This window comes from Streptomyces sp. NPDC008092 (assembly GCF_042957285.1).
Lineage (GTDB): Bacteria > Actinomycetota > Actinomycetes > Streptomycetales > Streptomycetaceae > Streptomyces.
Genome location: NZ_JBIBHY010000010.1, coordinates 214,219 through 269,857, shown reverse-complemented (window position 1 = coordinate 269,857; position 55,639 = coordinate 214,219). Strand labels below are relative to the sequence as shown.

The 55,639-nt window shown below is 70.1% G+C and carries 52 protein-coding genes and 1 pseudogene (1 of these 53 cut by a window edge); 18 read left to right on the top strand and 35 right to left on the bottom strand.

From position 1 onward, the window contains the following. Together ACFZB3_RS31135 and ACFZB3_RS31130 are read right to left on the bottom strand one after the other, a co-directional pair. Nucleotides 1-11, bottom strand: the 5' end (the start) of a protein-coding gene (locus tag ACFZB3_RS31135) for a TetR family transcriptional regulator (RefSeq protein WP_391381095.1). Its footprint begins 577 nt before the window's first position; the window shows 11 of its 588 coding nt (coding positions 1-11); it begins with the start codon at nt 9-11; its stop codon lies off the left edge, out of view. Next, nucleotides 8-1,522: a 3-hydroxyacyl-CoA dehydrogenase gene (locus tag ACFZB3_RS31130; RefSeq protein ID WP_391381093.1), complete on the bottom strand. Its 1,515-nt coding sequence runs from the start codon at nt 1,520-1,522 to the stop codon at nt 8-10. Before ACFZB3_RS31130 ends, ACFZB3_RS31135 begins: the two co-directional genes overlap by 4 nt. 149 nt (nt 1,523-1,671) lie before the next feature. On the opposite strand from ACFZB3_RS31130, the gene paaN reads away from it, so the two are divergent. Then, nucleotides 1,672-3,363 (top strand): phenylacetic acid degradation protein PaaN, encoded by a 1,692-nt coding sequence (gene paaN / locus ACFZB3_RS31125; RefSeq protein ID WP_391381091.1) that lies wholly within the window; start codon nt 1,672-1,674, stop codon nt 3,361-3,363. Between the two features lie 189 nt (nt 3,364-3,552). Here the strand turns inward: paaN and ACFZB3_RS31120 are convergent, their stop codons facing one another. The 4 genes from ACFZB3_RS31120 to pepN all read right to left on the bottom strand — a co-directional run bounded on the left by ACFZB3_RS31120 (nt 3,553) and on the right by pepN (nt 9,152). Next, complete coding sequence (locus ACFZB3_RS31120) at nt 3,553-4,287, bottom strand: TrmH family RNA methyltransferase (RefSeq protein ID WP_391381089.1); 735 nt, start codon at nt 4,285-4,287, stop codon at nt 3,553-3,555. Then, nucleotides 4,284-5,495, bottom strand: a complete 1,212-nt coding sequence (locus tag ACFZB3_RS31115) for an HTTM domain-containing protein (protein ID WP_391381086.1) — start codon at nt 5,493-5,495, stop codon at nt 4,284-4,286. The genes ACFZB3_RS31120 and ACFZB3_RS31115 overlap by 4 nt, the downstream gene beginning before the upstream one ends. Beyond that, nucleotides 5,492-6,283 (bottom strand): DUF5819 family protein, encoded by a 792-nt coding sequence (locus ACFZB3_RS31110; protein WP_391381084.1) that lies wholly within the window; start codon nt 6,281-6,283, stop codon nt 5,492-5,494. Before ACFZB3_RS31110 ends, ACFZB3_RS31115 begins: the two co-directional genes overlap by 4 nt. A gap of 433 nt (nt 6,284-6,716) precedes the next feature. Continuing rightward, complete coding sequence (pepN, locus tag ACFZB3_RS31105; RefSeq protein ID WP_391381082.1) at nt 6,717-9,152, bottom strand: aminopeptidase N; 2,436 nt, start codon at nt 9,150-9,152, stop codon at nt 6,717-6,719. A 161-nt stretch (nt 9,153-9,313) separates the two neighbouring features. Between pepN and ACFZB3_RS31100 the strand changes: the two genes are divergently transcribed. Next, the gene (locus ACFZB3_RS31100; RefSeq protein ID WP_391381080.1) at nt 9,314-10,459 is read left to right on the top strand and encodes an acyl-CoA dehydrogenase family protein; all 1,146 of its coding nucleotides are present in this window, start codon (nt 9,314-9,316) and stop codon (nt 10,457-10,459) included. A gap of 102 nt (nt 10,460-10,561) precedes the next feature. On the opposite strand, the gene ACFZB3_RS31095 is transcribed toward ACFZB3_RS31100, so the two are convergent. From ACFZB3_RS31095 to ACFZB3_RS31070, 6 genes are all read right to left on the bottom strand, one after another. Next, nucleotides 10,562-10,891 (bottom strand): rhodanese-like domain-containing protein, encoded by a 330-nt coding sequence (locus ACFZB3_RS31095; protein ID WP_391381452.1) that lies wholly within the window; start codon nt 10,889-10,891, stop codon nt 10,562-10,564. Between the two features lie 49 nt (nt 10,892-10,940). Further along, nucleotides 10,941-11,753: a hypothetical protein gene (locus ACFZB3_RS31090; protein WP_391381078.1), complete on the bottom strand. Its 813-nt coding sequence runs from the start codon at nt 11,751-11,753 to the stop codon at nt 10,941-10,943. Between the two features lie 9 nt (nt 11,754-11,762). Next, nucleotides 11,763-12,227 carry a hypothetical protein gene (locus ACFZB3_RS31085; protein ID WP_391381076.1) on the bottom strand — a complete coding sequence of 155 codons (465 nt, stop codon included), beginning with the start codon at nt 12,225-12,227 and terminating at the stop codon, nt 11,763-11,765. A 106-nt stretch (nt 12,228-12,333) separates the two neighbouring features. Continuing rightward, nucleotides 12,334-13,797: a DUF2252 family protein gene (locus ACFZB3_RS31080; RefSeq protein WP_391381074.1), complete on the bottom strand. Its 1,464-nt coding sequence runs from the start codon at nt 13,795-13,797 to the stop codon at nt 12,334-12,336. A gap of 273 nt (nt 13,798-14,070) precedes the next feature. Further along, the gene (locus ACFZB3_RS31075; RefSeq protein ID WP_391381072.1) at nt 14,071-14,730 is read right to left on the bottom strand and encodes a response regulator; all 660 of its coding nucleotides are present in this window, start codon (nt 14,728-14,730) and stop codon (nt 14,071-14,073) included. Further along, nucleotides 14,703-15,998 (bottom strand): sensor domain-containing protein, encoded by a 1,296-nt coding sequence (locus ACFZB3_RS31070; RefSeq protein WP_391381069.1) that lies wholly within the window; start codon nt 15,996-15,998, stop codon nt 14,703-14,705. The genes ACFZB3_RS31075 and ACFZB3_RS31070 overlap by 28 nt, the downstream gene beginning before the upstream one ends. A gap of 174 nt (nt 15,999-16,172) precedes the next feature. Here ACFZB3_RS31070 and ACFZB3_RS31065 point away from each other — a divergent pair. After that, nucleotides 16,173-16,970: pseudogene (locus tag ACFZB3_RS31065) on the top strand (ABC transporter ATP-binding protein); the annotation flags it as partial. Between the two features lie 170 nt (nt 16,971-17,140). Beyond that, nucleotides 17,141-19,588, top strand: a complete 2,448-nt coding sequence (locus ACFZB3_RS31060) for an FtsX-like permease family protein (RefSeq protein ID WP_391381067.1) — start codon at nt 17,141-17,143, stop codon at nt 19,586-19,588. Nucleotides 19,589-19,850: 262 nt separating this feature from the next. On the opposite strand, the gene ACFZB3_RS31055 is transcribed toward ACFZB3_RS31060, so the two are convergent. The 4 genes from ACFZB3_RS31055 to ACFZB3_RS31040 form a co-directional block, all read right to left on the bottom strand. After that, nucleotides 19,851-21,062, bottom strand: coding sequence for an alkaline phosphatase (locus ACFZB3_RS31055; protein ID WP_391381450.1), 1,212 nt, complete (start codon nt 21,060-21,062; stop codon nt 19,851-19,853). 583 nt (nt 21,063-21,645) lie between these two features. Continuing rightward, nucleotides 21,646-23,097 (bottom strand): ThiF family adenylyltransferase, encoded by a 1,452-nt coding sequence (locus ACFZB3_RS31050; RefSeq protein ID WP_391381065.1) that lies wholly within the window; start codon nt 23,095-23,097, stop codon nt 21,646-21,648. Continuing rightward, nucleotides 23,079-23,459: a hypothetical protein gene (locus ACFZB3_RS31045; RefSeq protein WP_391381063.1), complete on the bottom strand. Its 381-nt coding sequence runs from the start codon at nt 23,457-23,459 to the stop codon at nt 23,079-23,081. Before ACFZB3_RS31045 ends, ACFZB3_RS31050 begins: the two co-directional genes overlap by 19 nt. Nucleotides 23,460-23,471: 12 nt before the next feature. Further along, nucleotides 23,472-23,750 (bottom strand): multiubiquitin domain-containing protein, encoded by a 279-nt coding sequence (locus tag ACFZB3_RS31040; RefSeq protein ID WP_391381061.1) that lies wholly within the window; start codon nt 23,748-23,750, stop codon nt 23,472-23,474. Between the two features lie 106 nt (nt 23,751-23,856). On the opposite strand from ACFZB3_RS31040, the gene ACFZB3_RS31035 reads away from it, so the two are divergent. Both ACFZB3_RS31035 and ACFZB3_RS31030 read left to right on the top strand, forming a co-directional pair. Then, on the top strand, nt 23,857-24,216 hold the full coding sequence (locus ACFZB3_RS31035) for a helix-turn-helix domain-containing protein (RefSeq protein ID WP_391381059.1): 360 nt from the start codon (nt 23,857-23,859) through the stop codon (nt 24,214-24,216). 6 nt (nt 24,217-24,222) lie between these two features. Continuing rightward, on the top strand, nt 24,223-24,795 hold the full coding sequence (locus ACFZB3_RS31030; protein WP_391381057.1) for an ImmA/IrrE family metallo-endopeptidase: 573 nt from the start codon (nt 24,223-24,225) through the stop codon (nt 24,793-24,795). Nucleotides 24,796-24,839: 44 nt separating this feature from the next. On the opposite strand, the gene ACFZB3_RS31025 is transcribed toward ACFZB3_RS31030, so the two are convergent. Both ACFZB3_RS31025 and ACFZB3_RS31020 read right to left on the bottom strand, forming a co-directional pair. After that, a complete protein-coding gene (locus ACFZB3_RS31025) occupies nt 24,840-25,301 on the bottom strand; it encodes a hypothetical protein (protein WP_391381055.1) in 462 nt (153 codons plus the stop codon). Nucleotides 25,302-25,390: 89 nt separating this feature from the next. Next, nucleotides 25,391-25,843, bottom strand: coding sequence for a hypothetical protein (locus ACFZB3_RS31020; RefSeq protein ID WP_391381053.1), 453 nt, complete (start codon nt 25,841-25,843; stop codon nt 25,391-25,393). A 165-nt stretch (nt 25,844-26,008) separates the two neighbouring features. On the opposite strand from ACFZB3_RS31020, the gene ACFZB3_RS31015 reads away from it, so the two are divergent. After that, nucleotides 26,009-27,094: a TniQ family protein gene (locus ACFZB3_RS31015; protein WP_365340720.1), complete on the top strand. Its 1,086-nt coding sequence runs from the start codon at nt 26,009-26,011 to the stop codon at nt 27,092-27,094. Nucleotides 27,095-27,285: 191 nt separating this feature from the next. On the opposite strand, the gene ACFZB3_RS31010 is transcribed toward ACFZB3_RS31015, so the two are convergent. Further along, nucleotides 27,286-27,660: an antibiotic biosynthesis monooxygenase gene (locus ACFZB3_RS31010; RefSeq protein WP_391381050.1), complete on the bottom strand. Its 375-nt coding sequence runs from the start codon at nt 27,658-27,660 to the stop codon at nt 27,286-27,288. Between the two features lie 165 nt (nt 27,661-27,825). After that, nucleotides 27,826-29,106: a LuxR C-terminal-related transcriptional regulator gene (locus ACFZB3_RS31005; protein ID WP_365340724.1), complete on the bottom strand. Its 1,281-nt coding sequence runs from the start codon at nt 29,104-29,106 to the stop codon at nt 27,826-27,828. Nucleotides 29,107-29,276: 170 nt separating this feature from the next. Between ACFZB3_RS31005 and ACFZB3_RS31000 the strand changes: the two genes are divergently transcribed. Both ACFZB3_RS31000 and ACFZB3_RS30995 read left to right on the top strand, forming a co-directional pair. Continuing rightward, nucleotides 29,277-30,182, top strand: a complete 906-nt coding sequence (locus tag ACFZB3_RS31000; RefSeq protein ID WP_365340726.1) for an NADP-dependent oxidoreductase — start codon at nt 29,277-29,279, stop codon at nt 30,180-30,182. A 204-nt stretch (nt 30,183-30,386) separates the two neighbouring features. Beyond that, nucleotides 30,387-30,806: a pyridoxamine 5'-phosphate oxidase family protein gene (locus ACFZB3_RS30995; protein WP_365340728.1), complete on the top strand. Its 420-nt coding sequence runs from the start codon at nt 30,387-30,389 to the stop codon at nt 30,804-30,806. Nucleotides 30,807-30,893: 87 nt separating this feature from the next. Here ACFZB3_RS30995 and ACFZB3_RS30990 read toward each other — a convergent pair whose 3' ends face one another. Then, on the bottom strand, nt 30,894-31,880 hold the full coding sequence (locus ACFZB3_RS30990; protein ID WP_391381047.1) for an aldo/keto reductase: 987 nt from the start codon (nt 31,878-31,880) through the stop codon (nt 30,894-30,896). Nucleotides 31,881-32,239: 359 nt separating this feature from the next. Between ACFZB3_RS30990 and ACFZB3_RS30985 the strand changes: the two genes are divergently transcribed. Continuing rightward, entirely contained in the window at nt 32,240-33,097 is an 858-nt protein-coding gene (locus ACFZB3_RS30985) for a helix-turn-helix transcriptional regulator (RefSeq protein WP_365340732.1), read from the top strand. Nucleotides 33,098-33,123: 26 nt separating this feature from the next. Here the strand turns inward: ACFZB3_RS30985 and ACFZB3_RS30980 are convergent, their stop codons facing one another. The 7 genes from ACFZB3_RS30980 to ACFZB3_RS30950 form a co-directional block, all read right to left on the bottom strand. Beyond that, entirely contained in the window at nt 33,124-34,083 is a 960-nt protein-coding gene (locus tag ACFZB3_RS30980) for an amidohydrolase family protein (protein ID WP_365340734.1), read from the bottom strand. A gap of 57 nt (nt 34,084-34,140) precedes the next feature. Next, nucleotides 34,141-35,727, bottom strand: a complete 1,587-nt coding sequence (locus tag ACFZB3_RS30975) for a Na+/H+ antiporter (protein WP_365340736.1) — start codon at nt 35,725-35,727, stop codon at nt 34,141-34,143. A 67-nt stretch (nt 35,728-35,794) separates the two neighbouring features. Continuing rightward, on the bottom strand, nt 35,795-36,166 hold the full coding sequence (locus ACFZB3_RS30970) for a DUF2255 family protein (RefSeq protein ID WP_365340738.1): 372 nt from the start codon (nt 36,164-36,166) through the stop codon (nt 35,795-35,797). A gap of 78 nt (nt 36,167-36,244) precedes the next feature. Next, nucleotides 36,245-36,670, bottom strand: a complete 426-nt coding sequence (locus ACFZB3_RS30965; RefSeq protein WP_365340740.1) for a nuclear transport factor 2 family protein — start codon at nt 36,668-36,670, stop codon at nt 36,245-36,247. A 14-nt stretch (nt 36,671-36,684) separates the two neighbouring features. Next, nucleotides 36,685-37,701, bottom strand: a complete 1,017-nt coding sequence (locus tag ACFZB3_RS30960; RefSeq protein WP_365340742.1) for a zinc-dependent alcohol dehydrogenase family protein — start codon at nt 37,699-37,701, stop codon at nt 36,685-36,687. A gap of 36 nt (nt 37,702-37,737) precedes the next feature. Beyond that, the gene (locus tag ACFZB3_RS30955; protein WP_365340744.1) at nt 37,738-38,145 is read right to left on the bottom strand and encodes a cupin domain-containing protein; all 408 of its coding nucleotides are present in this window, start codon (nt 38,143-38,145) and stop codon (nt 37,738-37,740) included. Nucleotides 38,146-38,242: 97 nt separating this feature from the next. Continuing rightward, nucleotides 38,243-38,575, bottom strand: coding sequence for a carboxymuconolactone decarboxylase family protein (locus tag ACFZB3_RS30950; RefSeq protein WP_365340746.1), 333 nt, complete (start codon nt 38,573-38,575; stop codon nt 38,243-38,245). Nucleotides 38,576-38,804: 229 nt separating this feature from the next. Here ACFZB3_RS30950 and ACFZB3_RS30945 point away from each other — a divergent pair, with 229 nt between their 5' ends. After that, a complete protein-coding gene (locus ACFZB3_RS30945; protein ID WP_365340748.1) occupies nt 38,805-39,686 on the top strand; it encodes a helix-turn-helix transcriptional regulator in 882 nt (293 codons plus the stop codon). 202 nt (nt 39,687-39,888) lie between these two features. After that, nucleotides 39,889-40,746 carry a helix-turn-helix transcriptional regulator gene (locus ACFZB3_RS30940; RefSeq protein WP_365340750.1) on the top strand — a complete coding sequence of 286 codons (858 nt, stop codon included), beginning with the start codon at nt 39,889-39,891 and terminating at the stop codon, nt 40,744-40,746. Between the two features lie 34 nt (nt 40,747-40,780). Here ACFZB3_RS30940 and ACFZB3_RS30935 read toward each other — a convergent pair whose 3' ends face one another. Next, nucleotides 40,781-42,826 carry an MDR family MFS transporter gene (locus ACFZB3_RS30935; protein ID WP_365340752.1) on the bottom strand — a complete coding sequence of 682 codons (2,046 nt, stop codon included), beginning with the start codon at nt 42,824-42,826 and terminating at the stop codon, nt 40,781-40,783. Between the two features lie 338 nt (nt 42,827-43,164). Between ACFZB3_RS30935 and ACFZB3_RS30930 the strand changes: the two genes are divergently transcribed. From ACFZB3_RS30930 to ACFZB3_RS30915, 4 genes are all read left to right on the top strand, one after another. Next, the gene (locus ACFZB3_RS30930) at nt 43,165-44,430 is read left to right on the top strand and encodes an MFS transporter (protein WP_365340754.1); all 1,266 of its coding nucleotides are present in this window, start codon (nt 43,165-43,167) and stop codon (nt 44,428-44,430) included. A gap of 47 nt (nt 44,431-44,477) precedes the next feature. Further along, nucleotides 44,478-45,872, top strand: coding sequence for a glucose-6-phosphate dehydrogenase (gene zwf / locus ACFZB3_RS30925; RefSeq protein ID WP_365340756.1), 1,395 nt, complete (start codon nt 44,478-44,480; stop codon nt 45,870-45,872). 116 nt (nt 45,873-45,988) lie between these two features. Further along, the gene (locus ACFZB3_RS30920; RefSeq protein ID WP_365340758.1) at nt 45,989-47,227 is read left to right on the top strand and encodes an MFS transporter; all 1,239 of its coding nucleotides are present in this window, start codon (nt 45,989-45,991) and stop codon (nt 47,225-47,227) included. A 55-nt stretch (nt 47,228-47,282) separates the two neighbouring features. Then, nucleotides 47,283-48,245 (top strand): SDR family NAD(P)-dependent oxidoreductase, encoded by a 963-nt coding sequence (locus ACFZB3_RS30915; RefSeq protein WP_365340760.1) that lies wholly within the window; start codon nt 47,283-47,285, stop codon nt 48,243-48,245. Nucleotides 48,246-48,419: 174 nt separating this feature from the next. On the opposite strand, the gene ACFZB3_RS30910 is transcribed toward ACFZB3_RS30915, so the two are convergent. The 5 genes from ACFZB3_RS30910 to ACFZB3_RS30890 all read right to left on the bottom strand — a co-directional run bounded on the left by ACFZB3_RS30910 (nt 48,420) and on the right by ACFZB3_RS30890 (nt 52,724). Then, on the bottom strand, nt 48,420-49,352 hold the full coding sequence (locus tag ACFZB3_RS30910; RefSeq protein WP_365353090.1) for an NADP-dependent oxidoreductase: 933 nt from the start codon (nt 49,350-49,352) through the stop codon (nt 48,420-48,422). A gap of 150 nt (nt 49,353-49,502) precedes the next feature. Then, nucleotides 49,503-50,372: a helix-turn-helix domain-containing protein gene (locus tag ACFZB3_RS30905; RefSeq protein ID WP_365353089.1), complete on the bottom strand. Its 870-nt coding sequence runs from the start codon at nt 50,370-50,372 to the stop codon at nt 49,503-49,505. A 170-nt stretch (nt 50,373-50,542) separates the two neighbouring features. After that, nucleotides 50,543-51,241 carry a type 1 glutamine amidotransferase domain-containing protein gene (locus ACFZB3_RS30900; RefSeq protein ID WP_365353087.1) on the bottom strand — a complete coding sequence of 233 codons (699 nt, stop codon included), beginning with the start codon at nt 51,239-51,241 and terminating at the stop codon, nt 50,543-50,545. A 30-nt stretch (nt 51,242-51,271) separates the two neighbouring features. Further along, complete coding sequence (locus ACFZB3_RS30895) at nt 51,272-51,664, bottom strand: nuclear transport factor 2 family protein (protein WP_365353086.1); 393 nt, start codon at nt 51,662-51,664, stop codon at nt 51,272-51,274. A 148-nt stretch (nt 51,665-51,812) separates the two neighbouring features. Continuing rightward, a complete protein-coding gene (locus ACFZB3_RS30890; RefSeq protein ID WP_391381033.1) occupies nt 51,813-52,724 on the bottom strand; it encodes an alpha/beta fold hydrolase in 912 nt (303 codons plus the stop codon). 180 nt (nt 52,725-52,904) lie between these two features. On the opposite strand from ACFZB3_RS30890, the gene ACFZB3_RS30885 reads away from it, so the two are divergent. Continuing rightward, the gene (locus tag ACFZB3_RS30885; protein ID WP_365353083.1) at nt 52,905-53,852 is read left to right on the top strand and encodes an NADP-dependent oxidoreductase; all 948 of its coding nucleotides are present in this window, start codon (nt 52,905-52,907) and stop codon (nt 53,850-53,852) included. A 222-nt stretch (nt 53,853-54,074) separates the two neighbouring features. Here ACFZB3_RS30885 and ACFZB3_RS30880 read toward each other — a convergent pair whose 3' ends face one another. Next, a complete protein-coding gene (locus tag ACFZB3_RS30880) occupies nt 54,075-54,530 on the bottom strand; it encodes a MarR family transcriptional regulator (RefSeq protein ID WP_365353081.1) in 456 nt (151 codons plus the stop codon). Between the two features lie 73 nt (nt 54,531-54,603). On the opposite strand from ACFZB3_RS30880, the gene ACFZB3_RS30875 reads away from it, so the two are divergent. Further along, the gene (locus ACFZB3_RS30875; RefSeq protein ID WP_365353080.1) at nt 54,604-55,395 is read left to right on the top strand and encodes an SDR family NAD(P)-dependent oxidoreductase; all 792 of its coding nucleotides are present in this window, start codon (nt 54,604-54,606) and stop codon (nt 55,393-55,395) included. Nucleotides 55,396-55,639 lie beyond the last annotated feature (244 nt).

Below are 55,639 nucleotides of genomic sequence, written 5' to 3'. Positions count from 1 at the left end.
GCGGTGGTCATGAGGCGCCCTCCCGCTTCTCGGTGGCGTAGGCGTGGCGGTAGAGCGCGAGGGAGGGCGCGTAGCGGCCACTCGGATCGCGCAGGTGCAGGTCGTCGAGGAGGTCGTAGGCGAAGTCGCGGCCCAGGCGGCGGCTCCACTCGAAGGGGCCGAGCGGGTAGTTGACGCCCAGGCGCATCGCGGTGTCGATGTCCTCCTCGGTGGCGACGCCCTTGGCGACGGCGTCGTGCGCGAGGTCGATGACCCGGGCCACCGTGCGGGCGACGATCATGCCGGGCACATCGCCGATGACGCTGACCTGCTTGCCGAGCGCCTGGAAGAGGCCGACGGCCTCGCCGAGGGTCTGGGGCAGGGTGTCGTGGCCCGCGGACAGGGCGATGCGGGTGGCGCGGCGGTAGTCGAGGGCGAGGTCGAAGTAGACGACGTCCCGGAACTCCACCGAGGTCTGGCCGTCGGCGAGGACCAGCTGGCCGCCGCTGGGCAGGACCAGGCGGGTGCCGTGGTCCTCGTCCTCCTCGCGGACCTGGATGCCGGCCTCGCGGATCATCGCGAGCAGCTCGGCCGCGGGGCCCAGGGTGCCCTCGGCGACGACGTAGGCGGGGCGGTCGGCGGGCTCGGCGGTGTGCGGCTCGACGGGCTCGGCGTCGTCCGCGTAGTCGTACCAGCCGTGCCCGGTCTTGCGGCCGAGCCTGCCGGACTCGACCAGCCGGCGCTGGGCCAGCGAGGGGGCGAACCTGACGTCCTGGAAGAACGCCTGCCACACGGAGTGGGTGACGGACTCGTTGACGTCCTGGCCGATCAGGTCGGTGAGTTCGAAGGCGCCCATCCGGAAGCCGCCGCACTCGCGCAGCACCGCGTCGATGGTGGCCGGGTCCGCGGCCTGCGCCTCGTGGACCGCGAACGCCTCGGCGTAGAAGGGCCGCGCGATGCGGTTGACGATGAAGCCGGGGGTGTCCGCGCAGGCGACCGGCGTCTTGCCCCAGGAGCGGGCGGTCTCGTACGCGCGCGTGGCCGACGTGACGTCGGTGGCGTACCCGGAGACGACCTCCACCAGCGGCAGCAGCGGGGCCGGGTTGAAGAAGTGCAGGCCGACCAGGCGGGAGGCGCTGCGCAGGGCGCCGCCGATGGCGGTCACCGACAGGGAGGAGGTGTTGGTGGCGAGCAGGCAGTCCTCGCCGACGATGTCCTCCAGGGCCCGGAACAGCTCCTGCTTGGCCTCCAGCCGCTCCAGCACGGCCTCCAGGACCAGCGTGCAGTCGGCGAACTCGGTGAGTTCGCCGGCGGGCAGCAGCCGGGCGCGGGCGGCGTCCCGGGCGGCGGCCGTCATCCGGTCCTTCTCGACGAGCCGGTCGAGGCGGGCGACGATCGCCGCGGCCGCCTCCCCGGCCCGCCCGGGGACGGCGTCGTACAGCCGGACGGGATGGCCCGCGACGAGTGCGACCTGGGCGATGCCCTGGCCCATGGTGCCGGTGCCGACGACTCCCACGGTGCTGCTGAGGTCGAGTGCTGTCATGTGCGCGATCCTCCCGCACGGGGTTTTCCACAGATGCGGCAGGCCCCCTTGTCCCGACCGATCGTTCGGTTACTCTAACTCTGTCCGGCCGTTTCCGCCCAGGTCATGAGCTTCAAGGGGAAGCTCATCAGACGAGGAGTTGGTCCCGCATGACCGCCGAACTCACCGTGCACGAGCTGATCGCCAAGCACCGGCCCACGCTTGACCAGGCGCTGGAGGCGATCCGCACGCGTGCGTACTGGTCCCCCCACCCCGAGCACCCCAAGGCCTACGGCGAGCACGGCAGCCTGGACGCGGCCGCGGGCAAGGCCGCCTTCGACGCCCTCCTCGGCAGCCGCATCGACCTCGGCCAGCCCGGCACCGACGACTGGACCGGCGGCGAGGTCTCCCCGTACGGCATCGAGCTGGGCGTGACCTACCCGCATGCCGACGTCGACACACTGCTGCCGGCGATGCGGGCCGGGCAGCGCGCGTGGCGCGACGCCGGCGCGGAGGCGCGCGCGGTGGTGTGCCTGGAGATCCTCAAGCGGATCAGCGACCGGACCCACGAGTTCGCGCACGCAGTCATGCACACCAGCGGCCAGGCCTTCATGATGGCGTTCCAGGCGGGCGGCCCGCACGCCCAGGACCGCGGTCTGGAGGCGGTGGCCTACGCCTACGCGGAGCAGGTCCGCACCCCCGACACCGCCGAGTGGAGCAAGCCGCAGGGCAAGCGCGACCCGCTCGCGCTGACGAAGACGTTCAAGCCGGTCCCGCGCGGCATCGCGCTGGTCATCGGCTGCAACACGTTCCCGACCTGGAACGGCTACCCGGGCCTGTTCGCCTCCCTCGCCACCGGCAACGCGGTCCTCGTGAAGCCGCACCCGCGCGCGGTGCTGCCGCTCGCCCTCACCGTGCAGGTCGCCCGCCAGGTCCTCACCGAGGCCGGCTTCGACCCGAACCTGGTGGCGCTGACGACGGAACACCCCGGCGAGGGCATCGCCAAGACGCTCGCGACCCGCCCCGAAATCAAGATCATCGACTACACCGGCTCGACCGCCTTCGGCGACTGGCTGGAGGCCAACGCCCGGCAGGCACAGGTGTACACCGAGAAGGCCGGCGTCAACACGGTCCTGGTCGAGTCGACCGACAACTACAAGGGCATGCTGTCCAACCTGGCCTTCTCGCTCTCCCTCTACAGCGGCCAGATGTGCACCACCCCGCAGAACCTGCTGATCCCCCGCGACGGCATCCGCACCGACGAGGGCCCCAGGACGTACGACGAGGTGGTCGCCGACATCGCCCGCGCGGTCGACGGTCTGCTCGGCGACGACGCCCGCGCGAACGCCCTGCTCGGCGCCATCGTCAACCCCGACGTCAAGGCCCGCCTGGAGGCCGCCGCCGGACTCGGCGAGGTCGCCCTCGCCTCCCGCGAGATCGCCAACCCCGAGTTCCCGGGCGCGGTCGTGCGCACACCGGTGATCGTCAAGCTGGACGGCGCCAAGCCGGACGACGAGGCCGCCTACATGAACGAGTGCTTCGGCCCGGTGTCCTTCGCCGTCGCCGTCGACTCCGCCACCGACGCCGTGGAGCTGCTGCGGCGGACGGTCCGCGACAAGGGCGCGATGACGGTCGGCGCGTACACGGTCGACGCCGACGTGGAGAGCGCGGTGGAGGAGGTCTGCCTGGAGGAGGCGGCCCAGCTGTCGCTGAACCTGGTGGGCGGGGTGTACGTCAACCAGACGGCCGCCTTCTCCGACTTCCACGGCTCGGGCGGCAACCCGGCGGCGAACGCCGCACTGTGCGACGGGGCGTTCGTGGCGAACCGGTTCCGGGTGATCGAGGTGCGCAGGGAGGCGTAGGCGCGCGGGGCGCGCGACCGGCCGACGTCAGCGGCAGCCACCCGTCCTGGCTGTCGCCGACTCGGCGACTTCTTTGGCCGCCGCAACGGTACCCGCCTTGGTAGCGGACGACCGTTGGACGGGTGCGGCGCCGTCGGGGCTGGTCACGCAGTTCCCCGCGCCCCTGAGCGGCGCCTCGGTCCAGCCCCCTTACAAAGCGCTCCAGTGGTACAAGGTCATCGCCACGCTCGTTGCCAGGTTGTAGCTGCTCACCTGCGGACGCATCGGCAGTCGCAGCAAGTGGTCGGCTCGCGCGCGGAGGTCGGCCGAGAGTCCCGTCCGCTCGGAACCGAAGGCGAGGATCGCGTCGTCGGGGAGCTTCACCGCGCGGATGTCCTCGCCCTCCGGGTCGAGCGCGTACAGCGGGCCCTCCGGCAGCTCGGCCACAGCCATCCGTTCCACCGCCGTCGCGAAGTGGAGGCCCGCGCCGCCGCGGACGACCGTCGGGTGCCAGGGGTCGAGGGGGCCGGTCGTGATGACGCCGGTCGCCCCGAAGCCCGCCGCGAGGCGGATCACCGCACCCGCGTTGCCCAGGTTGCGCGGCTCGTCGAGGACCACGACCGGGGCCGTGCGCGGGACGCGGGCCAGCTCGCGCAGGTTGGCCTCGCGGGACGGCCGTACGGCCAGGGCGGCCACGGCCGTGGGGTGCGGGCGCGGGACGAGGGACGCGTACGTCTGCGCGGGCACCTCCGTCAGCAACCCGGCCAGCGCCTCCCGGACGTCCGGCGCCAGCTCCTCGGCGAGGGCCAGCGCCGCCGCCCGGTCCGCCGTGACCGCCACCGGCACCTGCGCGCCGAAGCGCAGCGCGTGCTTGAGGGCGTGGAAGCCGTCGAGGAGTACTGCCGAGCCGGCCAGCCGCGCCCAGTGGTCCAGGGGGTCGGTCATGCCCCGAAGCCTACGCGGGGCTGTTCGTCGGCCTCCGGGAACCGTTGCGCGGGCAGCTCGGGGCCGGTCCGGCGGAGAACACGGTCACGCGCGCGTGCCGCCCAGCCGCCGATCCGGTGCAGGAAGGGAGTCGGCAGGAAGACGGAGTCCGCCGCGATCATGGCCAGCGAGAAGAAGGGCAGGCCGAGGACGACCGCGATCACCGCGTGCTCGGTCATCATCACGGCCAGCAGCACGTTCTTGACCCGCCGGTTGAACAGCGTGAACGGGAAGGCGACCTGCACGATGACCGTCCCGTAGGTCACCAGCATCACCATCGTGCCGTTGGCGGACAGCAGGTCGGCGAGGGCCGGCCAGGGCGAGAAGTAGTCCAGGTGGAGCGGGTAGTAGACGGCGGTGCCGTCCTGCCAGCGGGAGCCCTGGATCTTGTACCAGCCGGCGGTGGCGTAGATCAGGCAGGCCTCGGCCATGATCACGAACAGTGCGCCGTTGTGCAGGATGTTCGCGACGACGTCGAGCAGGATCCGGGGCTCGGACGTGCGCCCCCGGCGGCCGGCCGCCCACCACAGGGCGGTGCCCGCCCAGGTCGCCCACAGCACGGCCGGGACCAGCCAGCCGCCGCCGGTGCGGCCGGTGAGGGCCGCGGCGAGCAGGACGAGACCCGACACCGCCCACAGGACGGGGCCCGCCACGTCGGGGGCCACGCGTTCGCCACGCGCGCGTGCGGCGCTCACGCGGGCCGCCCGGCGCGCGTCCAGGGACCACACCTGGCCGCAGCGCGTGAACACCAGGTAGAAGGACATCAGATGCAGCACGTTGTCGCCGCCGTCGCCCACGAAGACGCTGCGGTTCTGCAGGGACAGCACGCCGATCATGAAGAACAGGGACATGGCCCGGGTCCGCCAGCCCACCAGCAGCAGGGCACTCGCGACGACGGCGAGGAAGTAGAAGACCTCGAAGAAGGCCTGGCTGTCGGAGGCCAGCAGCGCCGTGAAGGCGTGGTTGTCGGCGGTCAGCTGCTGGGCGAGGTCGAAGCTCCAGGTGCCGTGCGGACCGTACAGTTCCTGGCGGTGCGGGTACTCGCGCAGCAGGAACAGCAGCCAGGTGGCGGCGAAGCCGATGCGGACGACGGCCGTCTGGTACGGGCCGAGCGCCGCCTCGGTGACCCGGGCGATGGCGCGGGACAGGCAGAGGGCGAGACGGTTCACCGCACACCGCCGTTCGCTTCGTCCGCCGTGACCGTCCACCAGGGCAGCACCCGGTAGACGGGCGTGTCGGAGACCTTCTCTCCGCTCCACTTCGGCGGGGTCACGTTGGTGGTGCTGGAGCGGACCTGCACGCGCTCGATGGTGCCCTTCCGGCTCGTGGCGTCCCCCTTGTACATACGCATCACGACGATCCGCCGCAGGTACTGCTCGGACAGGGAGCCGCGCAGGCCGATCGGCCGGTTGTCGGCGCCGTGTGTGGAGGTGAAGAAGTCCCAGGCCCGGCGCAGCTCGTTCTGCACGGTGTGGCTGGGCACCAGGCTGCCGTCGATGGCCCGGCCGTCCTGTGCGGACAGGTCGTTCCAGCCGGTGGTGGTCGTGGTGCCGTCCGGCAGCAGCACGTCGGCGCGGACCTGAACGGCGATGTTCTGCTGCAGCGGGTTCGGCGCGAACAGCTTCCAGTTCTGTTCGAACTCCGGGTACACCCAGCCCTCGATCGCCTTGCCGTGCTGCTTGGTCACCGTGTTCGCCGGTGCCAGGCTCAGGAACACCATCCCGAGGTGCACACAGGCGGTGACCGCGACCAGGGCGAGGGCGAGGGCCGCGCCGACCTGGTAGCGGGGGGACAGGGCGGCGACGCCGGTCCGCGGGAGGGCACCGGTCTCTGCCGGCAGGGCCGGGGGGCCGGGGGCCGGGCGGGCCGGTGGGGCGGGCTCCGGCTCCGCACGCGTCCCGCTCGGGGCGTCCGGCCCGTGCCGGGCGTCCACGCCCTCGTCGTACGCGTCGTCCATGCCGCCCCGTTCCCCGATTCCGCCGCGTCGTCCGGGCGGCCGCCGATCGGGCGCCGCCCGGTGTGCCGCTGCCCGGCACTCGCACGGAACGGTACTCAGCACCGGCCACCGGGCGCAGCCCCGGGGACCAGGCCGACGGCGTGGCCATCACCACTCCGGGACCACTCCGGGACCACTCCGGCGCCACTCCGGGCTCGGCCGTCGATCCTTCCGATCCAGGGCATCCGAGCCCACAGCTCGATATCACCCCAGGTCACACAGTGCCCCAGGGTGCCCACCAGCCACGCTTCCGCGAGTTTTCCACAGGTCCCGCCCGAGGTTTTCCACAGGGGTTGATCGTCGGCACGGGCACGGCGACCATGGGATCGACCGGAACCGAACGATCGGACGGGACCCCGGCCGGCCTTCGCCGACCGGGCCTCCCCGCCCGGGGTCAGGCGTTCGCGACCCGGGCGCCGAGCATGCGGCGGACGGCGTCCGCGCGTTCCAGGAGGGTGTTGCGGACGACGGGGGCGGCTTCCCGGGCCGCCCGACGGGCCTTCTCCAGGTACGCGGCATCGACGGCGTACGGCGGGAAGAGATGGGAGGCGTAGGTCATCGCCGGGATCATGCCGCCCTGGTGCAGTTCGGGGACCGCGGCCAGGTAGCGCTCGGCGTAGGGGGCGAGCAGGGCGTCCTGGCCGGGGCGCCAGAAGGCGGCCGCCACCTGGGAGACCGCCGCGACGGGCACCTCGCGGTCCATGACCAGCCGCTGCCAGACCTCGGCCTTCGCGGCCGGGTCGGGCAGGGCGGCCCGGACGGTGAGGGCGCGGACCCAGGCGTCGGGGTCGGTGTCGCGTTCGAGCAGGGCGGCGGACTCGGCGCTGACGTCGCCGCCGAGTTCGGCCTCGCGGACGAGGGCACGCCAGCGCAGGTCGACGTCGTCGCCGGCCTGCTCGCGGAGCCAGGCCAGGTCCTCGGCGCCGGTCGCGGTGCGGGCGAGGCCGCGCAGGGCGACCCGGCGACGGCCCGGATCGGCGGCGAGCTGCCGGCAGGCCGCGGCCACGGCCACGGTCAGCGCGGGGCGTTCGGCGGGCGGGGCCCAGAGTTCGGCGATGTTGGTGACGAGGGTCAGGTAGGGCTCGATCACGGCGTCGGACGTCTCGGCCGCGAGGACCGCGGTGAGGCAGTGGCCGGCCTCGGCCGCCGTGGCCTCGCCGGACGTGAGCATGTCCCAGACCGTGGTGGCGGCCACGCCCCGGGAGATGGCGGTGGGCAGCCGGCCCGCCGCGCGGAAGAGGGCATCCCGGGCGGCGGGGTCCGGGCGGGTGGTGGCGAAGGTGAGGTCGTCGTCGTTGACCAGAAGGAGGTCGGACGTGGCGGGAAGGCCGGTGACCGGGGTGCGGGCCTCGGTGACCTCGACGCGGACCAGCGCGGTGCGTTCCAGGGCGTCGCCCGCGCGGTCGTACGCGCCGACCGCGAGGACCTGGGGGCGCGGGCTGCCGTCGGCGAGCAGCGTGACGGTGTCGCCGTCGTGCTCCAGCGTGAAGCGGTCGGTGCCGGCGCTCTCCAGCCAGGCCTTGCGCCAGCCGGTCAGGTCGCGGCCACTGGCCTCGGCGAGGGCGTCGATCAGGTCCTGGAGGGTGGTGGTGCCCCAGGCGTGCCGGGCGAAGTAGGCGGCCATGCCGGTGCGGAAGCGGTCCTCGCCGACGTAGGTCATCAGCTGGAGGAGAACGGAGGCGCCCTTGGGGTAGGTGATGTTGTCGAAGATCGACGCGGCCTGGGCCACGTCGTGGATGGGCTGGTGGATGGGGTGCGAGACAGGGCCCTGGTCGGAGAGGTACGCCCTGACCTTGCCGCCCAGCAGGTGGCCCGCCCAGGCGTCGGTGTAGCGGGTGGCGCCCTCGGCGGCCCAGTGGCAGGCGAACTCGGCGAAGGCCTCGTTCAGCCAGAGGTCGTCCCACCAGCGCATGGTGACGATGTTGCCGAACCACATGTGCGCCATCTCGTGCAGCAGCACCACCGCGAGCAGCTCGCGCTCGGCGGGCGTCGGCTCGGCCCGCCGCAGGAAGGAGTCCGACCAGGTCACGCAGCCGTAGTTCTCCATCGCGCCGCCGAACTCGGGCATGAAGACCTGGTCGTACTTGCGCTGCGGGAAGGGCATCGCGAAGGCCTCGGCGTAGAAGGCGAGGCCCTGGCGGGTGAGGGTGAAGATTTCGTCGGCGTCGCGTTCCAGGATCTCGGCGAGCGAGCGGCGGGCGTAGATGCCGAGGTCGTGGCCGTCGGCCTCGCGGCGGATCCCGTGGAAGGGGCCGGCGTTGACGACGGTGTTGTACACGGACAGCGGCGGGGTGTCCGGGAAGCTCCAGCGGCGGGCCGCGCCCTGCTCCTCGATCCGCGGGTCACCGGAGTTGCTGAGGACGGTCCAGGCGGCCGGGGCCGTGACGGTGAAGGCGTGCGGGGCCTTGAGGTCGGGCTGGTCGAAGCAGGCCCAGACGAACCGGGCCTCGTCGGGCTCGAAGCTCGTCCACACGTACACCTCGCCGTCGGCGGGGTCGGTGGCCTTGTGCACGCCCTCACCGGCGACGGTGTCGGCCTGGACGCTCTCGACGCGCAGCACGTTGTGCGCGGCGAGGCCGGGCAGCGGGATCCGGCCGTCGCCGGAGGGGGTGAGGGGGCTGCCGTTCAGGGTGGCGGCGCGGACCTCGGCCGCACAGTCGACGAAGGTCTCCGCACCCGGCTCGGAGCAGCTGAAGGTGACCGTGGAGACGCAGCGGAGCTCCGTTCCGTCGGGGAGTGCGGTGAGGTCGATGTCCACGTCGTACCGCTCGACCGTGATCAGTGCGGCCCGGCGTTCGGCCTCGGTACGGGTCAGGCTGCGGATCCCCATGTGTCCTCCCTCGTGTGTCCGTCCCCCATCGGCGGACAGCGGCCGTCAGCCTACGACGGGAAGAGCTGGTGACCGCAGGGGTTTTGGGTTCCCTTCTTCTAGAACCTGTTCTATCTTGACGGACCGTCAGATCAGCGGGGACCCGCCGGGAGGACAGAACCGTGGACTTCACCTTCACCGAGGAGCAGTTGGCGGCGGCCGAGGCGGCGCGCGGGGTGTTCGCCGGGGTGGCGCCGGACGCGGTGCCGAGCCCGGCGCTGACCACCGGTGCCGTGGCCGAGGGCTTCGACCGGGAACTGTGGGACAGGCTGGCGGGCGCGGATCTGCTGAGTCTGCTGCTGGGCGAGGAGTACGGCGGCGCCGGTCTGGACGCCATCGCGCTCTGCCTGGTGCTGCGCGAGTCGGCGAAGGTGCTGGCCAGGGTGCCGCTGCTGGAGCACAGCGCGGCCCTGGCGGCCGTGCAGAAGTACGGGACGGCGGAGTTGCGGGACCGGCTGGCGGCGCGGGCGGGGCGGGGCGAACCGGTGCTGACCGTCGCCGCGAGCGGACGCACCGGGCACGACCCCGCCGAACTGGCGGTGACCGCGCGGCGGGACGGCGGCACCTGGGTGCTGGACGGGGTGCAGACGGCGGTGCCGTGGGCGTACGACGCCGGCCTCGTCGTCGTACCGGCGCGCACCGAGTCGGACCGGAGCGTGCTGGCGCTGGTGGCACCGGGCGGCGAGGGGGCCGCGGCCGGGGTCACGGTCGCCGAGCAGGTGTCGACCAGCGGTGAGCGGCTCGGGGAGCTGCGGCTGGCGTCGGCGCGGGTCGCGGGGCGGGACGTGGTGACGGCGGAGGGGGCCTGGGAGTGGCTGCGGCAGCTGCTGGTGACCGGGACGTGTGCGCTGGCGCTCGGCATGGGTGAGCGGGTGCTGCGGATGACCGGCGAGTACGCCGGGAAGCGGGAGCAGTTCGGGTATCCGATCGCCACGTTCCAGGCGGTGGCCGTGCAGGCCGCCGACCGGTACATCGACCTGCGGGCCATGGAGGCGACCCTGTGGCAGGCGGCGTGGCGGATCGCGTCGGGCGCGTCCGGGGCGCTGCCGGCCGCCGGGGACGTGGCGGTGGCGAAGATCTGGGCGGCCGAGGGGGTGCGGCGGGTGGTGCAGACCGCGCAGCACCTGCACGGGGGGTTCGGCGCCGACACGGAGTACGCCCTGCACCGGTATCACGCGTGGGCGAAGCAGATCGAGCTGGCGCTCGGGGCGGCCGGGCTCCATGAGGAGGCGTTGGGGGATCTGCTCGCCGCGCATCCACTGGGGTAGGGCATGGGAAAGGGAGCGCTCGGTCGTATGTGATCCGCGGGCCGGACGGGGCGGGTCGCGCCGTTCCCCGCGCCCCTGCAGGGGCGCTTCGGCACGGCCTTCTCAGACCACGAACCCCGACTCGCCGGTCTCCGTCACGACCTCACGGCCCGCTGCCTGCCACACCTGCATGCCGCCGTCCACGTTCACGGCGTCGATGCCCTGCTGGACCAGGTACATGGTGACCTGGGCCGAGCGGCCGCCGGAGCGGCAGATGACGTGCACGCGGGCGTCCTGGGGGGCCGCCTCGGTGAGCTCGCCGTAGCGGGCCACGAACTCGCTGATCGGGATGTGCAGGGCGCCGGCCGCGTGGCCCGCCTCCCATTCGTCGTCCTCGCGGACGTCCAGCAGGAAGTCGCCGTCCTTGAGGTCCGCGACCTCGACCGTGGGCACACGCGCTGCGAAGTTCATGTCCCCGACGCTACCCGACCGGAGCGGAGGACTACTCCTGGGTCAGCAGGGCCGCCAGTTCCGCCTCGCGTTCGGTCACGTCCTTCCGGAGCCGCTCGGCGATCTCGTCGAGCAGGCCGTCCGGGTCGTCGGGGGCGAGCCGGAGCAGACCGGCGATCGGGCCGTTCTCCAGTTCCTTGGCGACCAAGCCGAGCAGTTCCTTGCGCTCGGAGAGCCATTCCAGGCGGGCGTACAGCTCCTCGGCCCGGCTGGGCCTGCGCTCCGGCGGGACCGGGCCGGCCGCCCACTCCTCGGCCAGCTCGCGCAGCAGGGCCTCGTCGCCGCGGGCGTAGGCCGCGTTGACCCGGCTCAGGAACTCCTCGCGCCGCTGCTGCTCGGCCTCGTCCTGCACCAGGTCGGGGTGGGCCTTGCGGGCCAGCTCGCGGTAGAGCCGGCGGGCCTCCTCGCTGGGGCGGACCCGCTGCGGAGGCCGGACCTCCTGCTCGGTGAGCATCGCGACGGCCTCCGGGAACAGGCCGTCGCCGTCCATCCAGCCGTGCAGCAGCTCCTCGACACCGGGGATGGGCAGGACCCGGGCCCGGGCCTCCTCGGCGGCGCGGATGTCCTCGGGGTCGCCGGTGCGGGCGGCCTTGGCCTCGGCGATCCGCGCGTCCAGCTCCTCGATGCGGAGGTAGAGGGGGCCGAGTTTCTGTTCGTGCAGGCGGGAGAAGTTCTCCACCTCGACGCGGAAGGTCTCGACCGCGATCTCGTACTCGATCAACGCCTGCTCGGCGGCCCGCACGGCCTGCTCCAGCCGTTCCTCGGGCCGCGGTGCCTGGGACTGCTCAGCTTCCGGGGTCGTCACCCGACCAGCCTAGGGCCTGTCGCCGTCGTCGGTGGCCGGGACCCACTCGGCGACCAGATCGGTGCAGGCCACGACGAGAGTGCCGGGGCGGCAGGCGACCTCGTGGGTGCAGCCGCCGGGGTGCGGGAGGATCTCGTCGAGGATCACCTCGCCGAGCGAGGTGAGGTCGCAGGCGCCCAGGATGTCCGTCTGGAAGCGGGAGACGCCCGTGTAGCGGACGATCAGGTCCTCGTCGTGCTTGAAGCAGTTGTGGCGGAAGCGGATCTCCATGCCGGCGGGGGCCGTGCGGCGCATGTCCAGCGGGCGCAGGTCCTTCACGCAGCGGCGGCCGCCGAACTCGTAGTGGCGCGGGTCGGTGGCGAAGGCGCGGGCGCCGGGCGGCAGCCCGACGGCCAGTTCCGGCAGCCGCGCCAGATAGGGGCCGGGGTCGATGGAGACCGCTGCCGCGCCCTCGTCTATTTCGACGTACTTCACATCGGCACCTCTTCGAACATCGGCACCTCTCCGAACATCGGCACCTCTCCGACGGCCGTCGGTCCGAGGCCGGAGGCAGGCCGCCCGGGGCGGGCTGTCACGCGGATCACACCCCGAGCTCCGCCGCCGTCCGTCCCGCCCGCACCGCGGTCACCAGTTCCTCGTGGTCCGCTTCCGTGCGGTCGGCGTAGGTCACCGCGAACGCGGCGATCGCCTCGTCCAGCTCCTCGCTCTTGCCGCAGTAGCCGGCGATCAGGCGCGGGTCGGCGCTGTGCGAGTGGGCGCGGGCCAGCAGGGCCCCGGTCATCCGTCCGTAGTCGTCGATCTGGTCGGGGGACAGAGCGGCCGGGTCGACGCTGCCCTTGCGGTTGCGGAACTGGCGGACCTGGAACGGGCGGCCGTCCACCGTGGTCCAGCCGAGCAAAATGTCGCTGACCACCTGCATCCGCTTCTGGCCGAGGACCACCCGGCGGCCCTCGTGGTCGACGGCCGGCGTCTCGAAGCCGGCCGTGGCGAGATGGGGGACGAGCGCGGACGGGCGGGCCTCCTTGACCTGGAGGATCAGCGGCTCGCCGCGGTGGTCGAGGAGGAGGACGACGTAGGAGCGGGTGCCGACGCTGCCGGTGCCGACTATCCGGAAGGCGACGTCGTGCGGGGTGTGCCGGGCGAGCAGTGGGTGGCGGTCCTCGGAGAGCGTGGTCACGTAGTGCTCCAGGGCGGCGGTGACCGCCTCCGCCTCCGCGTCCGGGACCCGGCGCAGCACCGGCGCGGCGTCCACGAAGCGGCGGCCGCCGTCCTCGGTGGGCTCGGTGGAGCGGGCCGCGAACCGGCCGCTGGTGTTGGCGCGGGCCTTCTCCGAAACCCGGCGCAGGGTGCCGATCATGTCGTGGGCGTCGGAGTGGGAGACCAGCTCCTCGTCCGCGATCGCGTTCCACGCGTCCAGCACCGGGAGCTTGGCCAGCAGGCGCATGGTGCGGCGGTAGGCGCCGGCCGCGTCACCCGCGGCCTTGCGGCACATGTCCTCGTCGGCGCCCGCCTCCCGGCCGGCCAGCACCAGGGAGGCGGCGAGCCGCTTCAGATCCCACTCCCAGGGGCCGAGCACCGTCTCGTCGAAGTCGTTCAGGTCGATGACGAGGTCGCCGCGAGGGTCGCCGTACAGGCCGAAGTTGGCCGCGTGGGCGTCGCCGCAGATCTGGGTGGCGATCCTGGTCATCGGGGTGCGGGCCAGGTCGTGCGCCATCAGGCCGGCCGAGCCGCGCAGGAACGCGAAGGGGCTGGCCGCCATTCTCCCGACCCTTATCGGGATCAGCTCCGGGATGCGGTCCCGGTTGGACTCCTCGACCGCGCGGACCGCGTCGGGACGGGAGCCGTCCAGGTCCAGGGCGTCATGGCTGCGGCGCGGCACCGCCGAACGCAGCGCCTTGCCCTCCTCCTTGGGGGAGCCCTGCGAAGGCCACTGCGCAAAGCCCTTCGGCGCGGGCAGCTTGCGCCCGCCGGCCGCCGTCGGCTCTTCCACTCCGGTCACGTCGACCGCCTCCCCCGTACTCCACGCACGCACACGCACGAACATCAACTCGTGGAGACGGTACAGGTGGGGGCCGAAAGCCGTCAGACCCTGTGGATAACTTCGGGGTGGTTTGGGGAGGGTGGGCAGCCGTCGTCGCACATCTGCGGGGCGGTGGGGGTTGTTCGCGCGGTTCCCCGCGCCCCCGAACAGGTGGGACCAGTGACCCGACCTTCTTGGGGGCACGGGGAACTGCGCGAACAACCACGACGCACCCGCAGCCGAAAACATCCCGGAAGACTCCCGGAGCAAAGCCACCGCGCCCCGAAAAGAAGGAGGTCACGCCCTCAAATACGCCAGCACAGCCAGCACCCGCCGGTGCGAATCCTCCGTCGGCGGCAGGTCCAGCTTCGCCAGGATCCCCCCGATGTGCTTCCCCACCGCCGCCTCGGAGACCACCAGCTCCCTCGCGATCGCCCCGTTCGACTTCCCCTCCGCGACCAGCGCCAGCACCTCCCGCTCGCGCGGGGACAGCCGCTCCAGCGGATCCCGGCGCCGGCGCAGCAGTTGCCGTACCACCTCGGGGTCGACCACCGTCCCCCCGCCGGCCACCTCCCCCAGCGCCGCGACGAACTCGGCCACCTGCCCCACCCGGTCCTTGAGCAGGTACCCGACGCCCGATCCGTCGCCGGAGTCGAGGAGTTCGGCGACGTAACTGCGCTGCACGTACTGGCTGAGGACCAGGATCGGCAACGCGGGCCGGGCCGCGCGCAGCCGCACCGCCGCGTGCAGCCCCTCGTCCTGGAAGCCCGGCGGCATCCGGACATCCGTCACGACGACGTCGGGCGCATGCTCCTCGACCGCCGCGACCAGCGCCTCCGCGTCCCCCACCGCGGCGACCACCTCATGGCCGAACCGGGCCAGCAGCCCCGCGAGCCCCTCCCGCAGCAGCACGCCGTCCTCGGCCAGGACTACGCGCAGAGGTCGATCGGCTCGCACGGCAACTCCACACGCAGCAGGGTCGGTCCGCCCGGCGGGCTGGACAGGGAGAGTCTGCCATCGAGCACGGACACCCGGTCCGCCAGTCCGGTGAGGCCGCTGCCCGCCCCGGCGGCCGCACCGCCGCGGCCGTCGTCGCGCACCTCCAGGTGCAGCCGGCCGTCCCGGTGCCCACCGGTCACCTCGGCACGGCCCGCACCGCTGTGCCGGTCGACGTTGGCGAGCGCCTCCCGCACCACGAAGTACGCGGCCGCCTCGACCGGCTCCGGCAGCCGCACCGGCAACCGGAAACCGACGTCCACAGGAACACCCGTGCGATCCGCCGCATCCGCCACCGCCGCCTCCAGGCCGTGGTCGGCGAGCACCTTCGGATGGATCCCGTGCACGATCTCCCGCAGTTCGGCGAGCGCCTCGCCCGCCTCCCGCTGGGCCTTGGCGAGCTGGTCGGCGAGCGGTCCCGGCGGGGCGTCCAGGCGGGCCAGGCCCAGGGTCATCGACAGGGCGACCAGGCGCTGTTGGGCCCCGTCGTGCAGATCGCGCTCGATGCGCCGCCGTTCCGCCTCGAAGGCGTCCACCAACCGCGCCCGGGACCGCGCCAGTTCGACGACCCTGTCCCCCAGCTCGGCCTCGCGCGGCGCGATCAGCAACCGGACCAGACCGGCCCGCGCACCGGCCGCCACGCCCACCGCATAGCCGCCGGCGGCCAGCAGCAGCACCCCGGCCAGCGCCATGCCGAACGCGGCCGGCCAGCCGGTGACCGTCCACGCCTTCAGCACCTTCGTCTCCCGGCCGCCGCCGACCGTGGCCAGCAGTACCGGGGCGGCGGCCATCGACAGCGGGCAGAGCAGCGCGAGCGTCACGGCGAGCGCGTCCACCGGCCACAACAGGCCCGCGAACAGCAGCGCATGGCCGAGCTCGCGCCAGGTCGCCCGCTCCCGCAGCCGGGTCGCCAGCCACGCCCGCAGTCCCGGAGCGGAGGGCCGGACATGAGGGTCGTACACCCGCTCCCGGTCGACCAGCCGCAGCCGGCACCGTTCGAGCCGGGCCACCGGCAGGCCCGCGAGCAACGTCAGGAGCAGCAGCGGCAGTCCGACCAGGACGACGGCGAGCGCGCCGCCGACCGCGACCGCGGCCACCAGCCCCACCAGGAGTACGGCTCCGGTCACCGCGCCGGTCAGCAGGTAACCGGCGGCCCGCCAGGGCCAGGAGGAGATCAGGAAGCCGGGCCCGGCCATGGCCTGCCAGACGCTGCGGGGACGGGGCTGCATGCGGTCACCGTAGGCGGCGGGCAGCGGACGCGGCCATCCGTCCAGCCGCCGGAACAGGGGTATGCCTGGCCCTACCCCGGCTCTCGGTCCTGCCGCACTGCGCCGGCCCGCCCCCGGACGGTTTCGTGGCCGTACCCCCGCCGCCGAACCGACATGCGAGGACCCATGGACGCCATGGACGCCACGAACGCCACGAACGCCACGAACGCCACGAACGCCACGAACGCCACAGACACCACGGACGCCACAGACGCCATCAACCTGCGCTCCGTCAGCAGACGTCACGGCTCAGGCGACCGCGCCGTCACCGCGCTCGACGGGGTCTCCCTGGGCTTTCCGAGGGGAACGTTCACCGCCGTCATGGGGCCGTCCGGCTCCGGCAAGTCGACCCTGCTGCAGTGCGCGGCGGGCCTCGACCGGCCGACGTCCGGATCGGTGACCCTGGGCGGGACCGAGCTGACCGGGCTGAGCGAGACGAAGCTGACCCTGCTGCGCCGGGAGCGCGTCGGCTTCGTCTTCCAGGCGTTCAACCTGCTGCCCTCGCTCACCGCCGAGCAGAACGTGGCGCTGCCGCTGCGGCTGGCGGGGCGCCGTCCCCCGCGGGCCCGGGTGCGCGAGGTCCTCGACCGGGTGGGCCTCGCCGACCGCGCCCGGCACCGGCCGGGCGAACTGTCCGGCGGGCAGCAGCAGCGCGTCGCGCTGGCCCGCGCCCTGATCACCCGCCCCGACGTCCTGTTCGGCGACGAACCGACCGGCGCCCTGGACTCACGGGCCGGCCACGCGGTGCTGGCGCTGCTGCGCGCCATGGTGGACGAGGAGGGCCGGACGACCGTCATGGTCACCCACGACCCGGTCGCCGCCTCCTACGCCGACCGCGTCGTCTTCCTCGTCGACGGCCGGGTCGGCGGCGAACTGACCGGCGCACCCGCCACCACCATCGCCACCCACCTGACCAGGCTGGAGGCCCAGCCGTCCACGCCGGAAGCCCGGCCGCCCATGCCAGGGGCCCAGCCGTCCGAGCCGAAAGCCCGGCCGCCCATGCCAAGGGCCCAGCCCTCCAGACCGCAGACCCAGCCGTCCACGCCGCAAACCCAGCCCCAGCCCCAACCCCAGCCCCAGCCCTCCCGGCCGGAGGCCCAACCGTGCTGAGCGTCGCCCTGTACACCCTGCGCGCCCGCCGGGCCGCCTTCGTCGGCAGCTTCACCGCTCTCGCGCTGGGCGTGGCCCTGCTCACCGTGATGGGCCTGGCACTCGCCTCCTCACTGGACACCCCGCGCCGGGCCCCGGAGCGGTTCGCGGCGGCCCCGGTCGTCGTCAAGGGAGCCGACACCCTGCGGGTCCCGACCCCGATCGGCACCCGCACCCAGCGGCTCGCCCGGCCGCAGGCCGTACCCGCCGCCGCGGTCACCGAGCTGGCGAAGCTCGGCAAGGTCACCCACGACCGCACCTTCGTCGTGCGTGCGCGGAACGGGCCCGCCGATCTCGTCGGTCACCCCTGGCCGGTCGCCGCCTTCGCCTCGTACGAGATCACCTCGGGCCGCGCACCGCGCACCGCCGACGAGGTCGTCGTCACCGGGACCTGGGCGAAGTCCGGCCGCGTCCTGCGCACGGATCACGGCAGCGTCACCGTCGTCGGCACGGTCGGCGACCGCGGCTTCGAGCACGCCGTCTTCTACACCGGCGCGCAGGCACAGCGCCTGGCACCCCGCAGCACCCAGCTGGTCGTGGCCGCGCGGCCGGCGGCCGTGCGGAACGCGGTGCGGGGCATCCCGGGCGTACAGGTCCTCACCGGCGACGACCGGCGCCTCGCCGACCCGGATCCGGACCGCGACCGCGAGGCGCTGACCGCGCTCAACGCCCTGTTCGGCACCGCCGGCGGAGTCACCGCCTTCGTGTCGGTCTTCGTGGTGGCGTCCACCTTCGCCTTCGCGGTCGTCCAGCGCCGCCGCGAGTTCGGCCTGCTGCGCACCGCCGGCGCGACACCGGGGCAGCTCCGCGGGACGGTGCTCGCCGAGGCCCTGCTGGTCGGGACGGTCGCCTCGGCGGCGGGCTGCGCGCTCGGCAGGTACGCCGCACCCCGCCTCGCCCGCTGGACCGCCGACGGCGGACTCGCCCCGGACTGGTTCCGCATCGGCGGCCACACCTGGCCGTACTGCGCGGCCTTCCCGGCCGGTCTGCTCGTCGCCCTGCTGGGCGCGGCCACCGCGTCCTGGCGGGCGGGCCGGACCGGGCCGACGGAGGCACTCCGCGAAGCGGACGTGGAGAGCAGCCCCATGACGCGGGCGCGGTGGCTGTGCGGTGCGGGCCTGTTGCTGACCGCGGCCGTACTGCTGCTCCGCGACGACCCCGGCGGCCTGCTGCACCGCAAGAGCTATGTGAGCCGGCCGATGGTGCTGATCACGGCGGTCGCCCTGCTCTCGCCCGTCCTGGTCCGCCCGCTGGTCCGGCTGCTCACCGTGGCCCCGGCCCGGCTCCCCGGCGCCACGGGCCTGCTGGTGCGCGAGCACGCGGCCGCCGGGGTGCGCCGTACGGCGGCCGTCGCGGCGCCCGTGCTGGTGACCGTCGCCCTCACCGGTTCGCTGCTCGGTGCCACCGCCACCCTGAACGCGGCCCGGGCCGCCGAGACCCGCGGCCGGACCACCGCGGCCTTCGTCGTCACGCCCCCTGAAGGCGGCGGGTTCGACGGGACGGCGCTCCGCGCGCTGCGCGCGGTGCCGGGCACCGAGGTGTCGGCGACCTCGGCGAGCGCCGTGTACGTGCTGGAGGACGGGGTCGCCCTGATCAGGTCCGAGGCCCGGACCGCGGATCCGGCCGCGCTGGCGGCCACCGCCCGCCTCCCGCTCGCCGCCGGCAGGACCACCGACCTCGACGACGGCTCGATCGTCGTCAACGAGGAGTGGGAGCGGCACACCGTCGGGCAGCGGGTCCGGGTGTGGCTGGGCGACGGCACCCGCAGGACCCTGCGCATCGCCGCCGTGCTGCGGACGGGCACCGGCGACAACGGCGTGTACGTCACCCCGGCCAACGCCCCGGGCGCGGCCGTCGACCGGGTCGACGTGGCCCTGAGGGACGGCGCGGACGCGGGCGCGGTGGCCGCCGGGCTGCGGCAGGCGGTCCGGGCGAACGGCGGGCGGGTGCGCACCGCGGACCAGTGGGTCGCGGCGACCTACCCGCAGACCGACCGGACCACCCGGCTCGGCTTCCTCCTGGTCCTCGGCATCGCGCTGGTCTACACCGGGATCTCCCTGGTCAACACCATGGTGATGGCGACAGCCGACCGGGTGCGCGAACTGGCCGCGCTGCGACTGGCCGGGGCCACCCGGGGGCAGGTGCTGCGGCTGGTCGGCGCCGAGGCGCTGGCGGTCGTCGCGGTCGGGGCGCTGCTGGGGCTGCTGGGCGCGGTGCTCGAACTGGCGGGAATGTGGCGGGCCCTGCACCTGCTGTCGGCACCGGTCCCGGTCCGGCTGCCGTGGCCGGCCATGGGCGCGGCGGCCGGAGCCTGCGCGATCCTCGCCGTGGCCGCCGCCGTCGCCACCGCGTGGCCCGCCCTGCGACGGGGTGCGACGGAGCTCGCGGGAGTACGGCAGTGAACCCCGCCCTCGGCACGACACCCGCCGGGCCTCAGCGCCCCCGGACCAGGCGGACCCCCGGACCACCAGCCACCACACCCACCACAGCCACCACAGCCACCACAGCCAGATCCTTGCGCGACACCGCGCATGACGCTCGCTCTTCCGGTCGGTCGGTCCGCCCGTCCGTCCCCAGGCACCCTCCGAAGGCACCGCCGCACGCCGCAACGGCAACGGAGCCCCGGAGCGCGATCGCCCCGGGGCTCCGTGGTCAGCGCGTCGGTCAGCGGCGCGTCAGGGCCTGGCGCAGCACGTCGTACACGTGGGTGTTGGCGTGCTTGCCGGTGAAGCGGTCGGACAGCGGGCCGGCCGCGGTCACGGGAACGTCCACACCGGTGTGACCGGACGTGGTCCAGTCGATGTAGAAGCTCTTCTCGCTGCCGCGGATGCTGAACGGACCGTCCTCGGCGGAGATGCCCGTGCCGGACTCGTCGGCGGCGTCCGTGTCCTCGACGGCCAGGCCGCCGGTCTCGTGGTCGCCGGTGACGACCAGCAGGGTGTCGGGGTGGGTGGCGACGTAGGCACGGGCCACGGCCACCGCCTTCTCCAGTTCCTGCATGGACTGCAGGACACGGGTGCCGTTGTTCGCGTGGGCGAACTCGTCGACGCCCTCTTCCTCGACCATGAGGAAGAAGCCCTTCTTGTTCTTGTCCAGCGTGCTCAGCGCCTTGCTGGTCATGGTGGAGAGGCCGACCACCGGGCTGTACACGTCGCCCTGGCCCTCGGCGCGCTGCTGGAACATCTCCTCGTTGGCGAAGAGGCCGAGCAGCTTGCCGCCCTTGGCGCTGCTGAGCTGCTCCGCGCTGGAGACGTAGGAGTAGCCGGCCTTCTTCGCCTTGGCGATCAGGTCGCCCTTGGTGCCCTTGCTCGCCTCGGACGGGTCCTCGGCGGGCTGGTCCTTGAACGCGCCGGCGCTGCCCGCGGGCAGCCACCAGTCCTCGCCGCCGCCCAGGATGACGTCGGGCTTGCTGACCTCGATGTACTGGCGGGCGATCTCGTCCTGCGCCGAGCGGTTGGCGGTGTTCGCGAAGAACGCCGCCGGCGACGCGTCGGTGACCTGCGCGGTGGTGACCAGGCCGGTGGCCTTGCCGGCCGCCTTGGCCTGCTGGCCGAGGGTGGCGAGCGGGTTGCCGTCCACGTCGACGCTGATCGCGCCGTTGTACGTCTTCTCGCCCGTGGCCCACGCGGTCGCCGCGGCGGCCGAGTCGGTGACGACGGCCTTCGGGTCGTCCGGCTCGGTGGTCAGCTGGCCCGAGACGGGGAGCTTGTCCATCGCGAGCTGGCCGCCCAGGCCGCTCAGGTGCAGGCGGGCGGCCTGGCGCGTGGCGGCGCCCATGCCGTCGCCGTTGATGAAGATGACGTTCTTGGCGGTCGGGGCCTTGGCCGAGGCCTGCGGAGCCGAGGCCGAGGCGCCCAGCGTCGGGTTGACCACCATCGTCACGACCACAGCGGCGACCGCGGCGGTTGCGGGAGCGGCGAACCGCCGAGCCCTACGGACATCCAGGGACACAACGTCCTCCGTTACTGTTCTTGCCCATTGCTTGACCGTGAACATAAGTTTCTTTGGGAGGGTGTTGACCAAGAACAGATGACCAGTACACGACGAGATCTTGAGTGGCAGGTAAAGACGCACGCCCCGGACTTGTCCGGACAGGTCACACTCGTGAGACGGCTCACGCGTCGGGGCCCCGCAGATGCCCGGCCGGATCAGTGCGATACCTCACAGCCGCCGGGCGCTCACCGGACAACGAGAAACGGGCCCCCGCCGTGACTTCCGTCACCGGCGGAGACCCGTCTCATCGGTATCTCTCTGTGGGGAACCGACGAAATGCGCTGGTCAGGTACTGCATCGACCACTTGAAGATCGCTTCCCTGCACTTCGATGATCGTTTCCCACCATGCAGGTGGGGGCTCAGAGAGCCGGGCTGCGCCAGCCTGAACGAGAACCCATCGTGACCGTCATCCTGCTATCGCAGGGGCTTGCCGCCCGCGTGCGTCCGGACTGCGGGCAATGCCTTCTACCTGGTAGGCAGCGAAGCATTGTGCCCCTGACCGAGACGGCCCTTATCCGAGCACTCAGTACAGTCCGCGTCGGCTCGGGGAACGTCGCATCGGACGCGTTGCGGTGCGGTCGGTACCAGTGGATGGAATCGACGCCAGCGTGGCTCGTACTCCGTTGGCAGAAGTCCAGTCACGGTGTGCAGGTAGTCGTCCACGGCATGGGCTGAAGCAACGGCGTTGAGACTGATGACGCTGGGAGCGTGGACCGTTTCGTCTTGGACGTACTGCTGCTGTCGTAGCTGTTCAGCCGTCAGTGCCTCTTCCTGAAGTTTGGCCGGACTGATCAATCCGTTACACCAGAGGCAGCCGAAGCCGGGGGCCATCGGCCGTACAACGCTGAAGACATCGGTGACAGCGCCTCCCGACCCGACCTGAACCTTCGCGCCGACCTGTACGCCCGGGATGAGGTACTGGTGGATGAGCGCGTTGACGACCAGTCGCGCCTGCATCGAGTCGGCGGCGAGAAAGATGTAGTCGCAGTCGACGAGGTTCGCGGTGATGGCGCTTTGAGTGACGTCTGCGTGCAGCGCGTGGACGCGGATGCGGCCATTGGCCTGTCGCGCAAGGCGCCGGGCCACCTTCACCTTAGGAGTGGCGTACCGGTGTCCCAAAGACTGGAGCCATCCTGGCCTGGCGGGGTCCGTCAGCCACGTGTGGGCGTCGCGGGCTCGGGCCCCGGCGAGGCGGGGCAGGTTGGTCTCTTCGACCCGATCGGGATCGATGACCACGAGTTCGCCAACCCCGAGACGGGCGAGGTATTCGACGAGGAGTGAGCCAGCCCCTCCGGCGCCGACGACGGCCACCTTTTGTGCTGCGAGAATGGCCTGCCCTCGGTCTCCGAAGACGCGGCTCTGACGGTCGTAGGTCGGATCTGACGTCGGAGGGGGCGGGAGTTCGGGGTACAGGGTCTTGATCGGCCATCCGGTGATCACGGCTCGTTCGAGTTCCGCTCGTCCGCCGTCGGGCAGCCAAAGGTCGCCCGCGACCGCATCGGTGGCGAAGACCAGGCCGCCGGCAGGCGTCGAGCCGAGGATGTCGCGCAGGGCCGGGTATCCGCGTTCGTGAGAGGCAAGGTCGGTGCCTGAGAAGGCAACGCGTGTGGTGCCGCCGTGACAGTGAACAGCCAGGTACGCCAGGCCTTGGGATCGACAGTCTCGGACGCGGTCACGTACGAACGTGGCGGTCAGCATCCGGTAACCGCGTTGCCCGGGCACATAGTTGACGCCGTCTTCGGCCAGGTACAGCTTGCGTGCAAGCAGGCGGGTGCCGCGAGCGGTGGTGACGACACTCGCTCCGATCACCGCGCCATGCTCGTCGCCGTCGCCGGGGAACAGGTGCTGACGGAGCGTGGACGCCATGGCGGCAGGCATACGCAGCGTCCAGGGACGGGTCATCGGCTGCGGAGCCATGTCAGCACCTTGTGGAGTTTGATGACGGCGGTGTCCGTGGCGGGGTCGAGGCGGTTGGAACGCCTGGAGATCTGCACCGCGGGACGGTCCTCGAAGGTGGTCGAGGTCATGGCCTCTCCAAGAGGGGCTCCATCGACGCGAGCGAGGTCCCCGCGCACGAAGTGGGGGTAGACGTCCGAGTACGGGTACTGGAATGTGATCCGGAAGCCGATCCATGTGGACCGTTGCTTGTACTGCGCGCCGGGATCGATCTCCTCCACGAGGACGACCGCACCGCCGTCCGGTTCTTCCCGGACGCGGATTGCCGCGTCCGGGAAGGCGGCGCGCACCTCATCGATAGCCTTGCTCACCACCGGGGTCACGCTGTGCCGTCCTCAGGAGTTGTCGTCGCCGGCGACGGCGGTGAAGACGGAGTTCTTGTTCACGGTCACCACATCGGTGTCGCCGACGATGCGGGTTTCGCCTGACGGCAGCTCCTGGGAGAGCTGGAAGTCCAGCTCGATCTCCACGCCCTGGGCGATCGCCGCCTCCTTGATCTGAAGGCCGGTGACTCTCGGGCCGGTGATCTCCACGGTCTTGTTGTTGACCGTGATGGTGACCGCGTGTCCCTTGCCCGGAGACTGCGCATCCACCTGTTCTACTGTGCTGCCCACGCTCCACTCTCCTTGATCATAATTGCAGGAACGACTCTCGATTGCTAGAGTCGAACAGTTACAACATAGACGCTCGATTGCGAGATTGCAATCAGCAGGAGACTCCATGGGCAAAAAGGGATGGTTCGATGCTGAAGGCTTCTATGCGGCCCTGGACGCCGCGCGGCTCGCGCGAGGCCTCAACTGGAAGCAGGTGGCTGCCGGTTCAGGGGTGAGCGCCTCCACTCTGACCCGGATGGCCCAGGGCAAACGGCCGGACGTGGATGGGCTTGCAGCACTGTGCGCGTGGTCCGGTCTCGATGCGGACGACTTCGTCCGCTCCGAGGATGAGGACCGGCCGGCGGCCGAACCGCTGGCAATGATCTCGACCTACCTTCGCAGCGACCGCAACCTCTCACCGGAGTCTGCCGCCGCACTGGAGGAAGTCATCAAGATCACTTACGAACGGCTGCGTCAAAAGGACTAAGGCAACATGGCGTTTCGACGGGGCTTCAAGACCGAAGCCAACTCTCTCGCCCTCGAAGTTCGGTCAGAGCTCCACCTTGGAGCTCTTGACCGCCTCGATCCCTTCGTCCTTGCAGATCACTTGGCGATACCCGTCATCGACCTGTCCAGCATGGCCACAGCATCGCAAGGCGCGGTTCATCTGCTCACCAGGGAGCCCGATGCCTTCTCCGCGGTCACCGTCTTCGCAGGTTTGAAGCGGACCATCGTGCACAACGACGGCCATTCCAAGGGCAGAATCAGCAGCAACATCACCCACGAGGCCTCGCACGGCCTCCTCCATCACCGCCCGACCCCGGCGTTGGATGACCGGGGCTGCCGTCTCTGGGATCAGGACATCGAGGACGAAGCCCAGTTCCTCGCTGGTGCCCTGCTGGTCTCGGAAGACGCAGCACTCGCCGTCGCAAGAGGTCGATTCACAAAGCCTGAAGCTGCGGTGCGCTTCGGAGTCAGCGAGAAGATGATCCAGTACCGCCTGAACATGACCGGAGCCGTCGGGCGGGTCGAGCGTGCCCGTAAGGCGAGCGCCCGATTCCGCTGAGAAAACTCAATGGGTCGCAGTATGCGGACGCACACCGGAAGAACTCACGTTTCGATTTTTCGCGCCGCCATCTCGGTAACCTCCTCGGCACTGTAGGTACGCAGCAGCTCGTTGAGCCGACATTCCAACTGCGCCCGACGCGTGGACCGGTCGCGCACCAATGCCTGCGCAATCGCACGATGCAGGAACTCCTCCGGAGTCTTCCGTTCGACGGCAGCAAGCCGCTGGATCCGATCCTGAACCTCCTCGCTCATGGGGATGCTCATGAGGTACTTGCCATCGGAGTCCGGGAAGAGACTGCAGAGCACGTCGATAGGCAGCGCCTCTTCCAACCGTCTCCAGATTTTCCTCACGGCCCGGCGTTCGTTCTTGGCGGTCACCAGCACCACAAGCCGCTTCCGGTCGCCGGAAGCAGCCATCAGCAGGGCGCTTTCCTTCTGCGCAGCCCTGAGCTCGGCAGCCTCAATAGTGCGGGTCAGGATGATCTCTATGGCGTGCACGGTCACTGCGTGCTCTCCTTGCGGGGCGATGTACGAGATGACGAGCGCACCCGGGTGCGTAGTCCAGGCCGGAATCAGTGGCCCAAGTCGGACCGCTACTCAAGCGAGACCTCTCCGTCCGGCAGCCACCCGCCCCAGTAGCCGTCCATGAAGTCGAGCAGTTCAGCGGGCTCGACCTGCACTCCGGCTGACCGCAACCCGGTCGTTGTCCACCAACAGGCTTCCGAGGCGAGCGCGAAGTGGATGGAAGGCGGCCATCTTTCCGCTGCAGGACGTACGACGAGTACGTACTGAGCACCTTGCGGTGCGTCCCTGCGGGATAGCCGGCCGACGAGCGGCGAGATACGTAGCGCGGGGAAGTGAGCGACGCTCCGTAGATGGCGAGTTGCCGCCCGGCGGCAGGTCTCACCGGAACGCATGGGGACCGTCGGCAGGGTCCAGCAGGTTTCCTGTTCGGGTTCGGACGGGATCAGGAGGAGCAGGTGCTTCGAGGAGTCGATGACGACGGGGCGTACTACGTCGTAGTCGTCCAGGTGGGCGTCGTTCATGCTCCAACGCTTCCATGGTGCTATTCGAATAACACCATGAAGACCTCCCAATGGGTGACGCGGATGATCGGGACCTGGTAAACGGAGACGTCCTTCGCTCACTCACACTGGTGGTCAGCCCTCAAGCCGCGGTTCAGCAGGGCGCACCTGGCACAGATTCGCATCGTGAGTACTGCGAAGAAGACGGCGCAGCAGCGTCGCCAACCACGTCGGCCGCTGTCCGTCTCAGCGCCTCAGCCGATCCCCGGAGAGTCGCTGACCAGCTGGATCGGCGAGCTCGCCCATCAGCAGGATTTCGAGATGAAGCCGCTTCTGCGGGAGCTTCACCTAGACCGGCTCGGTGGGCTTTCTGCGGCCGAGATGCGGTTATCCGATCCTGTGGCTCGGCGGATGGAGAAAGTGGCCGGGGTCGACGCCAAGTGCCTGCACGCGATGACCCTCGCACGCTATGCCGGCAATGCGCTGCCGCATCTGCCGCTGCTCTCGACCGACGGTGTGGCTGTTCAGCAATGGCACAAGGGGGCGTGGTTCCTCCGCTCGCAGGCACGCTGGTGCCCTAGGTGCCTACGGGGCGACAACAGCACGCGCTGGCTGCTGCGCTGGAAGCTTCCGTGGTCGTTCGCGTGCGTTGAGCACGCCGTGTACTTGGTGACCGAATGCCAAGCCTGCTGGGACACCGTCCATTTCCGGCATGACGCCCCTCCTGAGCGAGCATGCGATAACTGGACCGATGAGGGTGAGTGGACGCACGACCTCAAGGAGCAGTGCGGCTATGCGCTGAACATGTGCCAGCCGACGCCGGTGAGTGACGGCTCCGTTCTGACCTTGCAGGCGCGTGTCAACGCGTGGCTCGACGGAATGCCCACGCACGAGGACAGACGGCTCGTAGCGCTCGCGGCCGTGCTGATCCCGCTCCTCTCCCCGTCGATGGTGCGCCGAGGTGATCCGCTCCTTCGGTATGCGGTTCGCTCCCCGAGGGGCACCACACAACGGCTGAGGAAAGGGAGAAGGCCGTGGACCGATTCCCTTCGGGTAGCGGCCGCCGTGTATGCCGCAGACCAGCTCCTGAACCGTGAGTATTCAGCGAACGAGATCGCTGACTGGATCTTCGACATCCGATTCCTCGATCACCGGCGCAGGCCGTGGCACATGGACGTGACGGAGTTGGCGTACGGGCCTTCGCTCCGGCCCAACCCCTTCATTGAACGTCTCGTGCATCGCGGACTGATCAGTCTCGGCGCCTGGCTCTGAGCGCCTACCACGCGGCTTGGCGTGCCAAGGGGATCTTCACCCAACTCGACTACAACTTGACCGGTTTCGGGGACCACGTCGATCACTCGGGCACTGGCCGCTCGTACACAGGGAATGTACCGGCGTCGTGGCGCGAGTTCTCCGTCGCCTCGGCACTGCATGCCGAACGGCGGGACGAAATCGGGGAGCGGTCACTCTTCCCCTTCACAGACGCCCTCGACAGCGAACTTCTGGTACAGATGCGGGTAGGCGACCGTACCGACCGGGTAGTGCTCCAAATGCATGGCGAACTCCGGTGTGCCGAACGCGGCACGGAGGTGCTCGGTCGATTGCCAGACCGCGACGTTGGTGAAGAGCCGGCTACCGCCGATGCCGCGGTACAGCTGAGCCGAGAGAAGGCCCCCCGCCGCCTTCATGAACACCGCGTCGTCCGTCCAGGCGGCCAGCACCTCGTCCTCCTTGCCTTCCGGGGCGACGAACGTGTTGATGATGGTGACCGGGCCGGTTCTCTCCTTCTGCTGGTCGAGGAACTGAGTGGACTGGTCGAGGCTGCCGAACTTGAGCATGATTCCTCCATGAGGGCCAGAAGTGGGTCTAAGAAATTGCAGAGATTCCAGTAGCTCTGGAATGGGAGGTGCCAAACCCTCGTGGCGCACCCGATTCACATGGTGTTGCTGGGTGCGGCCGGGGCGTGGCGGTGGCCGGTCTGGGTCACCGCCGATGACAGCGGGCTATGCGGCGCCCCATTGGTGGGCCAGTGCGGCCGCCTCGCCGCGGGTGCTGACGCCCAGTTTGCCGATGATCTTGGCGACGTGGAACTTCACCGTCGACTCGCTGATGTTGAGTGTCTGGGCGATGTCGCGGTTGCGGTGGCCCTGGGCCAGTTGCTCCAGCACCTCCAGTTCCCGTGCGCCGAGCACCGTCAGCGGGTCCTGGCGGGGTGCGTTGGGCGATGCGAGAGGTAGTACGAGCGTCACCGTCGTGCCCCAGCCCGGCACGGCGTCCACGTCGAGCCGGCCCCCGAGCGGTGCCAGACGCTCGGTGACACGGCGGGCGTCGAGAGCATCACGAGAGAGAGTGCCGGGCCCGTCGTCCCGCACGGTGGCGCGCAGTTCGTTCGTGCCGACCTTCCAGCCGATGTGGACACGGTGTCCTCCGTCACCGTCAGGACCGTGAACCTGATCGTCCAGTGACGCGTGCACGGTAGCGCGGACCACGGCAAGTGCCGTGTGGGTGACGTCGGCGGGCAGCAGCCGGTCGGCTCCTTCCTCCGCGCCGGGCGGTCCCAGCTCCAGCTGTACGCCGCGGGCGCGCAGGATCCGGCGCAGCGACACCGCCAGCCGCTCGAAGGCGTCCCCGGCCCGCTCCTCCATCAGCGCGCGGTCGAGTTCGACCCGTGACCGCAGCTCGGCGAGGGCGGAAACGGCGAGGTCGACGGCGCGCGTACGGGCGTTCGCGTCGTCCAGGGTGCGGTCGCGCAGGACGCCGAGCAGAGCGGTCAACGCGGCCCCGTGCGCATCGCGGAGTTCGGCGATGGCCACCGCACGTGCCGCAGCCGCGGCGCGCGACGCGGCCAATGACCCGGGCAGCGCCTCGCTGCGAAGCCCCTCCCGGTACGCGGTCACCAGGTCCCAGAGTGCCTGGGCGGATGCCAGGTGCTCCTCCGGTACGGGAGTGTCCTCGGTTCGTACGACGACCAGCAGTGCGCCCTGCCCCGTGATGTCGCTGGCCAGAGCCAGCACGGGCAGATCGACGCCGGCCATCCGCGCCCGCCCCTGCCAGCTTCCCTTCGCCGGCATCAGCGGCCGCAGCGCGGCGACGTCGGTGGCCGTGATGAGAGCGTCGGGCCGGCCGGGGGACTCGCCGAAGGTCTTGAACGGAGCGAGCGAGCAGTTGCCGGCCAGCTGGGCGATCGCCCGGTGCGGAATCGCCTCCGCCAGAGCGGCTGACATACGCGCCAGGTGCTCGGACAGCGGCGCCTGGATCAGCTCGACTGCGGCCATCAGGTCCATGTCTGTCAGCGTAAGCAGGCAGCCCTCCGATCGGACCGTCCCTTCGGCTAGTCGGAACCACCCGAAAGGACAGCGGCGGCCGGGCCGCCACGCCTGAGTCTGGAGGCGTTGTGGGCGAGCGGCCGCTGTCGCGGCGGCCCGAGGCATCCGTACGACGGGAAGTGGCAGGTATGAAGGCGATCTCCTTCAAGGAGTACGGCGGTCCGGAGGTGCTGCGGCTGGCGGAGGTGACGGAGCCGCACGCCGGGCCCGGGCAGGTGCGCGTCAAGATCGTGGCCGCCGCCGTCAACCCCGTCGACTTCAAGATCCGCCGCGGCTGGGCCCCGCAGATGGGCCCCGTGTCCTTCCCGGCTGTCCCCGGCCTGGAAGGAGCCGGCATCGTCGACGAGGTGGGCGCGGGTGTCTCCGGTGTGTCGATCGGCGATGAGGTGATGGTCTGGACCGACACCGGTTCCTACGCCGAGTACGCCCTGGCCTCGGACTTCGCGCCCAAGCCGGCCGGCCTGGACTGGGAGACGGCCGCCGCGCTGCCCGTGGCCGCCGAGACCTCCGACCGCGTGCTGGACGAGCTCGCGGTGGGCCTGGGCGAGACCCTGCTGATCCATGGAGCCGCGGGCGTGGTCGGCTCCGTCGGCGTCCAGATCGCCGTGGCCCGGGGCGCCAACGTGATCGGTACGGCGTCCGAGGCCAACCACGACTTCCTGCGCTCTCTCGGCGCGATTCCCGTGACGTACGGGGAAGACCTCGCCGACCGGGTCCGCGACGTCGCGCCGCAGGGCATCGACGCCGTCTACGACGTCGCCGGCATCGATGCGCTGGATGTCTCCGTAGAGCTGCGTGGCCGCACCACCGACCGCATCGTCACCACCAACGACCCCCGGGCCTTCGAACTGGGCGTCACCTTCTCCATCGGCGGTCGGCGATTCGGGCCGCAGCTCACCGACTATGCCCGCCGCGCCGCCGGGGGTCGGCTGCGCGTGCGCGTCGACCAGAGCTTCCCGCTCGCCGACGCCGCCAAGGCTCACGAGTTGAGCGAGTCCGGCCATGCGCGCGGCAAGGTGCTCCTGCGCCCGTAGAGATCCACGGTGTGCCTCTCCCGTGCATGCCTGGGGGCACACCTGATGTCGGCCTACCGGTCCGCGTCGGCACGGCCGACGCCCGATGGCGGGCCGAGGGTTCGGCCCCTGCCCGCCCTTCCCGGCGTCCGGCATGCCGGCGGTCCGGATCTTCGGAATGAGCTCCGAGGGAGTCGACGACAACCAACGAAACCGGAGATCGACATGAGTAGATTCAACGCACAGGAAGTCACTTACCTGTGGGAACACTTCCTGGGACGGCTCGCAACGGCGAGCAGGTCCGGCAAGCCGCATGTGGTGCCGATCAGGTTCCACTTCGATCCAGAGCAGGAGGTGATCAAGATCGGCGGGCGCGTGCTCGAAGGGAGTGGCCAGGAGCGGCTGTACGTCCGTCACCTCAAGGCCAACCCGCAGGCGGCGCTGGTGGTCGACGACGTCGCGGATGCGCGGACCCGGCAGCCGCGCGGGATTCTCATCAAGGGGACCACCGTCCTGCACACGGAGGGTGGGGACGGGCTGGGGCCAGGGTTCGGTCCCAACTGGGTGGAGGTGGTACCCGAATTCGTCACGTCGTGGGGCATTGACGCCCCTGCCATCCGGGCCGCCGCTTCCGGCGAGGGCTGAGCGAAGGGCCAAGGAACGCGATCCACCGGACCGCTGAAGTCGACGGCCTGCTCATCGAGCAGGCCACGACGCACATGTCCCCGTTGGCTACTTGTCCAAGAGTGACATGTGGTGCTCGTTGTAGCGGTCTCCCTGGATCCCGATCCGGCCGGCGAGTTCGTCGAGGTCGGCCAGCTCGTCGGCGGACAGCGGCAGTTGCGTGGCACCGACGTTCTCCTCGATGCGCGCACTGCGCCGGGTTCCCGGAATCGGAACGATCGACGGATGCTGCGCAAGCAGCCAGGCGAGTGCCACCTGCCCCGGTGTGGCGCTCTTGCCCTGCGCGAGCGACTTGATGTGTTCGACGAGAGCCAGGTTCGCCGTCCGGTTCTCGGCTGTGAACCGTGGAATGGTGGTGCGGACGTCGTTGGCCGCGAACGGCGTCGAGGCGTCCAGTGTCCCGGTCAGGAACCCCTTGCCGAGCGGGCTGAAGGGTACGAATCCGATGCCGAGCGATGTGCACGTCGGCAGGACCTCTGGCTCGGGGTCCCGGGTCCACAGCGAGTACTCGCTCTGCACCGCCGTCACCGGGTGGACCGAATGGGCACGCCGAATGGTCTCCGCACTGGCCTCCGAGAGCCCGAAGCAGCGGACCTTGCCCTCCCGTACGAGCTCGCCCACCGTGCCCGCGATGTCCTCGATCGGCACCTCCGGGTCAACGCGATGCTGGTAGAAGAGGTCGAGCCTCTCGACCCCGAGCCGTTTGAGGGAGGCCGTCGCGACGGAGCGAATCTGCTCGGGCCGGCTGTTCAGTCCGACGACCGAACCGTCCTCGATGCGGAATCCGAACTTGGTGGCGATAACCACTTCGTCGCGCACCGGAGCGAGGGCCTCTCCGACGAGTTCCTCGTTGACGTATGGTCCGTACACCTCTGCGGTGTCGAAGAACGTGACCCCCCGATCGACGGCTCCACGAAGCACGCCGATCATGTCGCTCCGGTCACCGGGGTTCGGACCGTAACTCTGGGACATGCCCATGGCGCCGAGGCCGATGGCGGATACCTGCAGGTCGCGCCCGAGCGTTCGCGTGTGCATTCTTCCTCCTGGGTATTGTTTTTGAGCCGAATATTTCGGCGTTTATTCCTGTATTTCAGGTTTCGATCCTTCAATCACTGTACCCCGCGCTCGATCTCCCAAGGGGGTAAGGAATCTTCCCCGGATAAATCCCTCCCCTGTACAGGGTTGGGTGACCGTGCATGAGTGCCGAATTCATGGCTTCAGTGAAGAAGCGGAGACAACGCTTACGTCACTACGTCCGCGACCGAACCGCTCCCCCGTTCACTTCGTCGTCCGTGTCCCCGAAGGCGTCGGGTAGATCGGGCGGAGCGAGGACGTACCACTGGTGCCCTGGGTGTTTACTCTGCAGGATCGCAACAGCATGCGAAGCTGTGGATGTGCGACGCAAGCCGGGCGGGGAAGAACTGGGGGACTTCCTGAAGGCGCGCCGGGCACAGCTGAGTCCGGGCACGGCCGGTTTGCCCGACACCGCTGAGCCCCGGCGGGTTCCCGGCCTGCGCCGGGAGGAGGTCGCCCGACTCGCGGCGATCAGCACCGACTACTACACCCGGCTCGAGCAGGGCCGTGTCCAGGCGTCGGGGGCCATCCTGGAGGTGCTCGCGCAAGTGTTCCGCCTCGATGACGACCAGCGCGAGTACCTCCTGACCCTGGCGGGGAAGACCGCCCCGCCCACGGCCGGCCGGAACACTCGGCAGGAGGTCCGGTCGCAGATGCGGCACCTGCTCGACGACCTGACCCTGACCGCGGGATTCGTCATCGGCCACCGCACGGATCTCCTGGCGTGGAACGCCATGGCCGAGGCTCTGGTGATGGACTTCGGACGTGTCCCCGAGGAAGAGCGCAACTACGTGCGCCTGGTGTTCACCGAACCCGCCATCCGCGTGCTGTACCGGGACTGGGAGTCCATGGCCCGTCTGGCTGTGTCCCACCTGCGCATGGACAGCAGGCGCGACCCCCGCGACCCACGGCTGACAGCGCTTGTCGAGGAGCTTTCCGCGCTGGATCCGCAGTTCCGGCTCTGGTGGACCTCGCATGACGTCGCCGCGCGGGCCGGCGGCACCAGACTGCTTCGCCATCCCGTGGCCGGTGACCTGGTCCTCGAACGCTCCACTTTCCTGTGCGCCGAGGACCCCGGGCAGCAACTCGTCGTGTGGACCGCCGAGCCCGGCAGCCCGACCTCCGACGCCTTGCGTCACCTGGCGTCCACGATCGGGCCGGCGCCGTCGCGTGCGTGATCGCGTTGAGTGGCGGCGCTCCCCGTTCAGCGCGGGGCCTGCGGGAACAGGCGCCGGGCGTTCGCTGCGGTGAGTGATCGCCACGTGGCACCTTCCGCCGGTGGCTCGGCCGCGTCGATCGCCGCGATGTGGGCGTCGGCCAGCGGCGCAGGCGTCCAGCAGTAGTCGCTGCCGAAGAGCACGCGGTCAGGGCCGACCAGCTTCAGCAGCGCGGGAACCTGGCGTGGGAAGGCCGTACCCGCGATGTCGTAATACAGGGCGCTCAGCTGCTGCACGGCGTCGAGCGGGGGTGCCTCCTGCGAAGGCACGAAGAGCTGCATGAACTCCTTGATGCGGTCGGCCAGGACCGGGATCGCGCCACCGCAGTGCGGGACGATCACCCGCAGGTCCGGGTGACGTGTCAGGACGCCCGCCATCACCAGGTCCGTGACGGTGCGGGCCGTGTCGAAGATGTACTCCACCATCGGACGCGGCCTGCCGAGGGCGGACTGCTCCCAGCACACGGGAGAGGTGGGGTGCAGGAAGACCACGGCCCCCCGACGGTCCAGCTCCGCGAACACCGGGTCGAGGCGTGCGTCGCCCAGGTACACCCCGTGGGTGTGAGTCAGCAACGCCACACCGTCGGCGCCCAGTTCGTCGAAGGCGAAGGCGATCTCCTCCAACGCGCCGTCCACGTCCGGCAGCGGAAGCGATACGAAGTTGCCGAAGCGGCCCCCGTGGTCGCGCGTCACTTCGGCGGTGTACTCGTTGACACGCCGGGCGAGGAGACGGGCCGCCCTGTCGTCGCCGAAGTGCACGCCGGGAGAGGACATGGAGAGCATCGCGGTCTCGATGCCGTTGCGGTCCATCAGATCCAGGTGGTCTCGTACGGACCACGCGGGCCAGCCGCCCATGCCGTCGGGGTGGGCGTGGCCCGCCGCAGTCGCCTGCTGGACGTAGAAGTCGGGGAGGAGATGGGCGTGGACGTCGATGAGGCCGGAGGTCATGGCTGAAGGACTCCTTCTCGGGGGGCTTGGATCGGCGAGGCCGGCTGTACGCTGCGCCTACTCCACCTGCTCGCCTCCCGCCAGCCTGACCTCTTCGTTGTCCAGGGCCGCCTGGAGCCGGCGCAGCACGGTGTCGTCGATCTGAGACTCGTCCCTCAGGCGGACGACGGTCGCGCGCTTCGTGCCGATCAGGGCGAGACGAAGGTCGGTGTAGTGGCGGTTGTGGAGCAGGGCGGGATCGTCGTCGCTGCCCGCGCCCCTTGCTCGTACGGTCGCCAGGTTGGCCTCGTACTCCTGCCGCAGCCACTCCATGACCTTGGGGGTCGTGCCCAGTTCGGTCGCGAGCTGCGGCAGTGCCTTGATGGCTTCCTCGGTCGCCGTCGTCTCGGCGAGGATCTGTTCCTCGTCGACGGAGGTGTCGCGGGGCAGCCGGGCCCAGCGCACCACGCCCGGCAGCAGTAGCCCCTGCACCACGAGGGTCACCACGATGACGCCGGAGGTGACGAAGACGATGAAAGCCCGGCCGGGGAACGGCTCACCCGAGTCGAGGGTCTCCGGCACGGACAGTGCCACCGCCAGTGACACCGCGCCCCGGAAGCCCGCCAGCCCGCTGACCACTCGTGCCCGGTCGCTCATCCTCCGCAGTCGCTGTTCGGGACGCCGGTCGATCGCGCGGACCAGGTACGTGGAGGAGAACAGGAACACGAACCTGACAGCGACCAGGACCACGCTGACCGCCGCGATCGCGATGAGGGCGTCCCTGAGGTCGGCCCGGCTCAGGTGGCGCAGCGCGTACTGCAGTTCCACTCCGACCAGGACGAACAGGGCGCCGTTGATGATGAACGTGGCCAGCGGCCAGAAGGCCAGTGCCTGGCGTCGGTGCTCGGCCCGGATGAGGCTGGGCGCGACCTGGGCCATGATCAGGCCGCTCACCACGACCGCCAGGACACCTGAGGCGTGTATCAGCTCGGCCAGCAGATACGCCGTGAACGGCGCCAGGATCATGACGAGGTTGCCGAGCAGGGGATCCTCCAGCCGGCGTCTCAGGTTCATGTTGACCCAGGCGACCGCGACGCCGACCGCGGCCCCGCCCCCGTAGGCCAGCAGGAACAGCGCGCCGACATACGGAAGGGTGAGGTGCTCCTCGCCCACGGTGAAACCGACCGCCAGGCCGTAGATCACCAGCGCGGTGCCGTCGTTGACGAGGCTTTCCGCACGCAGGACCGTGATCTGACGGCGCGGCAGGGAACCTGCCAGGGCGCTCACCGCTGTGGCGTCGGTGGGCGCCACGGCCGCGCCGAGGGCCCACGCCGGCCCCCAAGGCAGCCCGAGTGCGTGCCCGGCGACGGCCACAGCCCCTGCGGTGAGGATCACCAGCACCGTGCTGAGCAGGACGATGCCGCGCAGGTTCGTCCGGATCTCCCGCATCGACGTGGTCAGGCTCTCCCAGTACAGCAGTACGGGGAGGAAGAGCAACAGGACCACTTCGGGCGGGAGTTGGGTCTGGCGGACGGCCGGGACGAGACCGATGAGGGCGCCCACGACCAGGAGCACGACGGGGGGTGCGACACGGAAGTGCTGTCCCAGGACGTTCCCCACCAGCACGGCCGCACCCAGGACGACGACGAGTTCGAGACCGAGCATGACACTTACTCCTGTGCGGGGCCGACCGGTGGTGGCGGCTCAGCGGCTTTGATCGGGATCGTCCTGGTCATCTGGGTAGCAGCCGCAGCGTCGTGGAGCGTGCCGCCACCATGGGATCGACGTAGGCGCCGCCGAACCGGCCGTACTTGCTGCGGTAGGCGGCGTCGACGCGGTCGTTGGTCCCGGAGTCCGGCACCTCGGCGAAGGTGACGTCCTTGTCGACCCCGCCGGAGCGGACGTGTCCCATGTGGGTCGCGCGGGCGGTGCGCCACCAGCCGCCGTCCCTACCGCGGAAGGAGCGGACGTACAGGTCGTCACCGTCGCGGACGACCCAGATCGGCACCGGCTCGCGCAGCGTGCCGTCACGCCGGAGCGGGGCCATCTCCAGTTCGTCGGACTTGGCGATGCGGTCGAGTTCGTCGCTCGTCCAGGTCGTCATCGGTGTCTTCCAATCCTTGTGATCCGGTGGGAGAGAAGCCCGTCAGGTTCGTCGAGCGGGTTGCCGGAAGACCCGTGGTCAGGTGCGGGTGGCGGTGGGCGGCTCACCGAGGTGGGTCCGGGTGATGCCGAGTGAGTCCTCGAAGACGCGATAGTCGGTGATCAGGCCGTCTGTGACGGTGAAACGCAGGATCATCTCGCTTTCGAGTACCAGTCCCGAGGGATGGAACCGGGAGGCGTACCGGCCCGGTGCCAGGACCCGCCCGTCGGCCTCCACCATGGTCCCCAGTTCGAATGCGAGCGGCTCGACGGCCGCGAAGAACGCGGTGAGGGACTGCCGGATCTCCTCCGGCCCGGTGCGGCTCCCGGCCCAGGGGGTCAGTGCCGGGTCGCCCGGGATCGTCCAGGTCGCATCGGGTGCGAGGTAGGAGAGGATGCGTTCCGTGTCGCGTGTGCCGAAGGCCTCGAAGTACGCCTCGACGGTGGTGATCGCTGCGCTGGTCATGGCCGGCTGTCCGGTCAGGGACGCAGCAGCGTCTTGATGGCGCGGCGTTCGTCCATGGCCTTGTAGCCTTCGGCCGCCTCGTCCAGGGGCAGGGTGAGGTCGAAGACCCTGCCCGGGTTGATACGGCCGCTGAAGACGCGGTCGATCAGATCGGGAAGGTAGGCGCGTACGGGGGCGGGGCCGCCGCGCAGGCCGACGTGGGAGAAGAAGAGCTCCTGGCCGTCGATCTGTGTGCCGTGCGGAAAGCCGACGAAGCCGACGTTGCCGCCCGGGCGCGCGGACTGCAGGCCCTGGTGCATCGACTCCTGCGTGCCGACGCACTCGAGTACGGAGTCGGCGCCGATGCCGTTCGTCAGTTCCTTGACACGGGCGACGCCTTCCGCACCGCGCTCGGTGACGATGTCGGTGGCGCCGAACTCCAGGGCCAGCTTCTGCCGGGCCTCGTGCCGGCTCATGGCGATGATCCGCTCGGCCCCCAGTTCCCTGGCGGCGATGACCCCGGACAGGCCCACCGCGCCGTCACCGACCACGACGGCGGTCGAACCGGGTCTGACCTCGGCGGCCTTGGCCGCGTACCAGCCGGTACCCATGACGTCGGACAGGGTCAGCAGGCTCGGGATCAGTTCCTCGGCCGGCTGCTCCGGAGTGGCGACCAGGGTGCCGTCGGCGAGGGGGACTCGGACGTACTCGGCCTGGGCGCCGGTGACCCACTGCGCGTGCTGGCAGGAGGTGTGGTACCCGGCCTGGCAGATCGGGCAGGTGTTGTCCGAGGCGACGAACGAGCCGATGACGAACTGGCCGGGCCTGACGCTGGAGACGTCGCTGCCGACCTCCTCGACGACGCCCACGTACTCGTGGCCGATCGGCTGCGGCTCGGCGACCGGCAGGACACCCCGGTAGCTCCACAGGTCGGAGCCGCACACACAGGCGGCGACGGTGCGGATGACGGCGTCCGTCGAAGCCGTGATCTTGGGCTCGGGGGCGTTCTCCACCCGGATGTCACCCGGCGCGTGAATGATGGTTGCTCGCATGGTGCCTTCCCAGCTCTTGTCGTGTCTGTCGTGGTGTCAGGGGCGGGTACGGGTGCTGACGCGCGGGCCGTTGTAGACGTCGTCGGTGACGTGTTCGAGCCAGGTGGCGTCGTCCGTCTCCCAGAGGGCGAGATGGGTCATGAACTGGTCCGGCGCGGCACCGTGCCAGTGCTCCTCACCCGAGGGCGTGTGGATGACGTCGCCGGGGTGGGCTTCGATGAGGTCACCGCCGCGGGACTGCACCAGTGCGATGCCCTCGACGATGTAGAGGGTCTGGCCCAGGGCGTGGGAGTGCCAGGCGGTGCGGGCGCCGGGAGTGAAGCGGACCATGTTGGCCCGTATCCGGGAGGGTTCCTCGCCGCGGTGGATCACGTCGGCGTAGGCGGCGCCGGTGAACCACTCGGCGGGAAGCTTCATGGTGGGAGGCGGCTTCAGCAGTTCCATGGGATGTCGTCCCTCTGGTGTGGTGATTTCACCGGCCCGTGCGGCGGAGGCGTGTGGGGGAAGAACGTCAAGTGGGGTGCGTCCGGGCGGAGAGGCGTCAGCCGGACTGGTCGGCGTTCTCAACGATCTCCTTGAGCTGCGTCATCGCGGTCATGGCGTTGGGCCATCCGGCGTAGAAGGCCAGATGGGTGAGGGCCTCGATCAGCTCGTCCTTGGTGACACCGTTCTCCAGCGCCTTGCCGAGGTGGAAGCCGAGCTGGTCGGTCCTGTACAGGGCGACGAGAGCGGTGACGGTGACCAGGCTGCGGTCACGCGGGGACAGGCCCGGCCGCTCCCAGATGTCACCGAACAGGACCAGGTCGGTCACCTCCGCGAGCTTGGGGGCGAACTCCTGGATGACCGGCGGCGCGAACTTCTTCCGTTCGGACATGGGATGGTACTCCTAGCGTGTTTTCGCGTGGGGGATTCAGGCCGCTGCTGAAGGAGGTGACATCCGGCGGTGATATTCGGAAAGCAATTCATCCCGAGGCTCACCGTCCGACTTTCTCTGCCGTCTTCGCGCGACCCCGCGAAGGGAGAGTTTCATCCGCAGAATCACTTATCCAGGGGAGAGATTCCTACCCCCCTCCCGGAGACCGAGCGGTGTCACACTGGCTGTCATGACGAGCGAGGCGCGTCTGAATGAGCTGGGAGAATTCCTGAAGGCTCGGAGGGCCGAGTTGAGTCCGCGCACCGCCGGTCTGCCCGACACCGGGGGCCGACGTGTGCCCGGCCTGCGCAGGGAGGAGGTCGCCCTGCTCGCCGCCATCAGCGCCGGCTACTACACACGGCTGGAGCAGGGCCGCATCCAGCCGTCCGCGTCGGTGCTGGCCGCTCTCGCCCATGTCCTGCGTCTGGATGATCACCACCGTGCCCGCCTGTTCGAGTTGGCAGGCCGGCGCAGGGCGGGACACCGCCGACGGGCCGCGCAGAAGGCGCAACCCCAGTTGCGCCGCCTGCTCGACGATCTCACCGCGAGTCCCGGTGTGGTGATCGGTCGCCGGATGGACATCCTCGCGTGGAATCCGCTCGCTGCCGCGCTGCTCACCGACTTCGCGAGGGTGCCTGAAGACCGGCGTAACTGCGTCCGCATCCTTTTCACCGACCCGTTCATGCGGACGCTGTACGCGGACTGGCGGGCCGTCGCGCGCGGCAGCGTGGCGCATCTGCGCACGATGGCCGCGAAACACCCGGACGATCCGCGACTGAACAGCCTGGTCGGCGAACTCTCCATGCAGGACAAGGACTTCGGTCAGTGGTGGGGAAGCCGTCACGTGCCGTCGCGCAAGTTGGGCGCGAAGAGGTTCCACCACCCCGTCGTCGGCGAACTCGTCCTCGACTGGGACACGTTCACCGGCAGCGCCGATCCCGACCAGCAACTCGTCGTCTGGACGGCGGAGCCCGGCACGCCGTCGTACGACGGCCTGCGCGCCCTCGCCTCGCGGGCCGCCGGTCGGCTCGGCGGACCCGAGGCCGGTGAGGGCCACCGACCCCGCCTCTGACCGCCGGGTGCCTGCAGCAACGCGGACTCCCGACCGGGGCGGACGCGATCATTCCCCCGCTCAGGTTCTGTCGCAATCCGGTCGTTTTCCTGATCGGGGAGCCGGAAGAGCCGGCCCGGGACCACTGCACAAGGTGAAAGCCGTTCCCTGGGAGGAAATTCTCCCCCTCTTTTTCCGGTGGTGTGCTGCGACACTGGCTGCTATGTACAGCAACGTACCTTTGACTGACCTGGGAGACTTTCTGAAGGTGCGCCGGGCGCAGCTCAGCCCACGTACCGTCGGACTGCCCGAGTCCGGGGAAGCCCGGCGGGTACCGGGGCTGCGCCGTGAGGAGGTCGCCCAGCTCGCGGGGATCAGCACCGACCGCTACGCGCGGTTGGAGCAAGGGCGTGGCCCGGTGTCGAGGTCGGTGCTCGCCACACTCGTCAGTGTCCTGCACCTCGACGACGATCAGCGTGACCGCCTGTTCGAGTTGGCCGCGAGCGGCGAGCGCGAACCGCGGCGCCGGGCGGCGCAGAAGGTCCATCCGCAGCTCAAGCGTCTTCTTGAAGAGTTGACGGAGACGCCCGCGCTCGTCTTCGGCCGTCGCATGGACATCCTTGCCTGGAACGCCCTGGCAGCCGCTCTGCTCACCGACTTCGGCCGGGTCCCCGAGAAGAAGCGCAACTACGCCCGGATGCTCTTCACCGACCCCGCCTTCCGGGAGCTCTACCTCGACTGGAGGACGAGCGCACGGACCTGTGTCGCCCATCTGCGGCTGGAGGCCGCGAGGCACCCCGGCGACCCCGAACTGGCCGCACTCGTCGGCGAGTTGTCAGTGGCCGACGCCGACTTCCGGCAGTGGTGGGCAGGGCGGCAGATGACCGGCCTGCGGATGGGCACCAAGAGGGTGCGTCACCCGGTTGCCGGCGACCTCACCCTTGACTGGGACAGCCTGACCTGCACCGCCGCCCCCGCGCAGAAGCTGGTGATCGCGACCGCCGAGCCCGGGACCCCGTCCCACGACGGACTGCGTTTCCTGGCGTCGTGGACTGCGGGTTCGGATCAGCCGGCCCGGTGAGCGGCAGCCCGAAAGACACGGGCTGCCCCGGCGATCATGTGCGGCGGGCGTGGTCCCTGGGCACCGACGTCTGCGGCCGCTCCCCGTCTGATCCCGACAGCTGTGAGGACAGCTCCTCGACCAGTTCGACCAGATCCGTCGGCCGGTCGGGTCCCCACCAGTCGCCGAGCAGTTCGGCGAAGGAGGCCTGGCGGGCTGCCGAGAGTTTTGCCGCAGCCTCGCGCCCCGCGTCGGTGAGGAACAGGTCCATGCCCTCCCGTGTGGCCAGGCGCCGCTGTTCGATCTGCTGCAGGGCGTCCTCGATCACCGGCAACGGCACTTGGCTGTACTGGGCGAGCCGCGTCGGTGACAGCGATTCCTCCGGTCGCAGTGCCCGCAGCAGCAGCCAGCTGGACGCGGGCAGCAGGTCGTATCCGGCCATGGCGGTGATCTTCTCGTAGATGCCGCGCCGTCCGTCCCGCGACCCGAGTACGGACAGGGCTCGCTGTACCTCCTCACGTGAGGAGCGGTGCACGGGGTGGACGCTGAGGGTCTGCGCCATGTCGGGCGCGGTGACCGAGCCGCGCAGTCTGTCCTCCTTGAGGAGCCAGGTCAGGGCGAAGGCGAGCAGGACGATCGGGGCCGCATAGAAGAACACGTCGGTGATCGACGTGGCGTACGCGTGCAGCACGGACGGGCGCAGCTCGGGCGGGAGCCCGGCCATGGCACGTGGGTCGGACTCAAGCGCGGCGGCCGACTGCGACTGCGCCGAGCCCGTGAACACGTCGTGCAGCTTGTCGTCGAGCCGGCTGGTGAAGATCGTGCCGAACACGGCGACGCCGAACGCGGAGCCGATCGACCGGAAGAACGTCACCCCCGAGGTGGCGACGCCCAGATCCTCGTACGACACCGCGTTCTGCACGATCAGGACGAGCACCTGCATGACCAGGCCGAGCCCGAAGCCGAAGACAAAGAAGTACAGGCTCATTCCGAGGTCGCCGGAGGACTCTGTGAGCCGGTGCAGAAGCAACAGCCCTGCGGCGGTGATGGCGGTGCCGAGCACCGGGAAGATCTTCCAGCGCCCGGTACGGGAGACGGCCTGGCCCGACAGCGTGGACGTCAGCAGCAGTCCGAGCACCATCGGCAGCATGTGCACGCCCGACATGGTGGGCGACACACCCCGGACAACTTGCAGGAACGTCGGCAGGTAGGTCATCGCACCGAACATCGCGAAGCCGATCACGAAGCTGATCGCCGAGGAGAGCGTGAACGTACGGATACGGAACAGCTTCAGCGGAAGCACCGGTTCGGCGGCGCTGCGCTCGGCGAGCAGGAACCACACGAGCAGTACGGCGCCCAGGACCGCGGTTCCGATCAGCGGAGCCGACGTCCATCCCCAGGTCCTGCCGCCGAGCGAGGTCACCAGGATCAGGCAGGTCGCGACGGACGCGATGAGGAGCGTGCCGAGGTAGTCGATCCGGTGTTTCACCGCCCGGACCGGGATGCGCAGTGCGGCGGCGATCACCAGGAGGGCGACGGCGCCGACGGGCAGGTTGATGTAGAAGACCCAGCGCCAGCTGAGATGGTCCACGAACAGCCCTCCGAGCAGCGGCCCGAGGACGCTGGTGGCGCCGAAGACGGCACCGAACAGTCCCTGGTAGCGGCCCCGGTCCCGGGGCCGCACGATGTCGCCCACGATGGCCATCGACAGGACCATCAGGCCACCGCCGCCGAGGCCCTGCAGGGCTCGGAAGGCAATCAGCTGGGACATGTTCTGTGCGAGGCCGCACAGCGCCGACCCGATCAGGAAGATCACGATCGCGGCCTGGAAGAGCTTCTTGCGCCCGTACTGGTCGCCCAGCTTGCCCCACAGCGGCGTCGCGGCAGTGGAAGCGAGCAGATAGGCGGTGACGACCCAGGACAGGTGGTTCATTCCGCCGAGGTCACTGACGATCGTGGGCAGCGCGGTGGAGACGATGGTCTGATCGAGGGCCGAGATGAGCATGCCGAGCAGCAGCGCGCCGATGGAAACCCGCACTCTGTGCCGATTTCCCGCTGCCGGCTGGACGTCTGTCACTTCTTCGCCCACGTCTTGGGCCATTGCCGCCTCCTGAAGCCGGGTTCTACGTGACCTTTTCGGGCGCGGCAATACACCGGAATTCTCACATCGGGAAATTCTTGATGCTCGCCGGCGTCGCGCCACTGACGATAGCCGTCGGCCGCGAAGCGGGCATCGCCGTAAGGGGGGAGGAATTCATCCCCTGGTTGGCCGGTACCGGGGAGGGAAAGCGTCCTCTTTACTTATTTCTCGGCAGGGGGAAATTTATTGTCCGACGCAGGACCGCGTCGGTCGTAGCGCTTCTGGCCACTGCCGGCGGCCACTTCGCCGGCGGGCTGTGTCGCCCTGTCGGGTCTCGGGCCGAAGGAAGCGAGTCACTGATGACCAGGACCACACCCCCGCCGCGTACGGCATTCAGTCCCGCGACCGCAGCACGCGCAGGCATATGGCTTCCAGTCGCGCTGGTCGCTGCCTACTACGGCGCCTACATCGCGGTGATGTCGCCGCCCACCGTCAGCATGGCCCTGCGCGTGCGCGATGTGGTCGGCGAGGGTCAACGCGTCTCCACCCTGAGCACGGTGCTGTCCGTCGGCGCCTTCGCGGCGGCGATCGCCTCTCCGCTCCTGGGCGCCTTGTCCGACCGCACCACCTTTCGCCTGGGCAAGCGCCGGACCTGGTTGGTGATCGGCCCGCTCGTCGGACTCACCGGACTTGCCTGCATCGGCCTCGGCGGAACGGTGTGGCTGCTGGTCGTGGGCTGGGTGCTGGCACAGGCGGGCTGGTCGGGCACGCTGATGGCGGCGCAGGCCGTGCTGACCGAGCGGATCGAACCGGGAATGCGGGGCCGGGTGAGTGGTCTGATGGGCCCGGCCATGCCCGTCGGGATGGTCGCCGCGACCCTGTTGGTCAGCCTGTTGGACTTCAGTCCGGCGCTGATGTTGCTGGTCCCCGGTCTGATCGGGGTGGCCGGTGCGGCGCTGCTCGTCGCCGTGGTCTCCGATGCGCCCGCCGACAGAAGCACCCTCCCGCCCTTCGGCCCGCGGGAGTTCTTCTCCAGCTTCTATGTGAACCCGCGCCGCTATCCCGCCTACGCCTGGGCCTTCGCCAGCCGCTTCCTGATGTTCTCGGGAGTCTTCATCATCCTCACGTACCAGACGTACATCGTCTCGGACCGCGTGGGATACGCCGGCGACAGCACCGCCGGCAGGGTCTTCCAGTCCACCCTGCTGCTCGGCGCCGGATCACTGATGGCCTCACTGCTCTTCGGAATGCTCGACGACCGTACCGGCCGTCTCAAGCCCTGGCTGCGCCTTGCCGCCCTCGCGTCGGCGGCAGGACTCCTGGTCATGTGCATCGACAACTCCTTCGGGGTCTTCCTGACGGGCATGGTGCTCATCGGCGTCGCCCAGGGCGGCTACCTCTCCGTCGACCTGCCCATGGTCAGCCGCGTCCTGCCCGACCCCGAGCACGCAGCGCAGGAGCTGGGCGTCTACAACCTGGCCCTCGTCGTCCCGCAGATGCTCATCCCGCTGTACGGCTCGCTCATCGTCGGCTCCGGCGACGACTATCCGCCCCTCTTCGTCGTCGGAGCCATCTGCTCGGCCCTCGCCGTCGCCTCCCTCGCGGGCGTACGCGGCGTCAAGTGACCGCGCACGACACCCCGCTCAGGCCCCTCACGTTCTCAGGAGCGACCATGACGACCCCCACCCCCCGCGCGGATGCCCTCGTCCTCTTCGGCATCACCGGCGACCTCGCCAAGAAGATGCTGCTGCCCGCCTTGTACGACCTCACCCTCCAGGGCTTTCTCGACGTGCCCGTCATCGGCGTCGGCCGCAGCGACTGGGACGACGAACGGCTGCGGCGGCATGCGCGCGATGTGCTGAGTGCCGCCGAAGTCCCCCTGGACGAGGGTGTGTTCGACAAGTTCGCCGCGCTGTTGCGCTATGCCCGCGTCGACTACGGCGACCCCTCGACCTTCACCGCACTCGCCGGCCGGGTCCGGGCGTACGGCTTCCTGACGCACTGCGTCGCCCTGCCGCCGTCCACGTATCCCGTCATCGCCCAGCGACTGGCCGAAGCCGGTCTGGCCGACAACGCCCGGCTCGTCGTCGAGAAGCCCTTCGGCCACGACCTGCGCTCCGCCCGTGCCCTGCAGAGCGAACTGACCCGGCACTTTCCCGAGGAACGGCTGCGCCGCGTCGACCACTTCCTCGCCAAGGACGTCATCGAGGACCTTCTGACGTTCCGCTTCGGCAACACCGCCGTCGACGCCGTCCTGGACCGCCGCTTCGTGCGCAGCGTCCAGATCACCATGGCCGAGGACTTCGACGTGGCCGACCGCGGCGGCTTCTACGACGCGACGGGCTGCCTGCGCGACGTGGTCCAGAACCACCTGCTGCAGATGCTCGCCTACTTCGTCATGGACGCACCGCGCACGGGCTCGGCCGCGGACGTCCTCGACGAACGCATCCGAGCCCTCCGCGCCGTGCGCACCATCGGGCCCGGGAACTTCGTACGCGGTCAGTACGACGGCTACCTCGACGTCCAGGGCGTCAGGGCGGGATCGACCACCGACACCTACTGCGCCCTGCGCACGTGGGTGAACCTCGACCGCTGGGCCGGGGTTCCCTTCACCATCCGGGCCGGCAAGGCGATGGCGGCCACCGCCATCGAGATCGTCGTCGAACTCCACCGACCCGTCGAGGGCTACTACCACACCGCCGGCGCTCAGCAGGCCCCTCCGAACCTGTTGCGCTTCCGCATCAGCCCTCGCGCGGGCGTCACCTTCGATCTGCTCGCCCAGCACGAGGGAGAGGCCGACGAGGTCGACCAGGTCGCCGCAACGGTCGACTTCGCCCACCTCACCGGAAGCAACTCCGTCGCCTACACCCATGTCCTGGCCGACGCGATCACCGGCGACCCGCGCCGCTTCACCACCATGGACATGGTCGAAGAACTCTGGCGCATCGTCGGCTCCGTCCTCGACGTGCCCGGTGCGCCCCACCGCTACGACGTCGGCAGCTGGGGTCCGGCAGAAGCCGAGCACCTGGCCACCGACGGTCGCTGGCTACCCCTGGAACAGGCCTAGCCCGGCCCTGCTCCGAAAGGCCGGCCGACCGCCAAAGCCTCCACCGTGCCGTTGAACGGGCCCGCCTCACCCCGGCGGCGCCATCAGTCGGCCCGTACTCACCTGGACACCCGCCCATGGCCAAGCCGGACACCCCCACGCCGCTCAGCGCGAGCGCCCCCGCCGCAGGGGACAGGAACACGATGAGCCGCGGCCTGACACTGCTGTTCGCGATCGCCGGCGGCACCGCGGTCGCCAACCTCTACTGGGCACAGCCGCTGCTCGACTTCATCGGGCGCGACCTGAACGCCTCCACCGCGTCGGCAGGCTGGCTCGTGACAGCCACACAGATCGGTTACGCGGCCGGTGCCCTGCTGCTGGTGCCGCTCGGCGATGTCCTCGACCGGCGCCGGCTCATCCCCGGGATGATGCTCTGCGCGGCCCTCGCCCTCATCGCCTGCGCACTCGCTCCGTCCATCGGCTCGCTCCTGGTCGCGACGACCCTTCTGGGCCTGACCACCGTCAGCGGCCAGTTGCTCACCCCCCTCGCCGGTGACCTCGCCGACGACACCAACCGCGGGCGTGTGGTGGGAACGGTGGTCTCCGGGCTACTCATCGGCATCCTCACCTCCCGCACCATCAGCGGACTCATCGCGGACGCAGTCGGATGGCGCTCCGTCTACTTCACTGCCGCAGCGGTCTCTGTCGCCTTCGCGTTGTTCCTTCGCCGCGCGATCCCTCCACTCGCCCCCAAGGTCCACCTGCCCTACCCGCAGCTGCTGCTCTCGGTCTGGCAGGTGATCCGGCAGGAGCGCGCGGTGCGCTGGACCCTGTTCCTCGGCGCCACCGCCTTCGGCGTCTTCACCATGTTCTGGACCGGGCTGACCTTCCTGCTCAGCGCGCAGCCGTTCTCCTACTCGGTCTCCGCCATCGGCCTCTTCGGCCTCATCGGCCTGGCCGGGGCGCTGGCCGCCCGGCGTGCGGGGCGGCTCCACGACCGTGGCCGGTCCATGCCGGCGACCGGATGGGGATGGGCCGGGATCGTGGTCTCGTTCGTCGTCGCGGCCTTCGCCGACCGATCCGTAGCGGGGATCGTCGTGGCCGTCGTGCTGCTCGACATCGCCGTACAGGGCGTGAGCATCCTCAACCAGACGAGACTGTTCGCGCTCGCGCCCCAGGCCCGAAGCCGTCTCAACACGGCCTTCGTCACCTGCAACTTCCTCGGCGGCGCGGTCGGCTCCGCGGTCGCCTCCGCCTTGTGGTCCGCCGGCGGCTGGACCGCCGTCTGTCTGACCGGCGTCGGCCTCGGCTGCGTCGCACTCCTCGTGTGGGCCCTCGGCCGTCGCGGACCGCTCCTCCCCGAGAGAAGCGACTGAACACCCTCACCGCATTTCAGAATTTCTCCTCTGCTCTGATCAGGAGTGTTTCGGCATGACCACTGCACAGCACAAGATCGGCTCCGGTTTCGACGCCATGAGCACCGCCGACGACGTCCTCCAGGGCATCGACCTGAGCGGCAAGCTGGCGATCGTCACCGGCGGCTACTCGGGCATCGGTCTGGAGACCACCCGTGCGCTCACCCGGGCCGGCGCACGTGTCGTCGTCCCCGCGCGTCGGCCCGCGGACGCCCGAGGTGCGCTGGAGGGGGTCTCCGGCGTCGAGGTGGGCGAGCTGGACCTCGCCGATCTGGAGAGCGTGCGGGGCTTCGCGGAGCGGTTCCTCGCCTCAGGCAGGACGGTCGACTTCGTCATCGACAGCGCCGGGATCATGGCATGCCCAGAAACCCGGGTCGGTCCTGGCTGGGAGGCACAGTTCGCGGTCAACCACCTCGGCCACTTCGCTCTCGTCAACCGCCTGTGGCCGGCTCTCGAACCCGGCGGCGCACGGGTCGTCTCCGTCTCCTCCGGCGGCCACCACATGTCCGGCATCCGCTGGGACGACATCCAGTGGCAGCAGGGCTACGACAAGTGGCAGGCGTACGGGCAGGCCAAGACTGCGAACGTGCTCTTCGCCGTGCACCTGGACAGACTCGCCAAGGACTCCGGCGTCCGCGCCTTCGCCCTCCACCCCGGCGTGATCATCACGCCGCTCCTGCGGCACGTGCCCGACGAGGAGAAGGTGGAGTTCGGCTGGTTCGACGAGGACGGCGCGCTGCGCAACCCCGAGTTCTTCAAGACCCCGCAGCAGGGCGCGGCCACGCAGGTCTGGGCGGCGACCTCACCCCAGCTGGCCGACCTGGGCGGTCTCTACCTCGAGGACTGCGACGTCGCCGACCCCGCTCCCGCCGACGGTGAGATGCGCGGTGTGAAGGACTGGGCGATCGACCCCGGGCAGGCGGCGCGGCTGTGGGAGCTGTCGGCGGAGCTGACGGGCGTGAACGCGTTCGCCGTGTAGTACGGGTCCGCTTCCGGAGCCTGTACCAGCATGATGTGGTTCCTCTCGAAGGATCCACCTGGTGATCCGGTTCGGACTGCCACCTCACGGCTGTGGCCGGACGTCGTACGACGTCCGGCCACAGCCGTGAGGTGGCAGTGCGGGCCTCCGCCCCGTGCCCATACGTGTCTCGGATCAGAACGTCAGGACCAGTCGGCCCCGCACACCGCCCGCAGCGAGGATCCGATGCGCCTCGGCGGCCTGTTCCATCGGGAACGTCCTGGCGACCCGAAGAGTGATGCGGCCTTCCTCCACCTGCTGCCTCAGCCGGTCGAGCTTGGCACGCTCCAGGGCGTAGCGGAACACGACGATCGGTTCGTAGACGATGCCTCGTTCGCCGGGACCGTCGTAGCCGCGCAGGGTCACCACGCGGCCGCCGTCACGCACCGCGCGAGCGGTGAGTGCGCCGAGCGACGCGCCGTCGAGGAGTCCGTCGACGCCCTCCGGTACCTCGGCACGTACCCGGTCCGGGTACTCGGCGCCGCGAAGGAGGACGACGTCGGCACCCAGTTCTTTGACCAGGGTCTCGTCCTGCTCCGACGCGTCGGCCACCACCCGCAGGCCGTCCGCCTTGGCGAGCTGGACGGCGTAGCCGCCCACCGCGCCGGCCGCTCCGGTGATGGCGACGGTCTGCCCGGCCTCCAGGCCGAGCGTGTCCAGCGCCAGCCGCGCGGTCAGGCCGTTCATCGGCAGCGACGCGGCCTGCACGTCGCTTGCGCCGTGCGGGGCGCGGACCACCGACTCTGCCGGTACCACGACGTGCTCGGCGTAGGCGCCATGGGAGCCGTCGGCGAGCACGATCGCCATCACGTGGTCACCGACGCTCAGGTCCGTGTCCGTACCCGTGCCTATCTGCTCCACGACGCCGGCGGCTTCCATGCCGGGAACGAACGGCGGCCGGGCGTCGGGGGATCGGGCGGGTCCGCTGCGCTGAAGGGCGTCAACCGCGTTGACGGTCGCGGCACTCACCCGGATGCGCACCTCGCCCGGACCGGCATCCGGGACAGGCAGCTCAAGAACCTGAAGCACCTCCGGCCCACCGAATTCCGTGAAACCTACAGCCTTCATTCGAAGCACCTCGCTGTTTGCCATACGGTCGTTGAGGTGTCCGACCTTTCCGGCTCGCGTACGCCTGGAAAAGGGGAAGGTTCTTGGCTGGGATGCGGTCATACCGGGGACGCATCCTTCCCCCCCCGGCCCCAGCATGTGAGCGAGGGCTCAGTTGGCGGTGCCGGACGTCGTCGGTTTCTGGTCGGCGGTCCAGGAGGAGAGGAGGCGCAGCGCGTCGTGGGACGGGGAGCCGGGTTCGGCGTTCCACACGATGATGTGCTGGTCGGGGTCCGTACCACAGGTGAGCGTGTTCCAGTCGAGCGTCAGCTCGCCCACCACCGGGTGGCGCAGCTTCTTGATGCCCTTGCCCCGCATCGCCACGTCGTGTTCGGTCCACCACTGCCGGAACTGCGCGTCACGGGCGGAAAGTTCCTCGACCAGTGCGGTGAGGGGCTGGTCGTCGGGGTAGCGCGCGCTCTCCATGCGCAACTGGGCGATGGCCAGCCGGGTGACTTCCTCCCAGTCGACGTACAGCTCACGCATCCAGGGTTCGGTGAACAGCAGCCGCACGAACACACGCTCCTGCTCGGGGTAGCGCCCGAAGTCGGTCCACAGCGCGGCGGCGAGCCGGTTCCAGCCCAGGATGTCGGTGCACCGGCCGATCACGAAGGCGGGGGAGGCGGTGAGATCGTCCAGCATGCGCTGCAACTGCTCATCCACCTGCTGGCGATCGCGGTACACGGACGGGCGCACCCTCTCCTTCGCCGCGAGGTCGAAGAGGTAGGTGCGCTGGTCGTCGCCCAGGCGGAGCGCCTGAGCGATCTCCTCAAGGAGGGGGGCCGATGCCTGGAGCCGACCCTGCTCGATCCGGGTGTAGTACTCGGTGCTGATCGCGGCGAGGAGTGCCACTTCCTCACGGCGCAGACCCTTCACACGTCGCCGTTGCCCGCCGCGGAGGCCGACCTCGGAGGGGCTGAGCTCGGCCCGACGGGCCTTGAGGAACTCACCCAGCTCGTTCAGATGCGGGTTGCGGTTCATGACCTCCAGCCTGGCACAAACGCCGCATCCGGTGAGGGGGTCAGATCTATCCCCTGTCTGTTCGGCCAGCGGTGACGATCCCCTCGCGTTCGTGGTCGGTCCTGGAACGGGGCAGGTGGCCAGGTACGCGAGCGCGCACCTGGCCACCCACGGAGAGCACCGCCGGGTTGTCAGCTCAGTGCTTTGACGAGCTCATGGGCCAGGGGGACGGCCGAGTACGGGTTCTGACCGGTGAAGAGGGTGCGGTCGACTTCGACGTGCGGGGAGAACGGTTCGGCCTCGCGGTAGTCCGCCCCGAGCTCGTTGACGAGCCGGTCCTGCAGCAGCCACTTCGCGCGGTCGGCGAGACCGTTCTGCTTCTCCTCCGCGTTGGACAGGCCGGTCAGGCGGTAGCCGGCGAACGGGGACGTCCCGTCGGGGCCGATGGTGGCCAGCAGCGCCGCAGGGCCGTGGCAGACCAGGGACACGGGCTTGCCGGAGGCGAGCCACTCGGTGAGCAGCCTGCCGGATTCGGCGTTGTCGGGCAGGTCCTCCATCGGGCCCCAGCCGCCGGGGTAGAACACGGCCACGTAGTCGTCGATGTTCACGTCCTCGATGCGCATCGGGTGCGCCAGCTCGGTGGCCTCCCGCAGTGCGGTCCGCATGCGCTCGGCCCCTTCCTCGCCGCCGTTGAACTCAGGGCTCAGGCTGAGGGCGTCGGCCGTGGGCGGCACGCCGCCGGGCGTCGCCGCCGCGATCTCGTATCCGGCCTCCTTGAAGACCTGGTAAGGGCCGATTGCTTCCTCGGCCCAGAAGCCGGCCGGCTGGCGGGTTCCGTCGGCCAGCGTCCAGTGGTCGGACGCGGTGATCACGAAGAGGATCTTCGCCATGGAGGGTCTCCTGGTACTGGGGGGTGGGCCTCAGCCCTTGAGGGCTTCCTGGAGGATGTGGCTGTCGGCGGCCTGCCGCATGCTCACGGCCTTGCCGTCGCGGACGGTCCACAGGTGGATGAACCGGATGTCGGCCTTGTCCCCGGCCTGCGTCTCGGCGTGGTAGTGGCCGAACACGAAGACGTGGCCCTCGTCGTCCGCGTAGAACTCCTCGGGCACCGCGCCGAAGGATGCGATGTTCGGCATGGGGCTGCCGAAGAAGTTCTTCGCCACGTCGTCCCAGCCGTGGTACACGCCGCTGTTCGGGAAGCCGGGGGTGATGTCCCAGACGAGGTCCGGCGCCATCACCTCACTGGTCACCTCCGGCGCCATCCGGGATTCGTACACCCGGCGGATGAGGGCGAGGTTCGGAGAGTCGGACACTTTCACTCCTTGCGGGAATGGATCGGTTTGACAAAAGAGGGGAAGAGGTCCAGAGAGGCATGAGGAAAACGGCGCTCGGTACCGGCTCGAATGACTTTCTCCGGCGGGGCCGGTTTCCCGGCAAGTTTTTGCCCTTCTGGGTCAACCGCTAAAGGACGGCGAAGAACTTCACCATTTTGGTGATCGCTTGATCCACGTACTCAGGCACGTCGTACATGGCGATATGGGTCGCACCTTCGACGACGAACAGCTCCTTCGGGCCGTTGGAAAGCTCGTACGCCTGGTCGCTGAACACCTTGGTGTCCGCCTTGCTGCCCGCGATGAGGAGCATCGGCTGCGTCAGCAGTTCCGGAATCTGATCGAACGCCGAGAAGGCGAACATCTTGTCCATGCTGGTCAGCAGGAAACGGCCCTTCGAACGGGGATGCTGACCACGCGGGGTCCGGTAGTAGTCGTACCCCTCACGCAGCAGGTCCGGTGTGTTGTCGTCGATCTCCTCCAGCGTCTCCGGGACAAACGGGGCGTAGATCCGTTCTGCCCCCCTCGCCTCCTCGGTGCGCTGCCGGGCGACCATTTCCAGGGTCTTGATCTGCTCGGCCACCGGGGACGGGTGCCCCAGGAAGGCCCTGGAGCCTTCGCCCATCGGAGCCGCGCTGACCGTGGCCACCGCCTTGAAGCGACGTTCGGTCTGCGCCACGCTGATCGCGTAACCACCGCCGGCGCAGATACCGAAGACGCCCATCCGCTCGGTGTCGACGTACGGGAGAGTGGTGAGGAAGTCCGCCGCGCAGCGGGCGTCTTCCACTCTGGTCGTCGGGTCTTCCAGGAGGCGCGGTTGGCCGCCGCTTTCTCCCTGGTAGGAGGAGTCGTAGACCACGGTGACGAATCCGTGGGAAGCCAGCCGCTTCGCGTACTGGCCGATGGTCTGTTCCTTCACTCCGCCGGCCGGGTGAATGCCGACGAGGGCCGGGTACTTCTTTTCTTCATCGAAGTCGTCCGGCAGGTGGAGGTGTCCCGCTATTTCTACTGCCTTGTTCCTGAATGCAACAGTCTCGACCATGGCACCTGTCCCCTTGTCGCTCTCGACCCGCCAACGGGCGGTTCTGGAGCCATGATTCGCCGGAGGGGAGATGATGTCCACCGACGATGGGGGGAAGAAACTATCCCCTGGATATGAATCTCCGGGGTAAAAAAATTGGAGGGGGGAATGAGCCCGTCCAGAGGCGTGTTGCCCTGTGCCATGAGCGAAGTAGTAGTAGCAGGCGCGTACGGCGGCCCCGAGGTGTTGTCGGTGATCGAGGAAGCCGTCCCGGATCCCGGGCCGGGCCAGGTGCGCATCGCGGTGCGTGCCGCCGGCGTCAACCCGTTCGATCACAAGATGTACAGCGGCGCCTTCGGCACCGATCCCGCGAACCTGCCGATGCGTCTCGGCGCCGAGGCGGCCGGGGTGGTGACCGCGGTGGGTGCACACGCGAGCGGCCCCGCGGGTCCGATAGCGGTCGGTGACGAGGTGATCGCCTATCGCGCGCCCGGCGCGTACGCCGCCGAACTCGTCGTACCGGCCTCATCGGTCGTGCCGAAACCCGCCGCTCTTTCCTGGGAGCAGGCCGGAGGCCTGATGGTCACCGGCGTCACCGCCGTGCACGTTCTCGAAGCCATCGGCCTGCGCAAGGGTGAGTCGGTGCTCATCCACGGAGCCGCGGGAGGAGTCGGCCTGACAGCCGTGCAGCTGGCTGTCGCACGCGGTGCCACTGCCCTGGCGACGGCAAGCCCGGCCAAGCACGACCTGCTGCGCGACCTCGGAGCGATACCGGTCGCGTACGGGCCCGGTCTGGCCGACCGCGTACGGGAGGCAGCGCCTGACGGCGTCGACGCGGCGGCCGACCTGGTCGGCACCGACGAAGCGGTGGACGTCTCGACGGAACTCGTGGCGGACCGGGCCCGAATCGCCACCATCGCTGCGTTCCAGCGCGGGGGCCGGGCCGGCATCAAGCTCCTCGGGGGCGGGCCCGGCGCGGACCCCGGCACGGAAATCCGCGCCGCCGCCCGCCTGCGGCTCACGGAAGAGGCCGGGGCTGGGCGACTGCGTGTCCTGATCGCCGGCAGTTACCCGTTGCGGGAAGCCGCCGCCGCTCATCGCCAGATCATGACGGGCCACACCACGGGCAAAATCATCCTGGTGCCGTAGGACAAGGGGCGACGGGTCGGCCAAGGTGCACACTCTGGCCGACGCCGTACACGCGCCTGATCCCCTGAGGTTCTGTGCCAATGTCGTGGTGAGCCTGCTCCGCTGTTGCTTTTGCCCGCCGCGCCTGACGCGCTGTACGGCACGTGGGTCAGGCGAACCGGTACCGGTGGTGGGGTGAGGGTCGCGGCTCGCGCAACGAGTTGGCCGGCGCCGCGGCCCCTTTCAGACGTCGCGAACCGTCTTGGCTACCTGGTCCAGCAGTGTCCGTAGCTGCGTGGACTCGTCCCCGCCAAGGGTGTCGGTGATCTGCCGCTCGATGTCAGCGATCACTTCGTCGGCTGCGCGCAACGCCTCCCGGCCGGCGTCGGTGAGGTGCAGTTCCTGCACATGTCGGTGGCGAGGGTGCTCGCGCCGTTCCAGTAGTCCACGACCTTCCAGGCGTGCCACCAGTGAGGCGATGGCTTGGGGGGTCACGTTGAGGCGGCGGGCCAGCTCGGCGCCGGCCAGTCCTGGTTCGGCGTGCACTGACATCAGGAGTGTGTAGTGCGCGGCCACCATGCCCAGGGGACGCAGGCGCTGTTCCTTGAGTGCCTGCACGGCCAACTCCGCACGGCGCAGCGCCCAGCTCACCCGGTCCAACGCGTCGTGCCCGACGGGATCCTCGTCATTTGCTGCCACGCGGAGAAGAGTACGACACTTCACAACTATCAAGTGTTTGACACGACGCTAATGCTTGAGCATGCTTGGCCGCATGACTCGCACCATCGCTCTGATCACTGGCGCCTCCTCCGGTATCGGCGCCGCCTACGCACGACTTCTGGCGGCTGACCACGACCTCGTCCTGGTGGCGCGTCGTGCCGATCGGCTCGGGGACCTCGCCGAAGAACTGCGCTCCCGAGGTGCAGCCGTCGAGGTGCTGCCCGCCGACCTGGGCACCACGGACGGCATCGCTGCCGTTACCGACCGCCTGGCCGCCGGGGATGTACGCATGCTGATCAGCAACGCCGGCGCCGGCGGCTACGCCCCGCTCATCGACGTCGACCCAGCCGACATCCACACCCTGCTCACCCTCAACGCCGTCGCCCCCATCCAGTTGGTCCGCGCCGCACTACCCGGAATGCTCGCCGCGGGTGAGGGGACTGTGGTCACCGTCGCTTCGCTCCTCGCCTTCAGCGCGGGCATCACTGATCCGCGGGTGCCCCGACGCACCCTGTATGTCGCCGCCAAGGCAGCCACCCTGGGCTTCACCCGCACGCTCGCCGGTGAACTGGCCGACACCCCGATCCGCGTCCAGGTGGTGTGCCCCGGAATCGTCGCCACGGACTGGAACGGCGGTGCGGGCCGCGACCTTCCCTGGGCCATGTCGCCCGAAGACGTGGCGGCGGCCAGTCTGGCCGGGCTCCGTCTGGGAGAGACCGTGTGTGTGCCCGGACTGGAGGGCGAAGCGGTCACCCTCGACGCCTTGCTCGCCGCTGAGGCTGCCATGGTCACAGGTGGCAACCAGCCCACCCTGGCGGCTCGATACGTGGGGGCGCACGAGTAGTCGATCGGACACACGTCCCCTGATGGCGTGAGCGCGACAGTGCCCCATGCCTGGTGGGTCGTCAGTATCTAAACGTCACGGGGAAGTTGATCTGGTGCATCCGCGCCCACGCGGCAACCCGTCGCGGGGCGGCCCGCCGCCCCCCCCCCCCCCCCCCCCCCCGCCCGCCCCCCCCCCCCCGGCGGGGGCCCGCGCCCCCCCCCCCCCCCCCGGCCACCCCCCCCCCCCCCCCGCCCGGGTGGGG

What these genes read in the sequence shown, in the direction of transcription:
- ACFZB3_RS31130 (WP_391381093.1), bottom strand. Translation starts at nt 1,522, where the DNA reads ATGACAGCACTCGACCTCAGCAGCACCGTGGGAGTCGTCGGCACCGGC.
- paaN (WP_391381091.1), top strand. Translation starts at nt 1,672, where the DNA reads ATGACCGCCGAACTCACCGTGCACGAGCTGATCGCCAAGCACCGGCCC.
- ACFZB3_RS31120 (WP_391381089.1), bottom strand. Translation starts at nt 4,287, where the DNA reads ATGACCGACCCCCTGGACCACTGGGCGCGGCTGGCCGGCTCGGCAGTA.
- ACFZB3_RS31110 (WP_391381084.1), bottom strand. Translation starts at nt 6,283, where the DNA reads ATGGACGACGCGTACGACGAGGGCGTGGACGCCCGGCACGGGCCGGAC.
- pepN (WP_391381082.1), bottom strand. Translation starts at nt 9,152, where the DNA reads ATGGGGATCCGCAGCCTGACCCGTACCGAGGCCGAACGCCGGGCCGCA.
- ACFZB3_RS31080 (WP_391381074.1), bottom strand. Translation starts at nt 13,797, where the DNA reads ATGTTCGTGCGTGTGCGTGCGTGGAGTACGGGGGAGGCGGTCGACGTG.
- ACFZB3_RS31070 (WP_391381069.1), bottom strand. Translation starts at nt 15,998, where the DNA reads ATGCAGCCCCGTCCCCGCAGCGTCTGGCAGGCCATGGCCGGGCCCGGC.
- ACFZB3_RS31055 (WP_391381450.1), bottom strand. Translation starts at nt 21,062, where the DNA reads ATGGTGGTCAACCCGACGCTGGGCGCCTCGGCCTCGGCTCCGCAGGCC.
- ACFZB3_RS31050 (WP_391381065.1), bottom strand. Translation starts at nt 23,097, where the DNA reads ATGGCTCCGCAGCCGATGACCCGTCCCTGGACGCTGCGTATGCCTGCC.
- ACFZB3_RS31035 (WP_391381059.1), top strand. Translation starts at nt 23,857, where the DNA reads ATGGGCAAAAAGGGATGGTTCGATGCTGAAGGCTTCTATGCGGCCCTG.
- ACFZB3_RS31030 (WP_391381057.1), top strand. Translation starts at nt 24,223, where the DNA reads ATGGCGTTTCGACGGGGCTTCAAGACCGAAGCCAACTCTCTCGCCCTC.
- ACFZB3_RS31020 (WP_391381053.1), bottom strand. Translation starts at nt 25,843, where the DNA reads ATGAACGACGCCCACCTGGACGACTACGACGTAGTACGCCCCGTCGTC.
- ACFZB3_RS31010 (WP_391381050.1), bottom strand. Translation starts at nt 27,660, where the DNA reads ATGCTCAAGTTCGGCAGCCTCGACCAGTCCACTCAGTTCCTCGACCAG.
- ACFZB3_RS31005 (WP_365340724.1), bottom strand. Translation starts at nt 29,106, where the DNA reads ATGGACCTGATGGCCGCAGTCGAGCTGATCCAGGCGCCGCTGTCCGAG.
- ACFZB3_RS31000 (WP_365340726.1), top strand. Translation starts at nt 29,277, where the DNA reads ATGAAGGCGATCTCCTTCAAGGAGTACGGCGGTCCGGAGGTGCTGCGG.
- ACFZB3_RS30995 (WP_365340728.1), top strand. Translation starts at nt 30,387, where the DNA reads ATGAGTAGATTCAACGCACAGGAAGTCACTTACCTGTGGGAACACTTC.
- ACFZB3_RS30990 (WP_391381047.1), bottom strand. Translation starts at nt 31,880, where the DNA reads ATGCACACGCGAACGCTCGGGCGCGACCTGCAGGTATCCGCCATCGGC.
- ACFZB3_RS30980 (WP_365340734.1), bottom strand. Translation starts at nt 34,083, where the DNA reads ATGACCTCCGGCCTCATCGACGTCCACGCCCATCTCCTCCCCGACTTC.
- ACFZB3_RS30975 (WP_365340736.1), bottom strand. Translation starts at nt 35,727, where the DNA reads ATGCTCGGTCTCGAACTCGTCGTCGTCCTGGGTGCGGCCGTGCTGGTG.
- ACFZB3_RS30970 (WP_365340738.1), bottom strand. Translation starts at nt 36,166, where the DNA reads ATGACGACCTGGACGAGCGACGAACTCGACCGCATCGCCAAGTCCGAC.
- ACFZB3_RS30965 (WP_365340740.1), bottom strand. Translation starts at nt 36,670, where the DNA reads ATGACCAGCGCAGCGATCACCACCGTCGAGGCGTACTTCGAGGCCTTC.
- ACFZB3_RS30960 (WP_365340742.1), bottom strand. Translation starts at nt 37,701, where the DNA reads ATGCGAGCAACCATCATTCACGCGCCGGGTGACATCCGGGTGGAGAAC.
- ACFZB3_RS30955 (WP_365340744.1), bottom strand. Translation starts at nt 38,145, where the DNA reads ATGGAACTGCTGAAGCCGCCTCCCACCATGAAGCTTCCCGCCGAGTGG.
- ACFZB3_RS30950 (WP_365340746.1), bottom strand. Translation starts at nt 38,575, where the DNA reads ATGTCCGAACGGAAGAAGTTCGCGCCGCCGGTCATCCAGGAGTTCGCC.
- ACFZB3_RS30945 (WP_365340748.1), top strand. Translation starts at nt 38,805, where the DNA reads ATGACGAGCGAGGCGCGTCTGAATGAGCTGGGAGAATTCCTGAAGGCT.
- ACFZB3_RS30940 (WP_365340750.1), top strand. Translation starts at nt 39,889, where the DNA reads ATGTACAGCAACGTACCTTTGACTGACCTGGGAGACTTTCTGAAGGTG.
- ACFZB3_RS30935 (WP_365340752.1), bottom strand. Translation starts at nt 42,826, where the DNA reads ATGGCCCAAGACGTGGGCGAAGAAGTGACAGACGTCCAGCCGGCAGCG.
- ACFZB3_RS30930 (WP_365340754.1), top strand. Translation starts at nt 43,165, where the DNA reads ATGACCAGGACCACACCCCCGCCGCGTACGGCATTCAGTCCCGCGACC.
- zwf (WP_365340756.1), top strand. Translation starts at nt 44,478, where the DNA reads ATGACGACCCCCACCCCCCGCGCGGATGCCCTCGTCCTCTTCGGCATC.
- ACFZB3_RS30920 (WP_365340758.1), top strand. Translation starts at nt 45,989, where the DNA reads ATGGCCAAGCCGGACACCCCCACGCCGCTCAGCGCGAGCGCCCCCGCC.
- ACFZB3_RS30915 (WP_365340760.1), top strand. Translation starts at nt 47,283, where the DNA reads ATGACCACTGCACAGCACAAGATCGGCTCCGGTTTCGACGCCATGAGC.
- ACFZB3_RS30910 (WP_365353090.1), bottom strand. Translation starts at nt 49,352, where the DNA reads ATGAAGGCTGTAGGTTTCACGGAATTCGGTGGGCCGGAGGTGCTTCAG.
- ACFZB3_RS30905 (WP_365353089.1), bottom strand. Translation starts at nt 50,372, where the DNA reads ATGAACCGCAACCCGCATCTGAACGAGCTGGGTGAGTTCCTCAAGGCC.
- ACFZB3_RS30900 (WP_365353087.1), bottom strand. Translation starts at nt 51,241, where the DNA reads ATGGCGAAGATCCTCTTCGTGATCACCGCGTCCGACCACTGGACGCTG.
- ACFZB3_RS30890 (WP_391381033.1), bottom strand. Translation starts at nt 52,724, where the DNA reads ATGGTCGAGACTGTTGCATTCAGGAACAAGGCAGTAGAAATAGCGGGA.
- ACFZB3_RS30885 (WP_365353083.1), top strand. Translation starts at nt 52,905, where the DNA reads ATGAGCGAAGTAGTAGTAGCAGGCGCGTACGGCGGCCCCGAGGTGTTG.
- ACFZB3_RS30875 (WP_365353080.1), top strand. Translation starts at nt 54,604, where the DNA reads ATGACTCGCACCATCGCTCTGATCACTGGCGCCTCCTCCGGTATCGGC.